This is a genomic window from Streptomyces sp. NPDC002206 (assembly GCF_053593595.1).
The window spans coordinates 1-56,925 of sequence record NZ_JBSFCW010000019.1 but is presented as its reverse complement, the minus strand read 5'-3'; the positions used below and the strand labels follow the sequence as shown (position 1 = coordinate 56,925).

The following is a 56,925-nucleotide window of genomic DNA, read 5'->3' as shown; positions in this document are numbered from 1 at the left end:
GGGATCGTGACGCTGCCGGTTCCGTCATGGTGCCCGGCTACGGGGTCCTTCTCGCCGGGATAGCCGATGAAGTTGCCGTCGTTGACCCACTCGGCCTTGATGAATTCAAACTGTCGTTCCAGGTGCGCTCCCATGAAGACGCCGACCAGGCCCCGGTCGGCGCCGTCGTCCTCCAGCACGCCCTCGGGCAGCGGCGGGCCGTAGGTGGTGCCGCGGCGGATGAGGCGGTGCATCCGTGCGTCGCCGATGATGGTGGCATCGCGGGGGTTGGTGCGCCGGATATGCGCACCGGCGGGGCACCTGAAGCCCCGATCGTCGTTCTCCCGGTACAGAAAGTCGTTGACGCGGTGCGGATCGGCCGCCAGCTCCGGGTCATCGTGCTCCGGCGACAGCGCCAGGGGCGCCCCGCTGGGCCAGCGCCCGACCATCTTCGCCGCCAGGAGTGCCTCCTCCTCGGCGCTGGAGCTGTTCGCGCGCAGGTACCGGCGCCAGGCCGCCACGTTGGTGTGGACCTTGCGAACGGCCGCGTAGGTCCCGTTGCGCCCCAGCACGGCGGGGCTGGGCATGGGCGGCAGGCTGCCGGTTTCGTCGGGGTAGCCCAGGATGAACTCGCCCGCCTTGATGGGGACTTCCTGCGGGTTGGAACCGGGCAGTCCGACGCCCTCGATGTTCGGATGGCTGATGCCGTCACGGAAGCCGAAGGTGGTGCGCCCGGTCGGGAGCTGGCGGACCTCCTGCTGCCAGATCACCTGGACACCGGGTGTGTCCTCGTAGGCGATGCGGGCCCGCTCCAGCTCCCTGCGCAGCTGCGCCGCATCGGAGGAGAGGGCGCTCAGCGCGATGTGGATATCACCGGTTCCGAACGGTGCCTCCCAGTGGGCAGGGGCGCTCTCACCCACGTCACCGATCAGCTCCGCCCGGGCGGCCATGCCCTCACGAAACGCCCGCGGAAAGCTGTCCAGCGACTCCTGGGGTACCCCCAGGGCCCTCAGCCCCTGGTAGGTGAACGCCACAGCCACCCAGGCATCCTGGCTCCGGTCCACGCTGGGCAGACCACCCGCGGTCACCGGGAGCAGCCGCCGCAGCAGGGCGCGTCCGGCCTGGCGGTCGTCCACGCGCAGGAAGACGAACTTTCCCTCGTACGGCACGGGCCTCGGCCGCAGGGCCCCGCTCTGGACGTCATCGATCTCGACGCGCACCCCGGCCGCGCTGCTGCTGTCCGCCGTGTTCATGCTCGCTTGTGCCTCCACATCGGTCTCTGCCTGGGCAACCTTGCAACGGCCGACGCGCGCCAGCCGACTCGGTCCACCGATGGTGGGTCGACTCCGAGGGTCGGCCGTGTTCGGGGTCTAGGCCGAGGCTTCCTCCAACAGCTTCTGGAACGCAGGAGTGGACACCAACTCCGCGTTGGCCGGGTTGTCCAGCGCCGCCCGGAACTCGGGGGTGTCCAGCACCTCCTGGAACGCGTCGTCCACGCGGTGGTCCTTGTAGATCTGTTGAACGGTCAGGTCGGGATAGGCGCTGACGAAGACCCCTGCGGGCTCCTGGTGGGCGATGAACCAGTCCTTCACCCCTGGGTCGGTGACGCCGGGGAACCCTTCGCTGTGCGAGAAGACCTTGTCGAAGCGGGCCCCGACCACCGTCTGGGCGAAGTCGTCGATGTACGTGTCCCAGGAGCCGTCGAAGACGCTGGCGAACATGAACCGGGTGTCGTTGTCGAAGATCACGTGCCGTGCATCATGCAGGGTGCCGATCTGGCGCAACGCCGCATGGACGTTCTCGTCAGCCGCCGCGTCGGCCATCGCGGCGAGATCCTCACGCAACGCGTCAGCATGGCCCGGCTTGATCTTGGTGAAGACGGTGAACTCGTTACAGACCCCATCCGACCTGCCCGGGCGCTCGGGCTGAGCCGATTGGGCTGCACCTGTCGTCGCAGTCATCGTGAGATTCTCCCGCCACGCATAGGTCCGAGGGTCGCCAAGCGCTCGGACATGAGGCGCCATCGCCCTCGCCTCCAATCCTTACTCCACACGCACCACCTCGCACCCCCGGCCATGGGTCTGGTGATCACTCGGGGGCGGATTCTCGAGAGGCTCCGCCACAGCGGGGTCCGGCCTGACCACTTCACGACTCCCCCGCAACAGCCGGCTGCGGTCCGTGCCCGACAGACCGTAGGGACGTGCCTCGTCCGTCAGGGTGCCAAGACAGAAAGCCGCCGAGGGTGACGACTTGCCGTCCTGTTCCGGGAAGGCAGCAACGCGGGTGGTCAGCAGGCCACGGCCAGGGTCCCCGCGTCCTGAGGAACTCCCGAGGACAGATCCGGAAAGGCGCAGGAAGATGGAGTTGGGGCTTGGCGTCGCCGTCACGTGCTCGGGCAGCCGCTTCCGCGTGGCCGTGAAGACAGCGGCGCAGCCGACCGCGCAGCGACCCGTTGCTCCGCCCAAGTGCCGTCCCCGCTGCACCATTGGTGTCCGAAGAGGCCGTGACCCACGGCCCAGGGTCGTCCGCAGGCCCTGGGCACGTCCACGACAGTCCCACGGCTGCCCCGCGCAGGCCGTCGGGGCACCCACCAAGCATTGCTCAACTGGATCGCCGCCCTGATCCTCTTCTGGAGGCAACCATGGGCAAAGTTCTCGGTGACGTCCTGGGTCTTGCGGCCGGTGTCGCGATCAGCCCGCTCCCGATCATCGCCATCATCCTCATACTGGCGACGCCTCGGGGACGTCTCAACGGACTCCTCTTCACTGTCGGCTGGATCCTGGGACTCTCGGCACTGGGCGCGGTGATGCTGGCGATCGCCTCCCCTGCAGGTGCTTCCGCCCACAATCAGCCGGCCACCTGGGTGGGAGTTCTCAAGGTCGCGCTGGGCGTGTTCCTCGTCCTCTTCGGCGCCCGGATGTGGCACCGGCGCCCGAAGGATCCCTCGCAAGCCCAGCTGCCGAAATGGATGAGCGCGATCGACCGCCTCACGCCGGTCAAGGTCTTCGGACTCGGAGTGGCCCTGGCCGCGCTCAACGCCAAGAACGCCCCGCTGACCATCGCCGCGGGCGCCGCCATTGGCTCAGCCGGTCTGCCTGTCGGGGAGCAGATCGCATCGCTGGCAATCTTCGTCCTGGTCGCCACCCTCGGCCTGCTGGCGCCACTGGGAGTATTCCTGCTCGGGGGAGAGCGAGCGAAGACCACGCTCGGCAACTGGAAAGACTGGGCCGCGCAGCACAACGTCGCCGTGATGGCGGTCCTGTTCTTCGTTCTCGGGTTGAAACTGCTCGGTGACGGCATCGGCATCCTCACCTCCTGACGGGCTCACCCACGCGTGGCGGTGTGGACCGATCGCAGACGTGCAACAGAGAAGGTCGGCGGAGCGGCTTTGGGCTGGAGCTGCTTTGGGGCGAGTGAAGGAGGCAGGCTGCGCCGCAGAGGCGGCGCGCGCCCGCGCCGTGCGCGGGTCCGCTGCCGTTGATGTCAGACGTGGACCTCAGCCGTCCATCAGATCCGGGTAGGGGCAGAGTTCCAGCGGGGCGGTCGGGCGGTCGGCCCACTTCCACCAGACGTGTTGGTCCGAACAGCCCCAAACCGGACGGCAAGTTCGACGGTCGTCCTCTTCGCGGTGACAGAGCGCCATCGAGCCGGTCTTCACCGACACCGACGAGGACGTCCGGGAACACTCCCTGACCATCGGTGAGTTGTTCGTGGGTGGGGTCGATGCGCTGGGCAATCGGAACCTCCGGGTGCCGACGGGCCTGGACGACGTCTCCGGCGACTGGGTCAAGGTCGACCCGCAGTTGGGAGTTCGTCACCCTGGCTTTCCAGCGGCGGGGCAGGTCGACTCACTGGGGCGTGATCCAGCTCATGGACGGAGTGCTCCCGCTCATGATTGCGCTCGCCGACGAACTCGGCGTCGAGATCCCGGCGGGTTCGCTTGCGGGTTGAGCGCCCTTCCACGGCCCCCGTACGGCCCGGGAGGGCGCTCGTGCGCCGGAGGAGACAGCCGCCTTGTAAGTTCGATCCGAGGCCGTTCCGGCGACGTCACGGCGTGGTCGGGTTGAACGTGCCGAGCCGAGCATGAGCGCCCTTCTCCGGTGCTGTTGATGTCACCTGTGGATGTCAGCCGGGATCCAACCTGCGCACTGCTCTGCCGTGGTCTCGGCCGCGTTCGACGAGCCGAACCTGATCGCGGACGCCGGCCTGATGCCCCTGGTCCGGTTGGCCGAGCGGTGCGGTTTGCCCGAGCTGGGCGGCGCCGCGGGCGTCGGCGACCTTGCCCCGCCGCAGCCGCACCGCCGCCGGCACCGGCCGGGCCGCGTCCTACCTGCCGTCTTCGTCCCGGTCATCCTCGAAGACGAAGAGCGGCTTTGCGCCATGTGCGGGTGCTTCGGCGAACGAGATGGCTTCAGTGAAGCGTTCGAGCGGGAACGGCTCGCCTTGGGGGATGCTCAGCACTTCATCAGCGACGAGACTGCGAACCTCGGACAGCGCGCGCAGCGCATCCGCAGGTGAGGCAGTGCCGAACCAGCGGTTCAGCCAGAAGCCACGGACTGCTTTGGTCTCGTAGATGACCGAGCGTGCCGACAGCGGGATCGTCAGCGCTGCCGGGTCAGTCTGCCGATGGGTGGAGAGCGCGCCGTAGACCACGAGCTCTCCTCCCGGAGCCAATGCCTGAGACACCTGGGCACCCACGTGGCCCGCGACACAGTCGATGGCCTTGCGCACGCCGGCCGATCCTGCAATCTCGGCCACACGCTGCAACAGGTCCTCGTCCTCAGTGCAAATGACCTCGTCACCACCAAGCGCCTTGATCTCCTCGACGGCATCGCGCCGCCGCACGACATTGATCGTGCGAATACCCAGATGCCTGGCCAGCTGAATGACGAGCCGGCCGACGGTGGAGCCCGCGGCCGTCTGCAACAACCATTCACCCGGCTGTACGTCGAGTTCGCGAGTCACCAGTAGCAGCGCGGTCAACGGGTTGACGGCGAGCTGACAGGCGCTGGAGTCGCTCAGATGATCGGGGACCGACAGGAGCCTTCGTGTATCGGCAACAAGGTATTCCTGCCAAGTGCCGGCCACATGCGGCCCGGGTACCGCCGGGACAGCAACGGCCACCACGCGCTCGCCGATCTTCAGTCCCTCGGTATCCGGGCCCAGGGCCTCAATGCGGCCCACGCATTCCATGTGACCCCCGACAATGGGAAACTCGGGAGAGAAACCGTAGCGGCCACGCAGCACGTGCAGATCACTGGCGTGAATCGGAGTCGCCTTCACGCGGATCAACGCCTGACCGGCTTCTGGCGTGGGAACAGGACGGGATTCCAGCCGCAGGACATCGGCCGGCTCGCCAACCTTTCCGGCTACGAGCGCGCGCATGGATTGTGGCATGAGTGACCTTTCGTCTCTCAGCGCCCGACGAACTCGGCGGGCGTTCTGGACAGGAACAATGCCGGTGGCGGCATCCTCGTCGGCGACCAGGCTCCGGACCTCTCTTTCTCGACGGAGCAGGACCGTGCGCAGAGCGTCATCGGCGTCAGGTCCCCTCTAGGCCTTTACCGACTCGCCCAGCATGATCACGTGAGCGAGCTGGGTTCGTGCGGCCTGCTGAGGTCCGTGATCAGGACCGCTCGCCGCAGCGAACTGATCTGAGGTCAGGGTGGAGTTTCGGCGACCGGATCGGATGCCTGAAGGTGTCGGCGGGATTCTTGACGAGCGTCTGTGTGCGGTCAGTCATCATTGGTCACCTCGACGGACTGGACCCGGGCGCATGCCCTGCTGAGTCCGCCGCACGCACCGCACCCGAGAGCCCCTGGAGTCCCCGACATCACGCTAAGCGCCACTGACAGGCTCTGCAATCCAGCCTCCGACGGCTCCACCTGGTCGCCAGTCCGTATGGCCGCAGGTGAAGGAGCGAGGTCGGCGTAGCGACTTTGGCCGGGAGGTTGCGTCCTTGGAAGTGGTGTACGGGTTCGACCCGATCCGGGGGCTTGTTCCGGCTTCGGAGATGACGCCCGCACAGATGAACGGCCACAAAGTACTCGGGCAGAGTTGAGTACGTGCGCTCTGGTCGGTTATGGGGCGAGCCGGAACGCTTGGGCCATGCGACAACGACTACTGAAACTCGTTCCCCAGCTGTTGGCGGTTCTCGTGCTCGCTGTGGTGACGCTAGGGGCGTGGGCTGCCTGGCTGGGCTGGGACCAGCATCGTGACGTGCAACCTGATGGTTCGACGACCGGCCCGTACGAGGCGTGGCAGGTGATCGGGCTGGTGTTGACTCTGCTGGCGCTGGTGTACTGGGCGGCATCCCGGCGCTACATCGCAGGTGCTGTGCTCGGCATCACGGCCGGCCTGACCATTGCCGCCTATTACGACTGGTCGGACGACTCCAGCGGCCTCTTTATGGTCGGCGTGGGGATGGTCATGGTGGGGAGCCTCGTCGTGACCGCCGTCGTATCCGTCGTGATCGCCTCTGTGAAACGAGAAGGCCCCCCGAGTCGCCGTTGATGGCTCGGTCAAGCGGCGACGCGAGGGCTTTGGAGCACCAGTTCGGAAGGCGCCGTATGCGGGCGGCGGCTGACCTGCGAAGCCCCTGACCTGGGCCGGAGCGTGGTCGGTGTCGCTGTTCCCCGTGAGTCCCCGCTGCGTCCCGCCGGAACGGGCACGCAACGGGCACGGTCCCGGCCGGGTAAAAGAACGCATGGACACGGCACGCGTGTTGACGGGCGGGTCACCTCCACCAGTAGCCGAAGAAGTGAATGGGGCCCCGCTGACCTGGGGCCTTGAAAGCGATCAAAACTGTGACCTGCGGCCGGGCCGTCAATGGTTGTCAGCGTTGGACGTCCTTGTGCGGCCCCGGACGGCCCGGAGGCGGCCCGAGAGAGCGCGCTCCGGGGATGGAATGATCTCCCCGGAGGGGTGCGAGTGGACCTGCTTGAACTGATGGGGTGGCTGGCCGGGCACGGAGTCACGACCGTGTTCAAGGTCGACGGTGACCGCATGGTTGAGCGCAGGAAGGCGTGGATGGTCATCGTCAGCGGTGGGCCGCTTGGCGAGGACTCGTTCTTCCGTACGGACCTGGCCACGGCAGACGCATGCCTTGACTCGTTGCTCGCTCACCTGGAGAACAAGGGCCTGTCGCCGTTCGCATGATCAGCGTGTGCCGTGCGGTCGTCGCTGCTGCTCGATGCGAACCATGGGCACGGCGGTCACAGGGGTTCGCCGATTGCGTCAGCTGGGCGTCTGCGGCTGGTGGGTGTCGGTTGTGGGCTCGGTGGTTGCTGTATCTCGCCGCTGTACAGCACCAGCTTGGAAGACCGAGGCTGCTGTGTACTGGTATGCCGTTGCCCCCGACGGTTTCGGCCGGTAGGACCGTTGGTAGAGGCCGAAGGCACTGAAGAGGAAGCAGCAGCCCACGATTGTGGCGAAAGTTGCCATTGGTGTCGATTCCAAGTGGCGATGCACAGGACCCACGATGATCGTGCCCCCGACACCTGCGCAGACGTCCGCCCAGCCTCCAAGTCGCGGCGACGAAACGGTCTTCCTGAACCACGGGGGGACCCATCCGACGCAGATGGCGGCAATGCCAGGAACGAACGTCAGGAGCCAAAACAGGGCCAACACGGTCCATCCGATGACATCCACAGCGAGCCCCCCATGCAACAAGCGTGCGACTCGATGGCCGCCAGGCGTGATCTTTGCATGGCCGGCTTGCCGCCGGTAAGGGGCCCGGGCTGATGGTCCGTATGTACGCGCACCCGATGCCCGGAGCTGACCACGGGCAGGCGGGCGGAAGGGCCCACCAAGTCAGAAGCTGGCAAGCGGCTCGTCGTTCTGCCGGCCTTTCTGCGGACCGACCTCCGTCGGCATCTCGACCGGTACGCCGAGAAGGGCCCGGACGGACTGCTGTTCGTGGGGGAGAAGGGTAAGCCGATCCGCCGTTCCACCTTCGGGCAGGAGTGGCGCGCGGCTCGCTCCGCTCACCGGTATCGGCGAACGGTCCAGGAGGAGAGACTCTTCAATCGGGCTGCCGTACCGATGAATAGAGGTACTGGCCCTTTCCCAGGGGTTGTTCCGGAACGCGCCCTCGCCACAGCAGGACCCCGTGGCGCCGCTCCCAATAACCCCCGTACGCCCCCTTGATGAGCCGATCCGGCAAGAACAGCAGCGACCACAGAGCCATGATGGGTGCCCATACCAGGCCAACGATCAGACCGAACGACACCAAGAAGACAGCGAAGCCCATGTCGAAGCTGCGACGGAGGGACTCGCCGGGCGTGGGCAATGCCGAGTCGGGGTTCGCCAGGGGAACCGCATCTTCGAACTCTTGTTTCTCACCGCCCAGCCACCTCAACCGGGTACAGGCGAGCACCCCGTTTACAGCGCTGAACGCTACAAGGATGGCCAGACCCCGCCAATCGACGTCGAACTTGGGAACGCCATGCACACCGAACACCACGGGTGCGGTGACAGCCGCGGCGCCCACCGCCTCGGCGACGGCCATCAGCTCATGGTGGACATACCTGCGCACGACTCTCCCCCTACGCCCCGCTCCCCACGGCTGCCTGCCACACCCCAACTATCCATATGGTGCTCACCCTGACGAGCGCCTCATCCGCAGGACCCCCGAACTGGCAGCTGCCATTGGCCTTCCGTTCATATAGCCCTGGATTCGGGGCCGATGATCGACAGGCGGCCCTTCCACGCCAGACCCCGGACGAGGGTCCTTACAGCTGCCGGATGAGGTCGGTGGAGCGGGGTGCGGTCATCCCTGCCCCGGCCGACCAGCAGGCCCACCGCCTGGGGCGCGGCAGCCAGGGCGGCAGGCCGCCCGCTTTTGAGAAAGACGGCCACGCCCGTCCACCGCTGCCCCAGACAGAGCCGAGCAGACGCGGTATCAGGTCCTCCGCACCATCATGAACACTGCCGTCGATGACGAGTTGGTCCGCCGTAACCCCTGCGGGTCCTCGTCGACGCCTACGCCCCGGTCCAGCTCAACGCTCACCTGTACCTCCATCACCCGGCGACCGAGCGGTGGAATCTGATCGTGGACGCTGATCGCGCAGAGGCCTGACCGGGCCGGCCCGGGAGCGCTGGTTCGACAGACGCCGGACCGCGGGTCTGTATGCATCCGGTGTGACGTTGGCAAAGGGCGGTGTGACGTTGGCAAAGGCCGGTGCGGCTTGGCAAAGCGTGCGCAAAGCATTCACCTGCCGTATAACCGTCGCCGGGGTCACAGGTCAGAATCACGCGAGCCAACAGACTCCTAGATCACTTGGGCCCCGCGTGACGACTTCTGCACCGCGGGACCCCTTCTCCACATGGGGAACACATGCGCATACGTTCCACCCTGGCCGCCGCGACGGTCTCCGGCGCTCTCGCCCTGGCCGCTTTCGCCGTGCCGGCCGCGCAGGCGACCGACGGAACGGCCCTGGCGCAGGCCCATAAGCTCGCGCAGCAGGCCTCGGGCCACCAGTCGGGCATGCAGGCCCGCTCGCTGACGGCCGCCGACTCCGGCGACCCGTACGTGCTGAACGCCACCTTCTCGAACATCAAGGTGAACAGCAGCAAGTCGGCGATCGTCGTCGGCACCACCAACACGGTCCACGTCTCGTACAGCTTCACCTTCACCCACGGCTCGGACGCGGACCCCACCGCCGACGACTTCGTCTCGGGCATCGACCTCTACCGCAACACGGACGACGGGAACTTCCTGTTCGGCGACGTTCCGGCGACCTGCACGGCCGCCTCGTTGACCGTTGCGAACTGCAAGGGCAGCATCGACATCAACCCGCAGGAGGAGCTGACCAACACCGACGCCGGCGCCCGCTGGACCGGCGAGGCGTTCGCCATCGCCTACAACGGCCAGGACCCCAGCGACCCGAACGCCGACTGGAGCAAGGTCGGCACCGCGTACCAGGACGCCGTGTCCTCCAACGCCCTCCAGCGCTACTCCAAGCTCACGGTCAACGCGTCGCCGGAGCCGGTGAAGAAGGGCGGCACGCTCACCATCACGGGCGCCCTGACCCGCGCGAACTGGGACACCCACAAGTACGCCGGCTACACCGTCCAGCCGGTGAAGCTGCAGTTCCGCAAGACCAGCTCGTCGTCGTACCCGACGACCTACCTGAAGACGGTCACGTCGTCCTCCACGGGCTCGCTGAAGACCACGTACACCGCCACCTACTCGGGCTACTGGCGCTACTACTTCCTCGGCACCTCCACCACCCCGGCCGTCAAGGCCACGGGTGACTACGTCGCCGTTCAGTAGCGGTCCCCTGGCACGACAACCCGACCGTGGTCATGCGGCGCGCGGCCGCGGCAAGGGCCGGCCTCCAAGAGCATGGCCGCATCTCGCTCCCAAAGCGGGTGTCAGCCCACGCGTCCTGAGTTGAACGTGCTGCGACGTCTCGACTGCCGGCCGAGCGGGCAAGCAGTCTCATCGACAGTCTCATTCGTCGCCGTTCGCGGCCGTTCAGCTCTCCTGCAGGCAGTTCAGGGGACCGGCCCACGGACGACCGTGACCCAGGACGAAAGGGGCCGTGCAGAGTTGGAATGCGTGCGCCACCCAAGGCGGCATCTGGGCCGCAGAGAAGGGGTGCGCGGCCAACCTGTGGCCAAGATGACGGTCGATCAGACCACTTTGGAGCGTAGTCCGAGGTCAAGGGGCCAAGCGCTGACCTGACGGATCGGTCTTGAAAACCGTCGTGGCAGCGATGTCACCGTGGGTTCAAATCCCACACCCAGCGCAAGTGAAAGGCCCCTGACCAGGTAACTCGGTCAGGGGCCTTTCTCGTGAGCGTTGTCCGCCAGCGACCGTTGTTCCCCGCTGTTTTCCGACCGAACGGTCACAGGAGGGGCACGTCGACTGGCCATCGCTAGACGGCGAGCAGCCCGGCGAGCGTCAAGGCCGCCACCGCAAAGAAGACCCGCAGCTTCCTCCAGCCCGGTCCCGAAGCCTGGCGGGTCAGCTCCCAGATGCCCACCAGCCCGCCACCGAGGCCCAGCGCGCTCCGCAGCAGGAAAACGGTGGTGTGCACAGGGAGCCTCCAGGGACCTTCGAACGGACGGGAAGGCTACCCCTGGTGGTGGTCGCGTGGATGGCCGACCCCCAGGTAGAAGCCCGCCCCCCAAAGTGCTGTGATCAGGCTTGCCACAGCCGAGATGATCACTCGAAGGGATAGCCTCCACCGCTCCGAATCGAGAGGCTGAGCCGGTGACTGACGATGAGGTTGTCGAGGCGTTGCGAACCGTAGCCGAGACGGGGACCTTTCCACCGCCCGCAGCACCTAAGGATGTCGTCGAGGCGGAAGAGGTCATCGGTTTTCCCCTGCCTCCGCTCTTGCGACGCCTGTATACCGAAGTGGCCAACGGCGGATTTGGCCCCGACGAGGGAATCCTGGGTGTGCGTGGGGGGCCCGCACAAGGCAACTTCGCGGACATCGCCGAGCTGTACGAGGACGGCCCCGATCCGTCCGGCCGCATCCCTGCCGGCCTGGTGCTGATCTTCGACTGGGGCTGCACGATCTGGTCGCTGGTCGACTTCCGCGATCCTGCGGGCCCCATGTGGTGCAACCATCAAGGAGAGCACTGGCCCCAGGGCATTACCTTCTCGCAATGGCTGACCGGCACGTTGGCGGGTACGGTCACGGTGGACACGCTGTTGGAGAGTCAACCCCCATCGCAGATCAGTCCAGTCCGCCACTGCCCGAGGCCCACATAGGTCGGCAACGTGGATGGGCCCTCGCCTTCGCCACCCACCCAAACCCGGTCCGGACGGTGTCATGCGGCCCGCGCGTTGCTGTGGGTGAGGGAACGCTGTCTCTCGCAGACCACCGACGAGCTGTACCGGCGACTCCTGCGTCTGCACATCCTGCCGACCTTCGAGGATCTGGACCTCGACCAGATCACTGCGCCCCGCGTGCGGTCCTGGCGCTCGGAGTGGCTCGACACGACGGGGGCCGAGACCACGATTGCCAAGAGCTACCGGCTTCTCAAGGTGATCCTGGAGACGGCCGTCGAGGATGAGCTGATCCGACGGAACCCGTGCCGCATCCGAGGTGCCGGAAAGGAGACCGCGGTCGAACGGCCTGTCGCCACACCGTCGACCAGGTCGACGCGCTCGCCGATGCCCTCGGGCCTCGCTGGCGGCTGATGGTCTTCCTCGGTGCCTACGGACCGCTCCGGCCGGAGGAACAAGCCGAGCTGCGTCGGAAGGACGTCGACCTCGACAACCTGACCGTCCGGGTCCGGCAGGCTGCCCCGGAGCTGACCACCGGCAAGCGGGCAGGGGGGCCGACCAAGTCCGAGGCGGGCAAGCGGCTCGTGGTTCTGCCGGCCTTTCTGCGGGCCGACCTCCGCCGGCATCTCGACTGGTACGCCGAGAAAGGTCCGGACGGACTGCTGTTCGTGGGGGAGAAGGGTAAGCCGTTCCGCCGGTCCACCTTTGGGCGGAAGTGGCGTGCTGCGCGTACGAAGGTTGGTCTTCCTGACGGCTTTCGCTTCTACGACCTTCGTCACACCGGGCATACCCTCACGACCCGTTCCGGGGCGACGCTGAAGGACACGATGGTGCGCGCCGGGCAGTCGACCGAGCGGGCCGCGCTCATCTATCAGCACTCGGACCTGGAGCGGCAGCGCGAGGTGGCGGCCGGCCTCGACCCGCTCGTACGGGCTCGGCGCGAAGCAGTGGATGACCAGGCCTCTGGCACGGATATGGCACGGGACGCTTGAACTGGTCCAGACAACAAAGAAGCCCCGGGCCGATGGCCTGGGGCTCTTGCATGGAGCGGGTGACGAGAATCGAACTCGCGCTCTGAGCTTGGGAATCACCGGGCCTTGGGCCCCCATCGGCGAGCTGACCAGCGGGGACGGAAGCCAAGGGGAACCCTGGAGCTCGCCTTAGCGCCCGTAGTTGACCGTGGTTCCCCGCCCTGTCGGGCACGGATCGGGCACGGATCGGGCACGGACACCTTCTGATCCGTAGCTCTAGCCGGATCGGTCAGTGATGGCCATTCTGGCCGCTACCAGGCCCCGGAGGGGCGCTACCGGACGAGGGCGGTTACTGGGGTTGCGGTACCTGGCTGCTGTACCGCAGCATCCCGGTGGGGGTGACCATGGAACGGCATTTGCTGGAGAAGCTGTTGGCCGGTGACGACGAGGCGTCCGCGGCCGCTCTGGCCGCCCTCCGCAGCGGCGCCACCTACAGCGTGTCGGATACGACGTATCCCGCAGAGCAGCATGCCGGGGTCTTTGCACGCCGACTTCGGCGCATGCGGCAGCACGGAGTCGAACCTCTTGGGCTGGAACGAATGGTGCAGCTCCTCCGCGAGCATGGCCGGCCGGTGTGCGGAGGGCTGATCGATTCTGCCGATCAGAAATGGACCTTCCTGTGCTACTTCACCGAGGACGGCAGTGCACTGGTGGCCTGCGCTGGCTGGCAGCGGATTGCCAAAGAATCACCGCTTTAGGAGCGAGGTGGGGCGAGTTGAGGTCTGACCTGCGGGATACCGACTTCGGCGACTGCTGGCTGTGGCCTCCGCCAACCGCCGCAGTTCCCCGTGAGTCCCCGCCCGATCTGGCGCGGTTGTGGCACGGGGAACTTCTGATCCGTAGCTCCTGCTCCTGGTGGCCTATCTGTCCGGTCTGGTGAACATTACCGCCGCGTCTTACATGCCTCCGATGATGTTGACGTTCTTTGTGCGACCCGGGAGAGTCACTGCGGCGAGCATCGGGGGGTAGGTATGAACATGGCTGGCACCTCGGCACCTCCGGAGCACGGAGGCGTCGCGAGAGGCTGTGTGACCGTGGGCCTGATCATGGGGTTGGTGCCGCTTGGCGGGCTGCTGCTCCTGTTCAGTTTCGTGGCCACGATGGAGGTTGACTCTCCAGACGCTTTCGCGGGGTGGCGGGACAACCTCAGCGGCCTCGCGCTGTTTCCGCTGGCCCTCAGCGTCACCGCGCTCCTCGGGGCGCTAGCAGCCGCGTTGTGGGGGTCCCGGCGCGTGCAGCCATTCGTCGGCCTGGTGTGCGGTCTACTGCTCGTCGCGGCCTGCTATCGGGCGTACACGCTTGCACCGATGCTGAAGTGCTGGGGCCACAATTCCATCGCGCGGGAAGCGGACGGCTCCTATAACTGCGCTGACCGCTGACCGTGGCCTTCCACTTCGCCCCCAGGGCAGCTCAAGTCCTGAGCTTGGGAATCACCGGCCGATCAAGCTACCCCAGGGCCCTGACCTGTGCGTAAGCGTGCCTTTACTGAGCTGGGCTACGCGTCGAAGTGACCGCTGTTGCCCCCTCTTACCCACCTGTTCTGGCACGCATTTGGCACGGCTGCCACGAGATGGCACCGGCTCCCCCTGGTCGTCAGTCCTCTCCGGGAGGAATCAGGCGGTCGGCACCCTCGGCGTCGTCCACGTGGCCGGTGGCGTCGACGGTGATAGGAGTGGCCCGACCCGTCGCTGTGATCAGCCATGCGAGCACCTGCTCGGTCAGCGGTGTCCCGTTGGGCCCCTCGTCCTCCCAGTGGGCGCGCCAACCACCACCTGGCACAGCGGCCACGACCTGGTCGGCTCGCTCCAGGTGAGAGAAGTCCGGGTAGTCCGTGACCGGGCGCAGCGCACCACGCTGAGGGTCGACGACGAGAGCCGTACCGGTGGTCTCGCCCCAGGTCTCCACAGCCACGGTGCGCCCGATCGCCGACTCCGTGCCGTTGAAGATGGCGAGCCAGCCCGTCAGGTTGAAGTAGCGCATGGGAAACATCGTCTCCCACATTCAACGTTGGCGTCTGGCTGGCCGCTTGTAGAAGGCATCTCGGCGACACCCGCTTTAGGAGTTCGATCCCCGGTTTCCGCGGTGTCCCTGAACGTGGGTTCAGCATGCAGTCCCGAGTCTGCCGATGACCTTCTCTATCCATCGCCGTCCGGCGTCGTTGATGTCAAGGATGGATGTCAGCCTGTGTTCCTCGGGCCCGGGTACTGGGTTCCCTGCGGGTAGTACGCAGCGCTCGTCGCTGGCGCCCATGGCGGCGGGGTTGGTGGTGGCGGTTCCGGCGGTGTTGGTTGAGGACCGGCGGAGGCGAACTAACGCCCCTGCTCCAACACCCGGTCCGCAAACGGACTTCGGACGCCCATCCTCGGTCGCTCCAACATCGGCGCCCTTCCTGCATTTTGCAATCTCGGCAAGTGGCACACCGTCACCACATTTGATGGGGTAATCCGTCGCCGTACTCATTAGGTAGCTCCTCCGGGGAAGAAACACGCCCAATTCATGACAATCACCGTCGTGCTGACAGTGTGGCGGCGGCGCGCCGGCGGCGGGTGTCGCAGTTGGAACATGTCGCAGTTGCGACACCTGAGGTCAGTGACAGGTTGAGCGGCATCAACGGATGCTTTCGGACAGCTTGTGCCCCAGCTGGACGAGAGGTGTCTCACTGATGTTTAGAATCCGCCTAACGGCGGCAATATCGACGGGATTGGTGCTGAGTGCCGGAGTTGTGCCAGCCGCACTCGCAGCGCAGACGGCAGCTACTGGGACCGCCACTCACCCCGCTGCTGTACGGGGGGCTCGCTCCGTGACCGTGCGGCTGGTGACCGGTGACCGGGTGACCGTGACGACACTGCCCGGCGGACGGCACACCGCGTCGGTGCAGCCCGGACCCGGGCGCGAGCACATCCCCTTCCAGACGCTGGAGGGGGACGACAAGCAGTTGACCGTGATGCCGTTCGACGCCGAGGCGCTGGTGTCGGCAGGCACCCTGGACCGGCAGCTGTTCAATGTGACGGCGCTTATCTCCCAGGGCTACGACGAGGCACACACCTCCGCGCTGCCGCTGATCGTCTCCTCACGGCCGGAGCCGTCACGGGCCGGGGCCAGGGTCACCGCACAGGCAGCGAAGACAGCCGCGGCCACGGCCGACCGCCTGGTGGCGCTCAACGCGTCGGCGACGCCCTCCCGTGACCTGCAGAGCATCCACGCGCGGTCGGTGCGGGTCGCCGGCCACGACCTGGGGAAGTTCTGGAAGACGCTGAACCCCGGCAGAACGCCGGACGCCGCCCGCACAGCGGTCACCCCGCGCATCTCGCTGGACGGCAAGGTGAAGGCTCTGCTGGACCGCAGCACCGCACAGATCAACGCCCCCATCGCCTGGAAGGCCGGCTACGAAGGCCAGGGCGTCAAGGTGGCCGTGCTGGACACCGGTGTCGACGCCAGTCACCCCGACCTCGTCGACCGCATCGCGGAGGCCAAGGACTTCTCCGGCAGTGGGAACACCGGCGACCACTTCGGCCACGGTACGCACGTCGCCTCGATCGTCGGCGGCAGCGGGGCCGCCTCCGACGGCGCCCGACGCGGTGTCGCGCCCAAGGCTGACCTGCTGATCGGCAAGGTGCTGGACGACAACGGCTACGGCGACGAGTCGGGCATCATCGACGGCATGGAGTGGGCGACCGCCGAGCACGCCAAGGTCGTCAACATGAGCCTCGGGGCGGACGAGCAGACCGACGGCACCGACCCGCTCAGCCAGGCCGTCGACAACCTGACCGCCTCCACCGGCACGCTCTTCGTGATCGCGGCGGGCAACTCGGGCCCGGGCAGGTACACCGTCGGCACGCCCGGCGCAGCCGATGCCGCGCTGACCGTGGGCGCCGTCGACCGCGACGACTCCCTGGCCCCCTTCTCCAGCCGTGGCCCGCGCTTCGGCGACGACGCGGTCAAGCCCGACGTGACCGCCCCCGGCGTGGGCATCGTCGCCGCCCGCGCGGCCGGCACCACCCTGGGCGACCCGGTCGACGCCAACTACGTCGCGCTGTCCGGTACCTCCATGGCCACCCCGCACGTCGCCGGCGCCGCCGCGCTGCTGGCCCAGCAGCACCCGGACTGGGACGCCCAGCAGCTCAAGGACGCCCTGATCAGCACCGCGCACACGGTGCCCGGCACCAAGGTGACCGAGCAGGGCGGCGGCCGCATCGACGTGGCCGCGGCCATGGGCCCGGTGACGGCCACCGGCTCCGTCACCCTCGCCCCGCTGACCACCGGTGGCACGCAGGGGCCGCAGCAGGCGTCCACCCTTCGCTACACCAACACCGGCGATCACCCGCTCACCCTCTCCCTGGCCGTCAACCTGGCCACCGAGACCGGGAAGGCAATCCCCGACGGGGTGGTCAGCCCCGACTCCAGCACCGTGCAACTGGCCCCCGGTGCCACCGCCGACGTACCGCTGCGCACCGACGCGACCCACGCCGTCCGCGGCAAGTTCTACGGATACATCACCGCGAAGTCCGCCGACGGCACCGTGCTCGCCCACACCACCGTCTCTCTCGTGGTGCACGCCCCCCAGCACCGGCTGACCGTGGTCTACCGCGACCGCAACGGCAAGATCGTGCCCGGCTCACTGCCGACCATCTGGGGCCCCGACGGGTTCGTGAACTACACGGACCGCGACGCAGGAGTCGCCGTCGTGGAAGAGGGCACGTACAACATCAACTCCGGTTTCTACGACCGGACCGATGATGGCGAAGAAGCCGGCCAGATCGTCGACCCCGAGGTGAAGGTCACCAAGGACATGACGGTGACGCTGAATGCCGCCGATGTCACCGAGGTGAAGATCCGCACGCCTCGCCCCGCCGAGCAGCACGGCGTCCTCAGCACCATGTTCTACCGCCAGATCGACGGTCACGGCCTGCTCCAAGGCGCCCTGTTCTTCGACACCGTCAAGCGGCTCTATGTCAGCCCCACCGCTGCGGTCACCGACGGTGCCTTCGAGTTCTCCTCGCGCTGGCAGATGACGGCCCCGCAGCTGCGGGCCAAGGTCTCGGGCAGTTCACAGCAGTTCGCGCCGTACTACCAGGTGACCTCCCCGGTCTTCGGGGACCAGGGCGCGCGGCTGACCGCTGCGGCCGCCGGCCTGGCGGCGGCGCCCGACTTCCGCGGGGCGCGCGGCAAGCTGGCCGTCGTACGGGACGACAACTCCGCCTGGTACGACCGACGGGCTCTCGCGCAGGCCGCGGCGGACGCGGGGGCCAAGGCGCTGCTGCTGGTGCAGCCCGAGGGCTTCTCCGACTGGACCCGGTGGCAGCCGAACGGTGACCGGATGGCCCTGCCCACCATGCAGACCTCCTGGAAGAACGGGACGGCTCTGCTGGAGCGCATGGCGAAGGGCGCCACGACGTTGGAGTTCTCCGGCACCGTTCGCAGCCCGTACCTGTACGACGTGATGCAGGTTTCGAAGGGCTCCATCCCCAAGCAGGTGGTCTACACCGTCTCGGACCGGAACAGCGCGGAGGTCCGCAGTACGTACACCCGCACCGGTGCCTCGTCCTGGGCGAGCGAGCAGCGTTTCGGATGGCGGCCGTTCGAGGACACCGCGTGGAACCAGTACAGCCGCTACGTCCCGGTGGGGCAGGAACGCGTCGAGTACGTGAGCGCCGGGGACACGCTGTGGCAGCACGTCGTGCACCACAACGTCATCGACAACGTCGACTTCCCGCTGCAGGCCGGCATGCACGACGACCCGCACACCTACCGGCCCGGCCAGAGCGCCACGGAGCGGTGGTTCGGAGCAGTGGTCCGCCCGTCGATCCCGCGCGGTAAGGGCCTGTCATCGGTGCGCAACGGCGACACCCTGTCGGTGTACGTTCCGGAATTCAACGACTCCGGCGCCGGCCACTGGTCGTTCGCGGAGAGCGACCCCTTCGGCGGAATCGGCGGCGGCGTCGGCACGGCTTCCGTGAACGACACGGCCGAGGCGGTGCTGTACCGGAACGGGGAGCAGATCGCCACGTCCGACAGCGGTGCGTGGGGCAACTTCGAGGTGCCCGCGGGCAACGCCGAATACCGGCTCGACCTGACCACCGCTCGTGTCTCGGACGACTGGCACTTCGGCACCCGCACCAACACCTCGTGGACGTTCCACTCGGACACCGCGGCCGACAAGACCCTGCTGCCGCTGCTCCAGCTCGACTACGACGTACCGGTCGACGCACAGAACGCGGTCGGCGCGGCGCGCGCGCACGCCCTCGGTCTGACCGTCCGCATGCAGGACGGCATGGCAGCCCCCCGCGGGGTGACGCTGAAGGTCGAGGCGTCGTACGACGACGGGAAGAGCTGGAGCACCGCGCGCACGGCGCGGCACGGCGGTGACGGGCAGTTCACCGCCACCGTGGAGCGGCCGTCAGGCGTAAACGGCGACGCGTACGTGACGCTGCGGCTCACCGCCACGGACGCCGACGGCAACAGCGTCCAGCAGACCGTGAACCGCGCCTACCTGCACCACGGGACCGCGTGAGCCGCCGGGAACGCTGACGCGGACTGATCCGGCTGAACCACGGCGGGTGCCAAGGGCCCTTAGGGCCTTGGCACCCGCCGTGTCATCTGTGGCCTGGCCATGGGGCTTCTGCTCTTGCGTGCGAGCCCAAGCCCAGATTTACTCCGAGGAGCCTTTCTGATACTCCGATGCAGGTCAGGGCTGGTGTCTCGGCAGGATTCGAACCTGCGACACCCGCTTTAGGAGCGAGGTGGGGCGAGTTGCGGTCTGACCTGTGGGATGCCGACTTCGGCGGCTGCTGGCCGTCGTCGCCGCCAGCAGCCGCAGTTCCCCGTGAGTCCCCGCCCGATCTGGCGCGGTTGTGGCACGGACCCCTTCAGATCCACAGCTCTATGCAGAGTGGCCAGAGACAGCCATACCGGCCCCAGCCTTGCCTCATGGGGCCTGGATGAGGAGACTCCAGCCCATCGCCCGGATCTCGTCGTAGGTTGCAGGCCGAGTGAGCATGTCTGTCGTGAGTTCGAGCGGGCGCAGCAATGTCGGGCCCGTGCCCTACCCTTTGAGTGGGCGCGGGGCCTACTCATTCCCTGGGAGGGAATATGCCCCACGACCGCGTCAACGCCGCGAAGTTCATCAGCCGCTATCTCGACGAGCCGTACGAGACGCTCCTCGGCGGCGAAGAAGCTCATCACCTGCTCGCCACAGTGCACGCCGACCGCGTCTGCCCGCCGAGTGGCCACAGCATCCGCTGGGACGACTGCTACGCCTCTGCCGACCTGTACCCGCTGACGTGGAAAGCGCGCCTGCTGCTCACCCCCGGCGGCGTAGCACTTCCGCCGGCCGAACACCTCATTGGCGACGCCAGGGAGCGGGCGGAAGCCGCCGGGACACTGGCGGAGCGCATCACGTCCGAGGGCCGGCAGTACGGCGTCGCCTGACTCACCAAGGGGCGGGCCACATCTCCGGCCCGCCCCCACGCCAGTCGATCAGGCCAGACATGATGACGTCGTCCTCGTCGATGTCGTCCATGCCCGCCCGGCGTAGGAACTCCGTCACGTCTCGCACGCTGTGCGCCATGCCGAGGATCTCCCCATCCACGCGCACCCGCCGCCCGCCAGACTCGTCGGGCGGATAGACGACCACAGGCAGGTATCCAGACACGCTCAGAACGTCCAGGAGACGGAAGCTGAAACGCCCCACGGGAAATTGATACTGACGGAGAAGGTGGGGTGTGTGAGGATATGCCCCAACTTGTTTAGTTGGACGGTCAGCAATGTAACGATGCGCACGAGCAGTTGGGTGACACGTCGCGAAAAGCCTGCATAGCGCAGCGGGGACTGTGGAGCGTACGTACGGGCGACTGCATACGACGCCAACGACGCCCACTCCTGAACATCAACAATCACTTGCGCCGAAGGTTCCTCGACAGCACGCCTTCCTTCAGGTTCAGAGAGGGCGTGGAGAATTACCTCAAGCGCGGCCGCAGCCTCATCCTCGGAGTCACCCGCTGCCTCGCTCACCTCGTTGCGTACTCGCGTGGAAACTTCCACATTGCCTCCAAGACACACGTTTTCGAGGATCCCAGCTTGTGTCCGGATACGCCCGGACGCATCCGGACACCGCCACCCGGAGCATCGCTCTTGTCTGCATTGCCGTGCTCGCCCTCGGTTGAGTGGCCTTCTTGGGGCAGCACTCACTTCGTCGCTGCTTCTACGTCGGCCGACGTCACGGCCGGAGAGCACTGGTTTGGAAGACCCCGTACGTGGATGCCTGCTGACCTGCGAGGTCGTTGACCTGCGTGGGAGCTCCGCGCTGTCCGCGATTCCCCGTGGTTCCCCGCTCGTCTCCTGGTGATCGGGCACGCAGGGGGCACGCCGCTGGGGGAACGGGCTGCACCTACGATGTCGAACCATCAGGTTGTCGGCTTGCTGTGGACGTGGGGAGACGGCGTGAAGGTTCCTGTGGCCTTGATCGGCTCTCGGGTGGAGCGCACAGCATTTGATCAGCAAGTGCGGCTGATCCTGTGCGCCCTCGATCCGGACGAGGGGTACCGGCTGGATGCCGAGTTGGTAGTGGAGACGCCGTTCCTGTTCCGGGATGCTGCTGGCGAGTGGCATGAGCTGGACCCCGGCACAGGTGGTGTGAGCCTCGCGCCTGTTCTAGCGCTCTATCGGCAGTCGGTCACCGCGGTCGACGTGCGTGACCATGGCGCGTTGGTCATCGACTTTCAAGATGGCGCAGGACTCTGGATCGGGCCAGACCCACAATTTGAGTCCTGGCATCTGACCGGACACGGAATCGACCCGATCACGGTCGGTCCTGGCGGTGAGGACGACTGGGTGCGCTGACTGGCGACAGCACGGATGCGGCGGGTGACCTTCGTCGCAAGGTCAGTGGAATCTCAGTGACTGATCAAGCCAAGGGGGGCGTCGGCTACCGGTTGGAGGTGGCGCCCCGACGGCACGGCTTTGCGCTCTGACCGCATCCTTATCAGTTCGATCACATGGAGCCGCCGACGTCAGTCAACCTGTTCGGCGCCTCGGCTGATTCTCTGCTGCGGTTTGGCGCTGACCGCTGTCGTTCGCTGCTGTTGGTGTCAGACGCTGATGTCAGAAAGAGGGAGCCTCCTTGACAGGCTGCTCGGCCCTACTCCTGGCCCCGAAGAACCACGTCGGCAGCGCGCGCGTACCCCTTCGGATCATCGACTGAGACCCGCACACGCCACCGTTGCGGTCCCCCTATGTACTTGACGAACCGGCTTTCTCCCAGCACGTCACCGATCACAAAACGCCGGTCTGCCAAGTGGAGCGCCCCATCAAACACCGTGGTGAACGATGGATCGGTGGCAGTGCCCTCGCCGTGGTCGCGGAACAACCGCACTTTGATCAGAACCGTCTGTGCTTGCACGCGGACGATGACGTGAGTATCGGACGACGCAGCGGGAGCGTCGCCTAGCTCCAGGTCATCGCGAATCCAGTCGGGGGAGCCCAAAGCCATGATCGGATGATTGACGTACAGGTCCACTCCCGCTATCTGCACGGTCCCCACCCTTCTGTCAGCTGATTCAGGGAAGCTAGCAGTCGCGATGGCACGCGGTTAGATCGGTGGGATGACTTGGGCCTGTCGACCTGCTGGCGTACACCCGGCATCCGGCCTACATCCCCACTACCTCTCCCGGCTCCCATCCCGTCCGCCTTCGGCCCACACATCGTGGAGCGGGCGTGGTTCATGGCGTCCAGGTGGAGCGCGCCACTGTACGAACGACCTGGACGCCATGGGCCGCGGCTGCTCGGCTCTGCCTGGGTCGAAGGTGGTCGGGATGGGAGCCCACAACGCTCGCCACGATCCGGCCGGCACTCGCGAACGGCGCCTCTCCCATCCCGGAGTCTGAGCGCCCCCGCCGGAGGCATGCCTGTGGCCCGCGGATCGGTCTCGACTCATGCCCTTCGGCCTATCCACTGCGGGCGCGCGTCGGCGGCGGCAGCGCCGAGCGGGCCGAAGGCAGGAGCGCGGGCGCAGCCAGAGCCGGGAAGCGCGCCCGGCGGAGCGGAGCGCAGCCGGGTGCCTTGATGAAGTAGAGAAACTCTTACCGCGCTATGGGCCCGTGGCTTCAAGGGTGGCGCGGTTGGCATCGATACGCGCTGCAAGGTCGATCAGCGAGCACACGACTTGGGCCCCGGCGATCGGGTCGAAGTCCGCCACGGCGGGTGCTGGGGAGAGGTAGTCCGAGGGGTAGATCCCCCAGCCTTCGATCAAGCTCCACCCAGCCTGGACCTTGGCGGTCTGCCCGTCGGAGGATGACACTCGTAGCCATGCGGTGCACTGGTCGGAGAAGTCGTACGGCAGGTAGACGGTGCCGCCCCCATCCCTGAGGCTGGCGACCTGCGAGCTCCACTGCTCCAGCAGGCGCGAGAGTTTGAGGCCAAGGCCGCCGAGGACGGTCGGAGAGTCGTCCAACGCCAGGTAGTAGGAATCGCAACGGTGTTGGTAGGGGCCAATGCGCAGTCGAAGATCGTCGTGCGACCCCTGCGTTCGGACACGGTCGAAGTGCAGCGCAACGTCCGCTGGCATGAGCGGCCTCTTTCAGCGAGAGTTTGTGATGAGGTGCTTGCCGTCGTGGCTCCGCACGTGGGGGCCGGCCCCGTCCAGGGCATCGAGCAGGCGGACTGCGTAGACCTCGGACATGCGCTCAGTGATCTGTTCCGGGGTGAGCCAGTCGACCGCGGTGGATTCGGCTGACGTTCGCTCGGTGCCTCCGGAGGGCTTGCACCGGAAGACCATGGCGACGATGCCTCTGGCCGTGTTCTTGTAGACGCCCGTGAGCTGGTCGACCTCGACGTGGATGCCGGTCTCTTCCCAGACTTCGCGGCTGACGCCTTGCTCCGGGGACTCGTCCAACTCCAACACTCCGCCCGGTAGTTCCCATGTGCCGTTGTCCGCGCGGCGGATCGCCAGGAGTCGGCCGTCCTCGCGCACGACCGCCCCCGCCACGGACACACTGTGCTTCGGCGTTGACGGGGCTTCCTGGGCGCTGTTACTCATGTACAGGAGCATAGGAGAGTGGATAGGTCTATGGGAACCGCGGTAGGAGGTGGCAGGGCCGTACCTCGGTACGTTCAGATCGCCGACGAGATCGTTCAACAGATCCGGGCAGGTGTCCTCAAGCCTGGCGACATGGTGCCGAGTGAGTCCGAGTTGGTCGACCGCTACGGAGTGTCCGGCGGCACGATCCGCAAGGCCATGGTGGAGGTGCGTGCGAGCGGCCTGGTGGAGACCCGGCACGGAAAAGGCTCCTTGGTGAAGGCCCGGCCCCCGGTGCGCCATCGATCTTCGGACCGGTTCCGGCGCTCGCATCGCAAGGGCGGCAAGGCCGCGTACCTCGCAGAGTCGGAGCAGGCCGGCGCGACCGCCAAGGTGAGCGTGCTGTTCATCGGCCCGGCCGACGCACCCGACGACATCGCGGAACGCCTCGGTGTGGATCCCGGAGCCAAGGTGCTGGCCCGCCGCCGCCTCTACTTCCGCAACGGCACTCCGGTCGAGACTGCTACGTCGTACCTGCCGTGGGACGTCGTGAAGGACATCCCGGAGCTGTTCTCCGAGAACCCCGGCCCCGGTGGGATCTACGCCCGACTCGAAGACGACGGCCATGTCTTCGCGGAGTTCGTCGAGACCCTCCAGGCGCGGCCGGCCTCGAAAGCGGAGTCCTCCGAACTCACGCTGAGCCCCGGCGCGCCGGTCGTTCACCTCATCCGCGACGCCGTGACCGAAGAGGGTCGTGTGGTCGAGGTCTTCGACACCCTCATGGCCGCTGACCAGTTCGTCTTCAGCTACAGGATCCCCGCCACCGACTGACGCGCACTCAACTCCCCTCAACCCGCTGCGATTTCCTCTTCGCGGCGGGTTGACTCATGTATAGGAGTGCTGCACTCTTCTTCATATCATTCATGTACATGAGTGGCGGAGTTCGGCACCTACAGAGGAGTGATCTGCTGTGCGTCAGATTCCCGTCGACACCACGAACGCGACCGTGATGGTCGCCAAGGCCCCCCAGCCGAAGATCAAGGACCGCCGTACCGGTGAGATCGCGCTCGACAAGGACGGCGTGACCCTGATGATGGTGGAGGTCATGTTCTCCACGCCGGACGAGGTGGAGATCCTCAAGCTCACCGTTCCCCAGCCGGGCGTCTCCGAGGACCTGGCGATGGGAACACCGGTCGCGCTGACGGGCCTTGTCGCCTCGGCGTGGGAGAACGAGTTCAACGGACAGAAGAAGCACGGGATCGCGTTCCGCGCGGTCGCGGTCACCTCGCTCGCCGCCACTGCGTCGAATCCGAAGGCGGCCTGATCATGACCGGCTTCACGGTCGCCCTGGTGCTGGTTGTCGCTGCCACAGTGATCCTGCGGTGGCGGCGCCCCGCCTGGTACTGGCTGGCCTTCGGCGCGGCCTTAGCCACTCTGCGGGTTTCGGTCCGCTACGTCTCCGTGATGGACGCGTGTGGACTGACTGTCCCGCCCTCCCGCCGGCGCCTGGCCCTCGCCCGGATCGCCAACCGGCCCGCGCCGGAGTCCCGCGCCCCGCGCATCCTGCGCGTCCATCCCACACGCACCGGCCTCGTGCTCCGCCTCAAGCTCCGCCCCGGACAAGGTCGGGCTGTCGGAGAACTTCCGCTTCTACGACCTTCGTCACACCGGACACACGCTCTCGACTCAGTCGGGCGCCACGCTGAAGGACACGATGGTCCGCGCCGGGCAGTCCTCCGAGCGTGCCGCGCTGATCTATCAGCACTCGAACCTGGAGCGTCAGCGGGAGGTGGCCGACGGGATCGACGCCCGCGTCCGCGCCGAGCGGGAGAAGGGTGTGATTGTGCCTGACGATCGGGCATCGGGCACGGAACGGGCACGCGACGCCTAATGTGGTCTGGACAACAAAGAAGCCCCGGGCCGATGGCCTGGGGCTCTTGCATGGAGCGGGTGACGAGAATCGAACTCGCGCTCTGAGCTTGGGAAGCTCATGTTCTACCATTAAACTACACCCGCGCGGAGCGCTGATCGATCAACGCTCATCGTCGCACACTCTACCCCATGGCAGGCCCCCGGTGCGTGAGCCGGGGGCCTGGGTGTGTGTCCGAGGTGTGGATGCGGGTGCCGGGGGCGGGAGTTGGGGCGTAGCGTACGCAGTCGGAGCGCCGCCTGGAGCGGCGTCCTCTTCATCCCCTAATGTGGCGTTCTCGTCCAAGGCTTGTTGGGGAAGGGACTTGATGGACTCCATGGAGCGCACCGTCGTCCGCTGTGCCGAAGGGCACATTTTTGCTACCGCTTCGTTCCCGATGCAGCAGCTCGGGGCCGGTCGGATCGGTCCCGGGAGGCTTATTCGCTGTCCGCGCTGTGCCCGGTTGCGGCATGCCGTTCCTGTGGTGTTCGAGGAGCGGTAGAGGCGTCGGCAGACGATTGCGGCAGAGCGCGCGGGGCGGTCCGGTTGGGGCGGGCCCGCGCGTTCTGCGTATCCTCGGGACGTGCTTCTCTCAGATAAGGACATCCGGGCCGAGATCGACGCCGGGCGAGTCCGCATTGATCCGTTCGATCCGTCGATGGTGCAGCCCTCGAGCATCGACGTGCGGCTCGACCGCTACTTCCGGGTGTTCGAGAACCACCGCTATCCGCATATTGACCCAGCCGTCGAGCAGGCGGACCTGACCCGTACGGTCGAGCCGGACGGGGACGAGGCGTTCATCCTGCATCCCGGCGAATTCGTGCTCGCCTCGACGTACGAGGTCATCTCGCTGCCCGACGATCTTGCGTCGCGGCTGGAGGGCAAGAGTTCGCTCGGCCGGCTCGGGCTGGTGACGCATTCGACGGCCGGGTTCATCGATCCCGGGTTCTCCGGGCATGTGACCCTGGAGCTGTCGAATCTCGCGACGCTGCCGATCAAGCTGTGGCCGGGAATGAAGATCGGCCAGCTGTGCATGTTCCGGCTGAGTTCGCCGTCGGAGTTCCCGTACGGCTCGGAGCGGTACGGGTCGCGCTACCAGGGGCAGCGTGGGCCGACGGCCTCGCGTTCGTTCATGAACTTCCATCGGACTCAGGTGTGATGCCGGACCATGAATGACGTACGAGAGAACCTGACGTACGAGGCGTTCGGTCATGCCGTGCGGGAGCTCGCGCAGACCGTGGCCGACGACGGGTACGAGCCGGATGTGGTGCTCAGCATCGCGCGAGGCGGGGTTTTCGTCGCGGGCGGGCTGGCGTATGCGCTGGACTGCAAGAACATCCACCTGGTGAATGTGGAGTTCTATACCGGGGTCGGGACGACTCTGGAGATGCCGGTCATGCTGGCGCCCGTTCCGAATGTCATTGATTTCTCGGACAAGAAAGTCCTGATCGCCGACGACGTCGCCGATACGGGCAAGACGCTGAAGCTGGTCCGCGATTTCTGTATCGATCACGTCGCCGAGGTGCGCAGCGCGGTCATCTATGAGAAGTCGCACTCGCTCGTGAAGTGCGAGTACGTGTGGAAGAAGACCGATCGCTGGATCAACTTCCCGTGGAGTGTGGAGAAGCCTGTCGTGCGGCGCAGTGGGCAGGTTCTCGACGCCTGAGGCGGGAGCAGTGGAAAGTGGATGACCCCCGGTGCCGAGACGCCGGGGGTCATTTCTGTGGTGCGGGTGGTGGGTGTCAGATCGTGCCGAGCTTGATGATCGACAGAAGCGCGATCAGCTGGATCGCGGATGCACCCAGTGCCTTCGGCCATGGCAGGTCGTGCGACTTGCTGACCATCGAGGTGAAGAGTGCGGCCGAGGCCAGCCAGGTCACCCAGCCGAGGACCTGGACCAGGGAGTTCTCGCCTCCGAGGAACAGTGCGAATACCAGGCGCGGTGCGTCCGTGATCGACATGATCAGCATGGAGAGGCCGACCGTCGGCTGCCACGCGCCGTCGCCGCCGAGCTGGCGGGCTAGGGTGTGGGTGACCGCGCCGAGGACCAGGCCGCCGATGACGAAGCCGACGCCCGTGAGGACGACGTACGGGACGGCGGCGGAGAGCGTCGCGTGGATCGCGTCGTCGCGGGCCTGGTCGAAGCCGAAGAGTGCCAGCAGGCCGTAGAGGAACGTGACGATGAGCGCCGGGCCCCAGACGGGGTAGTCGCGCATCTGCCAGAACGTCGGGCCGGGGCGCAGCACGATGCCGCTCAGCAGGTCCTTCCAGTGCAGGCGGGGGCCTGCGGGCTGGGCGGGGGCCTGGCCGGCGCGGTAGCTGTTGCCGTCGCCGTACAGGTCCTCGTTGATGCTGAACGCTTGCGTGTGACCCGGGTTGTTGGCGTACGGGTGGCCTCGGTGGGGCTGCTGGGGCTGGTTGTACGGGTCGCCGAAGTATTCGGGCTCGCCGTGTGCGCCGCCGTAGCCGCCGTTGCCCTGATGTGCCCCGGGCCGGCCGGCTGTGTACGGGGCGCCGTTGCCTCCCGTCGGCGGCCATGGCTGCTGACCGTACGGCGGCGGTGGTGCCTGTGTGCCGTACGGCTGCTGCCGCGGTTGCTGTTGCCCTTGCTGCGGGGTGCGGTTGTCCCGGCCGCGTCCGATCCTGAATCCAGCCACGTAATCGAACGTACCTGGTCCGGGACGGTGAGGTGCCGGGCCCGGAGGATCGGGCCCGGCTTTGCGGCCGAGCTGTGACATCCCCTAAGGGCCCCTAAGGGTGTCCCGAGGCTGCAGTGAGGGGTGTCCACGGGGCGACGCGGGGATGCCTGGAGTGTCCTGGCTGATCCGGGCGCTGCCAGGGTTGTGCGGCCAGGGCCACGCAGGGCCGGGAACAGGGCCCCTTCTCCTCTGCGAAAGCGACGAGCCCGTCCCGGTGCTTGTCCACCACCCGGGACGGGCTCACTGCGCTCACGCGGCACGTATGTGGTCAGTCGGCCAGTTCCGCCCAGAAGTTGGTGAGTGACGGGGCGTCGATGAGGTAGGAGCCCGTGCCGGTCGGGCCCGATGTCGTGCCGGGCAGCACGTAGAGGCGACCCGCCTCGGGGGCAGCGGCGATCAGTTCGGCGCGGCCGTCGCGGTTGTAGTCGCGCAGTTGGACGGACTGGCCCAGCCAGCCTTCTTCGGTGGTCTCGCCCTCGACGCCCGGCGTGGCGTAGTCGTACCAGCGGGAGCCCGTGCCGGTGACGCCCGATGCGGAGCCGCGCAGGACGGTGACGCCGCCCGCGGGGAACGGGCCGTCGCCGATCATCTCGCCCTTTACGCCGACGGCCAGGTCCGGATAGCCGTCGCCGTTGGTGTCGGCGGCCGAGACGTCGCTGCCGAAGCGGTCCCCGAACTCGGCGGCGCCCGGCACTCCGGACGTGGACTGGGTGATCTTCTTGGCGGAGGTGCTGGGGCCGGTGGACGTGCCGGGCAGGATGTAGACCGCGCCGCCGGTGCTGGTGCGCGGGGCGCCGACGGTCAGGTCGCCGTAGCCGTTCTTGTCGTAGTCGGCGATGGTGGCCGCGGCCTCCATGAGGGAGGCGCCGCTGGGCAGGCTCACCTTCTTCGTCTTGGTGGGGCCGCTGGACGAGCCCTTGTAGAACCAGACGCGGTTGCTGTCGGTGTCCCAGTCGTCGCCGAGGACGGCGAAGTCCGCGGTTCCGTCATTGGTGACCTTGCCCGCGACGACGTTGTCAGGGGAGATGTTCTCGCCGTCGGTGGGGTCGAGGTTGGTGGCGGTGCCGCGCGAACCCGACTTGGTGAACGGCCCGCGCAGGTACCAGATGTTGTCGTCGTCGACGGCGACGACGTCCTGCTTGCCGTCGGCGTTGAAGTCACCGACGGCGAGGTCCTTGGCGAACCCCTTGTCCGGGTACTTGGGGTTCTTGTACGCGCTGCCGCTGGTCAGGCCGGACGCCGACCCCCACAGGACGGTGAACGTTCCGTGGTAGCTTCCGTCGTCCTCGCCCGGCGCGGTGGCGATCACATCGGCGTAGCCGTCGCTGTTGAGATCGCGGGTGGTGATGTCGGTGCCGAACCAGTCGTTGGCCTCCGCCGAGCCGGGGATGCCCGCGCTGTTCTGGGAGACGGTGGTGCGGTGAGCCGGGTCGAGGCCGGTGGCGGAGCCGTAGAGGACGACGACGGCGCCCGCCTTCGAGGCGCCGCCGACCGTGGCGCCGCGGTCGCCGATGGCGAGGTCGCGGTAGCCGTCGCCGTTGAAGTCGTCCGCGGACGACGCGGCGGCGGCCGCCGCAGGAGTCGGGAGGGTCAGGGGGTGAGGGCCACCGCCGTGAGTGCGACGACGACCGCGGTGGTGCGTTTGCGCATGATGTCGGCCTCCTGGAGAGGGGGAGCCGGACCCGCGATGGGTGCGGGTCCGGCCGGCGGGGGAGCGGGACGTGCCGGTGTCAGCCGGTGAGTGCGGCGCCGAACGTCTCGTCGTCCCAGGGGCGGCCCGCGTCGTCGGGGCTGATGGCCATCGAGCCGGTGGCGGTCGGGCCGGTGCTCGAGCCGCGAATGCGCCAGACGGCTCCGGAGCGGACGGACTCCTGGGGTGCGGCCTCGCCGATCGCCGAGACCGCGAGGTCGGCCCTGCCGTCCTTGTTCGTGTCCGACAGCTGCAGCGCCGAGCCGAACAGATCGCCCTTCTCCACGCTGCCGGGGATACCGGTCGAGTCCTGGCTGAAGGACTTGGCGCCGGTGGTGGTGACGCCGGACGCGGAGCCCCGCAGTACGACGAAGCAACCGGCGTCGGGCTTGGTGCCGATGTCCTCGCCGGGAGAGCCGATCACCAGGTCGCCGTAGCCGTCGCCGTTGATGTCGCCGATGGCGAGCGCCCCGCCGAACATGTCGCCCGGCTCCGCAGAGCCGGGCACTCCGGGCGTCGACTGGTGGATGCTCACGCCCTTGGTGGTGTCGATGCCGGACGATGCGCCGTGGACGATGGTGACCCGTCCACCCATGGCCGTCGTCTCGTACGAGTCGCCGAGTGCGATATCGCGGTAGCCGTCCTTGTCGAGGTCCCCGATCGCGGCTTCGTCGCTGTCCGGGAGTTGCCATGACTTGACGAGGCCCGTTGCGGAGCCGGTGTAGAGCCAGGCCTGGGACTGGCCCTCGTCGTCCTTGCGGGCCTGGATCACCAGATCCGCCTTCTTGTCGCCGGTGACGTCGCCGGCGGTGAGGTTGCGGACGAAGGTGCCGGTCTCGGCGGGGACGTGGACCGTCTCCGTTGCCCCCGCACCCCCGGAACGGCCGAAGGGGCCGTGCTGGATCTGCAGGTCACTCTGCGGTGTGCTGACGACGACGTCGGCGCTGCCGTCGCCGTCGAAGTCCCCGGCGGCGAGCTCGCTGCCGATCATGGAGCCGTCGAAGGCCTTCGGCACGGAGACGGTTGTCCCGCCCGAGACGCCGGCGGAGCCGCCCCACAGGATGGTGACGGAACCCTGGTCGGAGTTCGGTCCTACGTCCTCGCCGGGGGCGCCCACGGCCAGGTCGGTGTAGCCGTCCTTGTCGAAGTCGGCAGTGGCCAACTTGGCACCGAAGGAGTCGCCCCCTTCAGAGGAACCCGGGACACCGCTGCTGTTCTGACTGATCATCTTGTGCTTGGCCGGGTCGATGCCGGCGGATGTGCCGTACACGACGGTTACGTATCCGGCGTCGGTGGCCCCGCTGATGCCCGCGGGTACACCGATCGCGAGGTCGCGGTAGCCGTCGCCGTTGAAGTCGCCCTGCAGCCCGGACGGTGCGGCGGAGGCCGCCGTCGTCGTCACGGGCAGGGCGAGCAGACCGGTCGTGAGGGCTGCCGCCAGGACAAGGGTGCGCTTGCGCATGATGTCGGGCTTCCGGGAGAGGGGGAGGCCGGACCCGCGACGGATGCGCGGGCCCGGCCGGATTGTGGTGCGAGGTCGGCGTCAGTCCGTGAAGTTGGCGCCCAGGCGCGGGGTGCCGGTGGCGGAGATACCGAGGGTGGAGGTGTAGATGCCGGAGGAGGCGGCGAGGGTGCCGTCGGCGTTCACGCGGACCGGGTAGAGAGCGCCGTTGGAGCCGTTCTCCCCCAGCGCGCCCACGTACACCTCGTCGCGGCCGTCACCGTTGAGGTCGTCGAGGTGGACGTCCGAACCGAACTGGTCGTTCTTCTCATTGGTGTTGGGGACGTACGCGTTGTTCTGCTCGAGGAACAGGGCGCCCGAGCCGGTGATTCCGGAGCCGTCCGCGGCGCCGTACAGGACCGTCGCCGCCCCGGCGTCGGCGCCGCCGGTCAGGTCCTCGCCGGGGGTGCCGACGACCAGGTCGAGGTGGCCGTCGCCGTTGACGTCGCCGAGGTCGACCTCGGCACCGAAGCCGTCGCCGCCCTCGCTGCCGCCCGGGACGCCGGGGGTCTCCTGCGTGAACTTCTGGGTGTCGCCGGCGGACGGGCCCGACGCGGTGCCGTGCACCACGGAGACCGCCCCGCTTTCGGCCTTGCTGTTGGAGTCGGCCCAGAAGTTGCCGATGACGACGTCGTCGTAGCCGTCGCTGTCCGTGTCGCCGAGATCCGTGATGACACCGGTGGGCAGGCGCTGGGAGCGCGCCGCGCTCAGACCCGACGTGCTGCCCGGGATCCAGAGGTTGGCGTTGTAGTCGGTCTCGGTCGAGTAGCCGTTGACGATCAGGTCGTCGCTGCCGTCGCCGTTGGCGTCGCCCGAGTGGAGGTTCCAGATGCCCGCGCCGTCGCCGCTGTAGACGGCGGCGGAGAGCGTGGTGTGCCGGCCTGTGGTGTTGGTGCGGGTGAACGGGCCGGTGAAGATGTCCACCGTGGCGGAACCTTGGTCGGACGCGATCGCGAAGTCGGCCTTGCCGTCGCCGTTGAAGTCGCCGGCCTCGGCCGGCCCGCCGAAGCCGTCGTGCTTGGTGGGCCGCGGGTCGGCGACTGTTGTGCCGCCGGTGAGGCCCGAGGGCGAGCCCCAGAGGATGGCCGCCGTGCCGCCGTCCTTGTCGGAGCCGACGTCTTCTCCGGGGGCGCTGACCAGCAGGTCGTCGTACCCGTCGCCGTCGAAGTCCCCGTACGCCGAGTCTGCGCCGAAGACATCGCCGCTCTCGGCGTTGCCGGGTACGCCTGTCGTGTTCTGGCTGATCGTCGCGTACTTCTTGGAGACCGTGCCGCCGTAGACGACGGCGATCTGCCCGGCATCCGCGTGGCCGCCGACATAGGCGTGCGAGGCGGAGACGGCGGTGTCGCCGATGCCGTCGCCGTTGAAGTCGGCATCGGCGTCGGCGCGGGCCACGCCGGTCACCGCGGACGCGCTGCCTGCCGACACGGCGAGCAGCCCCGCGGTCAGCGCGGCGGCCGCCGCCGTCGCGGTGACGAGGCGTATGCGCGTGGGAGAAGGAGCGGGGGTGCGCTTGTGCTTCTGCATGCGGGTTCTCCTGCAGCATGCGGGGATGCCTGGCGGGCATCCGCAGTCAATGGGGTGCGTTCCGCGGGCGTTTGCCGGGAGTTGTCCCAGGCGTAACCGTGCGGTTGGCGAACAGGAGACTCGCGGTGGGGCCGGAGGGTTGTATGGGGTGCGCAACTATTTCTGGGGCGGGAGGCGGAGTCGGGAGGGTGGAGGCGCGGGGTCTCCCCTGAGACTCCCGCTGCCGGCCGAGCACAGCCTGTACGAAACCGCCCCAAGGCCCCTTCCCGGCTTCACCGGGACCGCACCCGGGCACGGCGGCTCCTCGTCCGCCTCGCGATGCCGGATCCCGTCCGACCTCGCGTTCGCGCCGGGTGCTCCCGCCGCCACGTCCGCGTAGCGTCGGGCCGGGCGCGGCTATTCGATCCGGAGTTGTATGCCGATGTCGTGCGGTGTGAACCCTTGCGCCCGGTGCGGATCGAGGCCGTCGGCCGTGCCGCGCAGCACGATGTACTGGCCCTTGCGCTTGTTGTAGAGCTCCCCGAACACGATCGCGTCATCGTGTCCGTCGCCGTTGACGTCGAGCAGTGGGCCCGAGTGGACGAAGTAGTTCCAGTAGTGCGGGTTCGGGCTGCCGGGCAGCCCGTCGCTCTCCGCGTCGACCGACTGCTCGCCGTCGGTGGACGGCACACCGGAAGCGCCGCCCGGCAGCAGCGTGATCTTTCCGTCGTGGCGGCGGAAGCCGGGGGTGTCGACAAGGACATCGGGTTTGCCGTCCCCGTTCACCTCGCCGACGACGGGCCCGCCGCCGAAGTCCTCGCGCCGCCCGGTGCCGAGCGCCGTGTCCGATCGTCCCGTCCCCAGCCCGGATGCGGCGCCGTAGCGGACGATGACGCCGCCCCGGGCGCCGGGTGTCGGCAGGAGCAGGTCGGGAATGCCGTCCCCGTCGGCATCCCCGGTGCCCGGGGCGGCGGGGCCGTCGAAGGTGGAGACGGCCCGGCCGAGCGCGGCCTCGGGCCCGCGGTTGCGTACGAAGGCGCCCTGCGGTCCGTCCTTCTCCGCGCCGCCTTCGTAGTACGCCACCGAGGTGAGGCCGTCGGGCGCGGTCTCGTCCTCCTCGGAGTCGAACCGGTACGTGAGCACCGCTTCCGCGCGGCCGTCCGCGTCGAAGTCGCCCGTCGTCGCCGAGTACGGCGTCGCGTAGCCCTCCTGGGAGAGGTCCACCCGCACCGAGCGCCGGTGGCCGCCGTCGTGGTCGAACGGGCCGTACAGGATGCGTCCGCTGCCACCCGGCTTCCCGTAGTTCGGGTCGCCTCTGCCGCCGTAGCCGCCGTCGAGCAGATCGGTGTGGCCGTCCCCGTCGAAATCTGCGGCGGCGAGGGGGTGGAACAGGTCGGGCCCGCCGACCCGTCGTGGCGGTTCGAGGCCGCGCGCGCCGCCGTACATCACGAAGCCGTGGCGCTGCTCCGCCATGGCCCGGGTGCCGGCCAGGTCGGTGAAGCCGTCGCCGTTCAGGTCGGCGCGCAGGAGCGGGCCCTCGTGGTGCCAGTCCTTGCGGCCGGCCGGGAAGCGGTCCGACCAGTCGGTGCGCAGGCCGTCCCGGGACCCGTAGACCACGACCAGGGTCGATGTGAAGCGCTTCTTGTCCTGGGAGGCCGAGTTCACGACGGTCGTGTAGTCGTCGTACCCGTCGCCGTTGAAGTCCCCGGAGTCCGGGTGCGCGGAGCGCTTCCCGGCGTCGGGTTTCGACCAGGTCAGCGGGTGCGGGTCGGCGGTGCAGCCGGCGAGGAGGGCGGCGCCGCACAGGGCGGCGGCCGCCGCCGGGAACGTACGCGGGCGGAAGGACGCGGACAGCCGGCGGAACGGACGCATCAGGCGGTGAACTCCTTCGGGGAGAAGGTGACGTGAGGCTTCTTGGCGACGAAGCCACCACCGTCGGCGCCCGGGTGCACCGCCCTGTGCACCATCGGCTGTGATCCCGCCCGTGCCTCGACTGCAACTCGCCCATGATGCCGGTGGGGTGGAGGAGGGGCAGCGGTGGGGGCGGAGGGGCCGGAAATGGCAGGAGGGGCTGATGGGGAGTTCCCCATCAGCCCCTCCTGCGGCCGAAAGCTACTTCACCGGCTCCGGCTCCGGCGCACTCTCGGACTCCGGCTCGCCCGCCGGGTCCGCCGGGGTCTTCACCGAGTCGAGCAGCAGCTGCGAGACGTCGACCACCTGGATCGACTCCTTCGCCTTGCCGTCGTTCTTCTTGCCGTTGACCGAGTCGGTCAGCATGACCAGGCAGAACGGGCAGGCGGTGGAGACGATGTCCGGGTTGAGGGAGAGGGCTTCGTCGACGCGCTCGTTGTTGATGCGCTTGCCGATCCGCTCCTCCATCCACATCCGGGCACCACCGGCGCCGCAGCAGAAGCCGCGCTCCTTGTGGCGGTGCATCTCCTCGTTCCGCAGACCCGGCACCTTCGCGATGATCTCGCGCGGCGGCGTGTAGATCTTGTTGTGCCGGCCCAGGTAGCACGGGTCGTGGTACGTGATCAGGCCCTCGACCGGGGTCACCGGGATCAGCTTGCCCTCGTCCACCAGGTGCTGGAGCAGCTGCGTGTGGTGGATGACCTCGTACTCGCCGCCGAGCTGCGGGTACTCGTTCGCGATGGTGTTGAAGCAGTGCGGGCAGGTCGCGACGATCTTCTTGGACGACTTGGGCTTCTTCGTCGTCTCGTCCTCGTCGTCCTCGCCGAACGCCATGTTCAGCATCGCGACGTTCTCCTGGCCGAGCTGCTGGAACAGCGGCTCATTGCCCAGGCGGCGGGCCGAGTCACCTGTGCACTTCTCGTCGCCACCCATGATCGCGAACTTCACGCCCGCGATGTGCAGCAGCTCGGCGAAGGCCTTGGTGGTCTTCTTGGCCCGGTCCTCCAGGGCGCCCGCGCAGCCGACCCAGTAGAGGTAGTCGATCTCCGACAGGTCCTCGACGTCCTTGCCGACGATCGGGACCTCGAAGTCGACCTCCTTGGTCCACTCGACGCGCTGCTTCTTGGCGAGCCCCCAGGGGTTGCCCTTCTTCTCCAGGTTCTTGAGCATCGTGCCCGCCTCGGACGGGAACGCGGACTCGATCATCACCTGGTAGCGGCGCATGTCGACGATGTGGTCGATGTGCTCGATGTCGACCGGGCACTGCTCCACGCACGCACCGCAGGTGGTGCAGGACCAGAGCACGTCCGGGTCGATGACGCCGTTCTCCTCGACCGTGCCGATGAGGGGGCGTTCGGCCTCCGCCAGAGCCGCGGCGGGGACGTCCTTCAGCTGTTCCTCGGACGCCTTCTCGTTGCCCTCCATGTCCTTGCCGCCGCCGGCGAGCAGGTACGGGGCCTTGGCGTGCGCGTGGTCGCGCAGCGACATGATCAGGAGCTTCGGGGAGAGCGGCTTGCCGGTGTTCCAGGCGGGGCACTGCGACTGGCAGCGACCGCACTCCGTGCACGTGGAGAAGTCGAGAATGCCCTTCCAGGAGAACTGCTCGACCTGGGAGACACCGAAGACGTCGTCCTCGCCCGGGTCCTCGAAGTCGATCTCCTTGCCGCCGGAGGTCATCGGCTGCAGCGCGCCGAGTGCGACCGCGCCGTCCGCGTTCCGCTTGAACCAGATGTTCGGGAAGGCCAGGAAGCGGTGCCAGGCGACACCCATGTTGGTGTTGAGCGAGACCGTGATCATCCAGATCAGCGAGGTGCCGATCTTGATCATCGCGGTGAAGTAGATGAGGTTCTGGAGCGCGCCGAGGCCGAGTCCCTTGAAGGCGAGGACCAGGGGGTACGAGACGAAGTACGCGGCTTCGTAGCCCCCCACGTGGTGGATCGCGCCCTCGAGACCGCGCAGGGTCAGGATCGCCAGACCGATGACGAGGATGACGTACTCGACGAAGTACGCCTGCCAGGCCTTGGAGCCCGCGAACCGGGACTTGCGGCCGGCCCGGGAGGGCAGGTTCAGCAGCCGGATGGCGATCAGCACCAGGATGCCGACCGTCGTCATCAGGCCGATGAACTCGATGTAGAGCTCGAACGGCAGCCATTCACCGATGATCGGCAGCACCCAGTCGGCCTTGAAGAGCTGTCCGTACGCCTGGAGCAGCGTCGGCGGCAGCGTCAGGAAGCCGATGGCGACGAACCAGTGCGCGAAGCCGACGATCCCCCACCGGTTCATCCGGGTATGGCCGAGGAACTCCTTGACCAGGGTGATCGTGCGCTGCTTCGGGTTGTCGGTGCGGCTGCCTGCCGGGACCGGCTGTCCGAGTTTGACGAACCGGTAGATCTGCGCGACGGCTCGGGCGATGAGCGCAACGCCGACCACAGTCAGCACCAGCGACACGATGATCGCGGCGAGTTGCATTTGGGGGCTCCTCGGGCCTGCGAGGGTGGGATCCGGCACTCGTGGGACGTGTCGGAGTACAAGCGATTACTAAGCAGTAACTTAATCAGTCTGTGCTGACACTATCCACTTATTCCGCCGCGCTGTAGCCGCGCAGTCGGTGATCTGTGTCGCTCAGGCGTGCCTTGCCGCAGTGGGTGAGCCCGCGGACCGCGGCGCGCAGCGGAATGTGTACCGCCGCCGCCAGGATCGCCAGATCGAGTCCCAGCCAGTGGTGCTCGGCGTAGTGCTGGTCGAGCAGGGCCGGTTCGTCCCACGGCATTCCGGAGCGGGAGCGGACCTGGGCCAGGCCGGTCAGGCCGGGTCTCAGCTCCTGTCGCCAGTGTCGCGCGCCGGCCCCGTCCCCAGTGCCGCCGGTCGCTCCGTCGGCGGTCCCGGTCCGCTCGTCGTCCGGGGTGAGCGGTTCCGGTCCGACGAGGGAGAGCTCTCCCCGTACGACATGGGGCAGCCGGGAGAGCAGGTCGAGGCGCAGTCGGCGGGTGCGCAGGGTGCGCAGTACGAAGGGCCGGCCGGCCAGGCCGATCCGCACGGAGCGGGTCAGTACGCCGCCGGGGGGCCGCCGTGCGGCGAGCGCGACGGCTCCTGCGGCGAGCAGGGGGGCGGCCAGGACGAGCAGGACCGAGCCGAGGGCCAGATCCAGCGCGCGCTTCGCCGTCATCTGCGTCTGCATCGTGCACACCTGTCGGGTTGGACGGGTCGGATGCCGGTTTTGTGCATCTCGCGGCATTTTGTGACAGAACGATCCCATGCGCGATGATGGAGCGGGGCGTGTGGGCCGTCGGGTCGGCAGGTGTCACCCTCGATCGCCGGTAGTGGTCGCCGGACATGTGCCCGGATATGCACCCCTCGGATCTCGGAGAAATCGCAGGTGGCGCGTGGTGTGTGCACGATAGTTGAGTCGACTCGACTCAGGTCTGTTGACTCTGGGGCGGGTGTCATGCATCCTTGAGTCAGATCCACTCAAGTAGTCAGTTGGAGGAATTGAAATGGCACGTGCGGTCGGCATCGACCTGGGCACGACTAACTCCGTCGTCAGCGTTCTCGAAGGCGGCGAGCCCACCGTCATCACCAACGCCGAAGGCGCCAGGACCACGCCGTCCGTCGTCGCCTTCGCGAAGAACGGCGAGGTGCTGGTCGGCGAGGTCGCCAAGCGTCAGGCGGTGACCAACGTCGACAGGACCATCCGGTCGGTCAAGCGCCACATGGGCACCGACTGGAAGATCGACCTCGACGGTAAGAGCTTCAACCCGCAGCAGATGAGCGCCTTCATCCTGCAGAAGCTGAAGCGCGACGCGGAGGCGTACCTGGGCGAGAAGGTCACCGACGCGGTGATCACCGTCCCGGCGTACTTCAACGACTCCGAGCGTCAGGCGACGAAGGAGGCCGGCGAGATCGCGGGCCTGAACGTCCTGCGTATCGTCAACGAGCCGACCGCCGCCGCGCTGGCGTACGGGCTCGACAAGGACGACCAGACGATCCTCGTCTTCGACCTCGGTGGCGGCACCTTCGACGTGTCGCTTCTGGAGATCGGCGACGGTGTCGTCGAGGTGAAGGCCACCAACGGTGACAACCACCTCGGTGGTGACGACTGGGACCAGCGCGTCGTCGACTACCTGGTGAAGCAGTTCGCCAACGGTCACGGTGTGGACCTGTCCAAGGACAAGATGGCTCTCCAGCGTCTCCGCGAGGCCGCGGAGAAGGCGAAGATCGAGCTGTCCTCCTCGACGGAGACCACGATCAACCTGCCCTACATCACGGCGTCCGCCGAGGGTCCGCTGCACCTGGACGAGAAGCTCACGCGCGCCCAGTTCCAGCAGCTCACCGCGGACCTCCTGGACCGCTGCAAGAACCCGTTCCACAACGTCATCAAGGACGCGGGCATCCAGCTCTCCGAGATCGACCACGTCGTTCTCGTCGGTGGCTCGACCCGTATGCCGGCCGTCGCCGAGCTCGTCAAGGAGCTGACCGGTGGCCAGGAGGCCAACAAGGGTGTGAACCCCGACGAGGTCGTCGCCATCGGTGCCTCGCTCCAGGCCGGTGTCCTCAAGGGTGAGGTCAAGGACGTTCTGCTCCTCGACGTCACGCCGCTGTCCCTCGGTATCGAGACCAAGGGCGGCATCATGACGAAGCTCATCGAGCGCAACACCACGATCCCGACCAAGCGGTCCGAGATCTTCACGACGGCCGAGGACAACCAGCCGTCGGTGCAGATCCAGGTCTACCAGGGCGAGCGCGAGATCGCGGCGTACAACAAGAAGCTCGGCATGTTCGAGCTGACCGGTCTGCCGCCGGCCCCGCGTGGTGTCCCGCAGATCGAGGTCGCGTTCGACATCGACGCCAACGGCATCATGCACGTCGCTGCCAAGGACCTCGGCACCGGCAAGGAGCAGAAGATGACCGTCACCGGTGGCTCCTCGCTGCCGAAGGACGAGGTCAACCGGATGCGTGAGGAGGCCGAGCAGTACGCGGAGGAGGACCACCGCCGTCGCGAGGCCGCCGAGTCCCGCAACCAGGGCGAGCAGCTCGTCTACCAGACGGAGAAGTTCCTCAAGGACAACGAGGACAAGGTCCCCGGTGACGTGAAGACGGAGGTGGAGGCCGCGCTCACCGAGCTGAAGGAGAAGCTCAAGGGCGAGGACACCGCCGAGATCCGTACCGCCACCGAGAAGGTCGCGGCCGTCTCGCAGAAGCTGGGCCAGGCGATGTACGCCAACGCACAGGCCGAGGGTGGCCCGCAGGGTGACCCGCAGGCCGGCCAGGCGCACGCCGACGGCGCGGACGACGTCGTCGACGCCGAGATCGTGGACGACGAGCGGGACGCCAAGGGCGGTGCGGTGTGACCGAGGAGACTCCGGGCTTCGAGGAGAAGCCTGACGTCCCCTCCGGCGCCACCCCTGACGGAGCTGAGCCGAAGGACGCCACCCCCTCTTCGGAGGAGGGGGCGTCCCCGGCCGGGGACGCAGTACAGACAGTCGGCCTCACCGCCCAGCTGGACCAGGTCCGCACCGCGCTCGCAGAGCGCACGGGCGACCTCCAGCGGCTCCAGGCCGAGTACCAGAACTACCGCCGCCGCGTCGAGCGGGACCGGGTCACGGTCAAGGAGATCGCTGTCGCGGGTCTCCTGTCCGAGCTCCTGCCCGTGCTCGACGACGTCGGTCGCGCCAGGGAACACGGCGAGCTCGTGGGCGGGTTCAAGTCGGTGGCCGAATCGCTCGAGACGGTCGTCGCCAAGCTGGGCCTGCAGCAGTTCGGCAAGGAGGGCGAGCCCTTCGACCCGACGATCCACGAGGCGCTGATGCACTCGTACGCGCCGGATGTCACCGAGACGACCTGCGTGGCGATCCTCCAGCCGGGGTATCGCATCGGCGAGCGCACCATCCGTCCCGCGCGGGTGGCCGTGGCCGAACCCCAGCCGGGGGCGGCCCCTGCGGCGGCGAAGGAAGAGAAGACAGACGACGAGGAGAGCGGTGGCACCGAGGAGGTCTGACATTTCGTCCGACCACCGCGGGGCCCACCGTCTGCCCCGGCGACCGGCCCTCGGGCCGGTCGCCCGGCCGATCGTCCGGAAGGAGGGACGTCGATGAGCACGAAGGACTTCGTCGAGAAGGACTACTACAAGGTCCTCGGCGTCCCCAAGGACGCCACCGACGCCGAGATCAAGAAGGCGTACCGCAAGCTCGCCCGCGAGTTCCACCCGGACGCCAACAAGGGCGACGACAAGGCGGAGGAGCGCTTCAAGGAGATCTCCGAGGCCAATGACATCCTCGGCGACTCCAAGAAGCGCAAGGAGTACGACGAGGCGCGCGCCCTCTTCGGCAACGGCGGATTCCGGGCCGGTCCCGGTGGTGCCGGAGGCAACTTCAACTTCGACCTGGGCGACCTCTTCGGAGGCACCCAGGGCGGCGGAGCCGGCGGCCCCGGTGGTTTCGGCGGCGGCGGTCTCGGCGATGTCTTCGGCGGCCTGTTCAACCGGGGCGGCGGTGCGGGGACACGCGTGCAGCCGCGCCGCGGCCAGGACATCGAGTCCGAGGTGACGCTCAGCTTCACCGAGGCGGTCGACGGGGCCACGGTCCCGCTGCGGATGTCCAGCCAGGCGCCCTGCAAGGCGTGTTCGGGCACCGGCGACAAGAACGGCACCCCGAGGGTCTGCCCGACCTGTGTCGGCACCGGCCAGGTGTCGCGCGGCAGCGGCGGCGGATTCTCGCTCACCGATCCCTGCGTGGACTGCAAGGGCCGGGGCCTCATCGCCCAGGACCCGTGCGATGTCTGCAAGGGCAGCGGGCGAGCGCGTTCGTCGCGCACCATGCAGGTCAGGATCCCGGCGGGCGTCTCCGACGGCCAGCGGATCCGGCTGCGCGGCAAGGGCGCTCCGGGCGAGCGCGGCGGCCCGGCCGGCGATCTGTACGTCGTCGTCCATGTCGACGCCCACCCGGTCTTCGGCCGCAGGGACGACAACCTCACGGTCACCGTGCCCGTCACCTTCGTGGAGGCGGCGCTCGGCGGCGAGGTGAAGGTCCCCACGCTCGGCGGACCCCCGGTCACCCTGAAACTGCCGGCCGGTACCCCCAACGGGCGTACGATGCGCGCCCGGGGCAAGGGTGCGGTGCGCAAGGACGGCACCCGGGGCGACCTGCTGGTCACCGTCGAGGTGACCGTGCCGAAGGAACTGGGTCCCGAGGCGCAGGACGCGCTGGAGGCCTACCGGAAGGCGACCGCGGGGGAGGACCCGCGGGCGGAGCTGTTCCAGGCCGCGAAGGGAGCATGATGTGGACGGCCGACGACGTAATCCGTACCAACTGACCGATGACTCACCGGTGTACGTGATCTCGATCGCGGCCCAGCTCTCGGGCCTGCATCCGCAGACACTGCGCCAGTACGACCGCCTCGGTCTGGTCTCCCCGGACCGCACGGCCGGCCGCGGTCGGCGCTACTCGGCCCGCGACATCGAGCTGCTGCGCACCGTGCAGCAACTGTCGCAGGACGAGGGCATCAACCTGGCGGGCATCAAGCGCATCATCGAACTGGAGAACCAGGTGGCCGCGCTCCAGCAGCGCGTCGCCGAACTCTCCGCGGCAGTGGACGGCGCGGCGGCGGCGATGCAGCAGCGCGAGGCGCAGGTGCATGCGTCGTACCGGCGTGATCTGGTGCCGTATCAGGATGTGCAGCAGACCAGTGCGTTGGTGGTCTGGCGGCCGAAGAGGCCGAAGGAATAGGCGCGGTTACGGCGCACGTACGACGGCCGAGGCCCGTCACCCGGAAACGGGTGGCGGGCCTTCCGCGTCGGCGGTGCCGGCAGCGGCGCCGTCCGGCTCGACGATGCCCGACTGGATGATGAGCGCGCCCAGGTGGGTCCGGCTGGAGGCGTTGAGGGCTTGCATCAGTCGGGAGATATGGGACCGGCAGGTGCGGACACTGATGCCCAGCTTGCGAGCCACCGCGTCGTCGACGTGGCCTTCGACCAGGAGGCGCGCGATGCTGCGTTGTACGGCGGTGACGGGGGTGCCGGGAGAGACGGTCTGCAAAGGTTCCGTGAACGGGGTGGACTGCGCCCACAGGACCTCGTACATCTTGACCAGATGACGGATCAGGGCGGGATGCCGGATCTCCAAGGCTGCGTCGCGCTCGGGCGTGGCGGGGATGAAGGCCACCGAGCGGTCGAATATGAGGATCCGTTCGACGGGCTGCTCGAGGGTCCGCACCTGCAGACGGCCGGGCGGAAACCGGTCCAGATATTCCCTGAGATACGGGCTGTAGCGAGCCGGGTGCTGGTAGATGTGGCGCAGGCGGGCGCCTCGCTCGACGGCCGACTGGCCATTGGCCAGTGCCGTCTGCATCAGATGAAACCGTCGGACCCCGCCCGGCTGTGCTGTCAGGACTTCCTTCTCGGCGGCGCAGGCGGCGTCGCGCAGAGCGGAATTGATCAGCGGCTTCCCCTCAAGAACGGTGATGGCGTGGTGGGGGTCCTCGCTGGCGACTGCGGTCAGAGGGGCCAGCGATTCGGTCAGAGCCGCAGTCAGTTTCACGCGCTCGTGGATTTCCCGGGTGAGGGGCTGCAGCAGATGCGCGAGGGCGGTGGACGGGGACACGGGGCGCAGCCATGCGTCGTCCAGGGGGTCGGGGTGGAGCAGCGCCATCTCCGTGAGGCATGGGGCGGGTGCGAGGTCGGCACGTGCGATCCGCCCCGTGCGGAGCGCCTCGGTGTAGAGGAGGAGTGCCGCGGTGCACAGCTCCCGCGCATCATGCGGATGGACCGGAATTTCCCTGTCTGCGGCCATCTGAGGGCCCCCCACTTTTTACAGTGCAACAAGCTGACGGTGGTGGAAGCGTAGTCATTGGGGGAGGGTTGTCGTGTCGGGGGTGATGAACTCCTCGGGAGCACAAGGGCCGTGGGGTCGTGGCTGCGTTCTCCCCCCGTTGCGCGGTCACGGCTCGCCTTCACGAAGGAAGCAGGTCGGACATCATGTCGAACACCGACACACACAGCGGTTGCGCAGTGGCGATGTACGCGGCAGGTCAGTGATCCTGCTCAAGGATCCCGGATTGCGCTATGAGGTAGCCGAGTTGCGCACGACTGTTGCTGCCGAGCGCGGAACTGAGCTTGGCGATGTGCGCGCGGCAGGTGCGTACGTTCATGCCGAGACGGCGGGCGATGGCCTCGTCGACATGACCCTCCACCAGCAGTTTCGCGATCGAATGACGTACGCCGGAGATGCCTTCGGGGGTGGGTCCGTAGGGGACCTCCTCCTGCAGCGGGACCGCGCGTCGCCAGAACTGCTCGAAGACCTTGACGAGGTACTCCACCATGCCTGGGTGCCTTAGCTCCAGCGCCACTTGCCGGTCGTCCGTGGCAGGGATGAATGCGACCGTGTGGTCGAAGATCATCAGCCGTTCGATGAGCTCTTCGAGGGTGCGGATCTCCACCTTGTCCGAGGCCATGCGCGCCGCGTAGCTGAGGGTTCCGTGGCTGTGCCGAACGGTGTGCTGGTAGAGGGAACGCATGCCTACGCCACGCTGGGTGAGCATGTTCCCGCGCTCCACCGCGATGTTGAGGGCGCCTTCGCTGCGACCACCGCCCGGCTGGATGGTGAGTACTTCCGACCGGCACTCGGCCATGGCGAGCTCGATGGACGCATTGATGCGGTCGATGCCTTCGAGCACCGTGATGGCATGCGTTGTCGGCGGTGTCTGGGCGCTGATAGCCATGAACGGTTCAAAAGCATCCGTCAGCTCGACCGAGAGCCGTCTTCGGTCTTGGATCTCCCGCTCTATCGGGTGCAGTCGCTGTGTCAGTGCGGCGGCCGGCGGCACCGGCCGGAGCCAGGTGGCGTCATCAGGATCAGGATGAAGCAGCGCGAATTCCAGGAGGCAAGGAGCGGACCCCACCTCGGTACGAGCTATCTTGCCCACGCTCAGCGCGCTCGCGTAAAGCCGTGCCCCCTCGTCACACAGAGCGCTGACAGGGTGGGGATGTGTCGCATTTTTGCTTTTTGTGGTCAATTCTCCACCCCCCAGGAACATGAATCAGCAGGAACATGATGCATCGCTTCTGTGGCATTGACGTGCCTGGATGAGCAATCGTCTTGTTCTGCGGGGGAGAGGAAACCTTGGAAGTGAGGACGAAGCCGACTATGGGTAAGAAAATGCTTCGCTCGGTGCTTGCTGCGGCCTTCTCCGCCGGGCTGACGTTCGGAGCGCTGAGCGCCATGGACCTGGCTTGGGACAGTACGCCCAGTGAGGCGGCGGGCGTGCAGGTTCAAGCCGTGGCGCCGCCCGACCTGGCTTGGGACAGCATTCCAGTGAATCTGGCGGGCGCATGACCATCCCGCCGGACGACCGGGTTTTCCGGCGGGAGATGGCCTCTGCCTACCGCTCAGGGTGGCACTTCATCGATCTGCTCACGGCACTCCCCCGCCATGGCGATTCGTTGATGGTCACCCTGCTCGGGGAGCCGATCGTCGTTGTCCTGGAGGACGACGAAGAGGTGCGCGCCTACCGATGCCTTCGTCGCCCCCGCGGGGCACCGCAGCCCGTTCGTTGTGCCATCCGGTACGGAATGATCTTCGTCAACCTCGATCAGCGTGACCACCAGCTGATCGAACCCGAAACCATCACCGCCACCCCCCGCAGTGCCTGAGCGATCCCCCGTCGTTCCATGTCGCTCAGACACTTCCCCCACACAGCGGCGTCATCGTGACCTGAACACGGTGGCGCCGCTGTGCTGTCCGGGAACCGCTGTGCTGTCCGGGAACGGGCGGCGGGGAGATGTCGGGGGTCAGGCCGTGCGGACCGGTGCGCCCCTGCCGAGGGCCCGGTCGAGGGTGATCTCGATGACGACCCGGTCCGGGTTGGGTGCCGGGGTGCGCTCGTAGCGTTCCGCGTAGCGGCGTACGGCGTCGTCGACCACGTCCTGCTCCGTGCGGATCGTCGCGCGGCCCTCCAGGGTCGCCCAGCGGCCCCGGTCGACCTGGCAGACCGCCACCCGTGCCCCGTCCGGGCCGGCGGTCAGGACGTGGGCGACCTTTCTGCTGCTCTTGTTGGTGATGATGCGCGCGAGCCCGGCCTCGGGGTCGTACGTCACACCGACCGGCACCACGTGAGGGGTGCCATCGGGGCGGAGGGTGGTCAGGGTGCACACGTGGTACTCGCGCCAGAAGGCGAGGTACTCGGGGCTGGGGTTGCGTACGTCTACGGCCATGAGCAAAGGGTAGGCAGCCGTCGCCCGGTCCTGCGGTGGCGCAGGGGTTGTCCGGCCGGTTGACTCGGACAGGAGCGGGGTTTCTGCCGGTGGTTTCTGCCGGAGTCCGGTGGTTTTCGTCAGCGTCTCGCCTTGAGTGGAATAGACTCAACTTTGTGGACGTTGACTGAGTCAGTTGTTGCGAAAGAAGTGGACGGACCAGCCACCGCAAGGAGGAGAGAGCGCACGTGGAAGCCGAGCTGACCAACAAGAGCCGGGACGCCATCAATGCGGCCACCAGCAGGGCCGTGAAGGACGGGCACGCCGATCTGACCCCGGGGCATCTGCTGCTCGCTCTGCTGGAGGGCGAGGACAACGAGAACATCACCGACCTGCTCGCCGCCGTCGACGCCGACCAGGTCGCCGTACGGAGCCAGACGGACCGGCTGCTCGCGTCGCTGCCCAGCGTCACCGGGGCGACCGTCGCCCCGCCGCAGCCCAACCGTGAGCTGCTCGCCGTCATCTCCGACGCCGCGCAGCGAGCGAAGGAGCTCGGCGACGACTACCTCTCCACCGAGCATCTGCTGATCGGTATCGCGGCCGAGGGCGGCCGTGCCGGTGAGATCCTCACCCAGCAGGGTGCCAGTGCGAAGAAGCTGCTGGACGCATTCGAGAAGAGCAGGGGAGGGCGCCGGGTGACCACACCCGACCCGGAGGGCCAGTACAAGGCCCTGGAGAAGTTCGGCACCGACTTCACGGCGGCCGCGCGCGAGGGCAAGCTCGACCCTGTCATCGGGCGTGACCACGAGATCCGGCGCGTCGTGCAGGTCCTGTCGCGGCGTACGAAGAACAACCCCGTGCTCATCGGCGAGCCCGGCGTCGGCAAGACGGCCGTCGTCGAAGGTCTCGCTCAGCGCATCGTCAAGGGCGATGTGCCCGAGAGCCTGAGGAACAAGCGGCTCGTCTCGCTGGACCTCGGGGCCATGGTCGCCGGAGCCAAGTACCGCGGCGAGTTCGAGGAGCGGCTGAAGTCCGTCCTCTCCGAGATCAAGGAGAGCGACGGGCAGATCATCACGTTCATCGACGAGCTGCACACCGTCGTGGGCGCCGGGGCGGGCGGGGACTCCGCCATGGACGCCGGCAACATGCTCAAGCCGATGCTGGCCCGTGGTGAGCTGCGGATGGTCGGCGCGACGACGCTCGACGAGTACCGCGAGCGCATCGAGAAGGACGCCGCGCTGGAGCGCCGCTTCCAGCAGGTCCTGGTCGCCGAACCGTCCGTCGAGGACACCATCGCGATCCTGCGCGGGCTCAAGGGGCGGTACGAGGCGCACCACAAGGTGCAGATCGCGGACTCCGCGCTGGTCGCCGCCGCGACCCTGTCCGACCGCTACATCACCTCCCGCTTCCTCCCCGACAAGGCCATCGACCTGGTCGACGAGGCGGCGTCCCGGCTGCGCATGGAGATCGACTCCTCGCCCGTCGAGATCGACGAACTGCAGCGCGCCGTGGACCGCCTGCGGATGGAGGAGCTGGCGCTGAAGAACGAGACCGATGCCGCTTCCGTCCAGCGTCTGGAGAAGCTCCGCCGCGACCTCGCCGACAAGGAGGAGGAGCTGCGCGGCCTCACCGCCCGCTGGGAGAAGGAGAAGCAGAGCCTCAACCGCGTCGGTGAGCTGAAGGAGCGCCTCGACGACCTGCGCGGACAGGCCGAGCGTGCCCAGCGCGACGGCGACTTCGACACCGCCTCCAAGCTGCTGTACGGGGAGATCCCGGGCCTGGAGCGGGAGCTCGCGGAGGCCGACGAGGCGGAGCAGGAGGCCGCCAAGGACACCATGGTCAAGGAGGAGGTCGGCCCGGACGACATCGCCGATGTCGTCGGCGCCTGGACCGGCATCCCGGCCGGCCGGCTCCTGGAGGGCGAGACGCAGAAGCTGCTGCGCATGGAGAAGGAGCTGGGCAGGCGGCTGATCGGCCAGACCGAGGCCGTGCAGGCGGTGTCGGACGCGGTACGTCGCACCAGGGCCGGCATCGCCGACCCGGACCGGCCCACCGGATCGTTCCTCTTCCTCGGCCCGACCGGTGTCGGCAAGACCGAGCTGGCGAAGGCGCTCGCCGACTTCCTGTTCGACGACGAGCGGGCCATGGTCCGCATCGACATGAGCGAGTACGGCGAGAAGCACAGCGTCGCCCGGCTGGTCGGTGCCCCGCCCGGTTATGTGGGGTACGAGGAGGGCGGCCAGCTCACGGAGGCGGTCCGCCGCCGTCCGTACAGCGTCATCCTGCTGGACGAGGTGGAGAAGGCCCACCCCGAGGTCTTCGACATCCTGCTCCAGGTGCTCGACGACGGCCGGCTCACCGACGGCCAGGGCCGGACGGTGGACTTCCGCAACACCATCCTGGTCCTGACGTCGAACCTGGGCAGCCAGTTCCTGGTCGATCCGTTGATGAAGCCGGAGGAGAAGAAGGAGCGGGTCCTGGAGGCCGTGCGCGCCTCGTTCAAGCCGGAGTTCCTCAACCGGCTCGACGACCTGGTGGTCTTCTCCGCCCTCTCCGGCGACGAGCTCGCGCATATCGCCGCGCTCCAGATCGACCGGCTCGCCAAGCGTCTGGCCGACCGGCGGCTCACCCTCGACGTCACCCCGGCCGCGCTGGCCTGGCTCGCGAAGGAGGGCAACGACCCGGCGTACGGGGCGCGGCCGCTGCGTCGCCTCATCCAGACCGCGATCGGTGACCGGCTCGCGAAGGAGATCCTCGCGGGCGAGGTCACGGACGGGGACACCGTACGGGTGGACGTGTTCGGGGAGGGCGAGGAGGCCGGCCTGATCGTGGGCGCCGTGCGGTGACGGACCCGGCGGGCGTCGGACGCCGGACGGGCTGAGGTGTACGAGGGCGGTGTCCCCGTCCTCGTACACGACTGTCCAGGGGCCCATGGGTCCGTCCGCGTGTTCCTTTCATGACATTCCCCCCTCCGGACCGGCTCGTCCGGAGCATCGCGCGGGCCGGATCGTGTCAGCCTGTAGCTGATCGGCCCAGCCGGGGGTTGCCATCCCCCGCCTGCCATGGGAGAGGATGGCGGCAACCGTACGAAGGGATATTCACGGTGAGCATCGACCCGTCCTCGATTCCGAATTTCGGGGGCCAGCCCGAACCGCAGGCGGCAGGACCGGAGGGCCCCGTCGTCCCTGACCAGGACCTCGTCAAGCAGCTCCTCGAGCAGATGGAGCTGAAGTACGTCGTCGACGACGAGGGCGACCTCGCGGCGCCGTGGGAAGAGTTCCGCACGTACTTCATGTTCCGTGGCGAGGACGAGCAGCAGGTCTTCTCGGTCCGTACGTTCTACGACCGCCCCCACGCCATGGACCAGCGCCCGGTCCTCCTCGACGCGATCGACGACTGGAACCGCCGCACGCTGTGGCCCAAGGTCTACACGCACGTCCACGAGGCCGAGGAGGGCGCCGAGGACACCGAGACCTCGGTCCGTCTGATCGGTGAGGCGCAGATGCTCATCGGTACGGGCGTCAGCCTGGAGCACTTCGTCTCGTCGACGGTCAGCTGGGTGCGGGCCTCGATCGAGTTCGACAAGTGGCTGCTGGAGCGTCTGGGCCTGGAGCCGGCCGAGAAGAAGACCGACGGCGACGACGCGGCGCCCAGCGCCTGATCCGGAGCGCCTGCGAACGACGACAGCCCGGCCGGGGCGACGGTCACCACGACCGCCGCCTCCGGCCGGGCTTCTGTCGCTCCGCACGCCGGACGAAGGCGAGCTCCGGCCTGGTGGATTCTCCTGGCGTCATAGGCCCTTGAGCCGTGAAACGGCCTCGCGCAGCACGTCCTCGCGCTTGCAGAAGGCGAATCGGACCTTGCTGCGGCCGGCCTCCTGATCGTCGTAGAACACCGCATTGGGGATGGCGACGACCCCGCAGCGCTCGGGCAGCGCGCGGCAGAAGGCGAAGCCGTCGGTCCCGCCGCCGAGCGGGCGGATGTCGGTGGTGACGAAGTACGTTCCGGCCGGCCGGAACACCTCGAAGCCGGCCTCGGCGAGCCCGCCGCTCAACAGGTCCCGTTTGGCCCGCAGATCCGCGCGCAGCCCCTCGAAGTAGCTGTCGGGGAGGTTCAGTGCCTCGGCGACGGCGTACTGGAACGGGCCCGCGGAGACGTACGTCAGGAACTGCTTGGCCGAGCGGACCGCCGTCACCAGCCCGGGGCTCGCGGTCACCCAGCCCACCTTCCACCCGGTGAACGAGAACGTCTTGCCCGCCGAACCGATGGTCACGGTCCGCTCGCGCATTCCGGGGAATCCGGCGATCGGCAGGTGTTCACCCTCGAAGACCAGGTGCTCGTACACCTCGTCGGTGACGACGAGCAGGTCCCGCTCGCAGGCGAGTTCGGCGATCGCCGCCAGCTCCTCGCGGGTCAGGACGGTGCCGGTGGGGTTGTGCGGGGTGTTGAGGAGGATCAGCCGGGTGCGGGGGGTGACGGCGGCGCTCAGCTCGTCGAGGTCGAGCCGGTACGTACCGCTCTCCCCGTCCGGGTGCAGGGTGACCGGGACGCGGGCGCCGCCCGCCATGGCGATGCAGGCGGCGTACGAGTCGTAGTACGGCTCCAGGGCGATGACCTCGTCGCCGGGCTCCACGAGGGCGAGCAGGGTGGCGGCGATGGCCTCGGTGGCGCCCGCCGTGACGAGAACTTCGGAGTCGGGGTCGTACGTGAGCGCGTACCGCCGCTGCTGATGGGCGGCGATTGCGGTGCGCAGCTCGGGAACCCCGGGTCCCGGCGGGTACTGGTTGCCGTGTCCGGCCCGTAGCGCGCGGACCGCGGCCTCCCGGATCTCTTCGGGGCCGTCGGTGTCGGGGAAGCCCTGGCCGAGGTTGATGGAGCCGGTCCGTACGGCCAGCGCCGACATCTCCGCGAAGATCGTCGTGCCGAATTCGGTGAGGCGGCGGTTGAGCAGCGGTCGTCCCTGTGTCATGACCGCCATCCTGTGCCGAAGCTCTGGAGTTGCTCAACTTACCTTCGCGGATTGGCACCTGCGGCGGTACCCACCGGACCGTCGCTGAGCAGGGCGAGAGTGGTCGGTAGCTGTCGTTGTCTGTCGTCGTTGACCGCCCTCGGACGACCCACAGACGGCCCGGCCCGCCGGTGGAGTGGGTGCAGGGCCGTCCGAGGGGGATGCAGGCCCGGATTCCGTAGCACCCGCTGGCGAAGTGGCGCCCCGGGGGCCGGAAGGCGCTGCTGGCGTCTACCGCCTGCGAAACCAGGGCACCAGCTATCACATCTATAGCAGCTGCGCCACCAGCACGCGGTCTACAGTTACCAGCTACACCCCCCACCACATTGGCTGGTATGTGTGGGAAACTAGCGCCTGATGCAAGTTCCCAAGCGGGTGCGCAATCTCTCCGGCTTCGCTTTGCTGCCCATCCTCGCAGCGGCAGCGTGTACCAACGGCCACGCTCCTCACGCCACTCACCAAACGGCAAGTGCCCCCGGCGCCAAACCTTCCTCCCAGGCAAGCGCATCGGCCAATCCCACCCATCACCCGTCAGGGCCAAGCACATCCCACGCGCCCAACCTGGCCGAGGATGAAATTCCAACGCTGACCACCGCGTCATCAGTGATCGGCAATGCCGAATATCCTCTACGCGGCGGAATCAAATCCGGCCACACCCTCGCCATCGCCGTCAACTGTCAGGGGAAGGGGACGCTGACGGTCGTTGTAGAACCAGCCGGAATCGGATTCCCACTGCACTGCACGTCCACGGAAGTCAGCCCCACTTTCAACGAGATAGGGTTCAAAACCCCGCACGCAAATAGCTTTGTTCGCTTCACCGCCGTGCCTTCAACCATCAAGTGGTCGTTCGCGGCAGGTTGGGATCCCCATCCCCCGTCGCCGGAATCATCCGACGGCTGATCCAGAGCATCCAATAGGGGCCACCGGAATCTCCGGTGGCCCCTATTAGCGCTATCGGCCGGAGTCCGCGGACTTCCGCCTTGATCTCATTTTCGGCCGACCTGGTCGTTCCCCCGACCCGTATCGGACGATCAGAAGGCCTGCCAGCGTTGAGAGGCGCCCCCGGTGCACGGAGCGGTATTGACGCGAGCGTTCGCAAGCCGTGCAGCTCGCCGACAGCATGACCATCGACGACATCTCGGGTTTCCGCGACGCGTACCGAGACGCCCCGCTCACGGGTCTGGCACGGCCCTAGCCGACAAGAGCGTGGATCGCCGCCACGAAGTTGAACACCGCCGGCAGGACGAAGATACTCCCGACCACGATCCATCCAGTCCCGGCGATGCGGCGGCCCCGGCTCGGCGGCGGCGGTGGAATCAGCCGATTCCCCACTCTCACCGTCTCGTTCGGGGCGAGCAGGCTGTGCCCGGTGCGGCGTTGTCTCCGCCCCAACCATATGAAGACGACCGCGGCCATCGCCGTGAAGGCGGCGAGTTGAAGATGCTCACTCGGTGAGTCGGCGCCGGCAAGCGTCACGGTTACATACGACACAAGAACTCGCCCCAGTGGATCAGCGTGGGTGGATCACCTCACGACGGTTTAGCCATGTCAAGCGGATTGGGTCGTACTTAGGCACCCCCAACACGCTTTCCAACTCTGCATGGATCTGTTCGTCCTGGTTCACGGCCGTCCGTGGGCCGGGTCCATGGGCGGCCTGCAGCAGCGTTGAACGGCCGCGAACGACAGCGAATGAGACTGCAGTTACCCGCATCCGTCCGGTGACCGCCTTGCCCGCGGATTCCACCCCCGAGCGGGTGCCTGAAATGCCGCAACCCCCACGATCCGACTCAGCCGAGCAGGATGCCGAACTCCGTCGACAGGTCGGATCCGGCAGAGGTGCCGGGCGCATGAATGATCTTCGAGCCCGTGGTGACAGGACCGGTGGCGTTCGAGGGCAGCGACCACACCGCGCCCCGCCACCCGTTGGCGCTGCAGTCGCCGATCGCCGTATCCGGCCTGCTATCTCCATTCGTGTCCCGGATGCGCACGCTGTTGCCGAAGTCGGTGCCGTAGGCGTGCGGCATGCCTGCGGCGTCCGGCGAGATCCACCACGCGCCGGAGCCGCTCAATCCGGTTGCCGATCCCTTGAGGACGGTCGCCCCGCCTCGGTTGTTCTCCGAACTGACGCCGACCAGGAGATCGGCGTATCCGTCACCCGTGACATCACCGGCGGAGACGTCGGAGCCGAAGTGGTCGTACTGCTCTGGCGTCCCGGGCACTCCGGCCGAGGACTGGCTGATACTCCAGGTACTGCGCGTAGTGCTTAGTCCCGAGGAGGAGCCGTATGCGACACCGACCCGGCCGGCCGCTGTGACGCCCCCCACGTCGGCCCAGCCTCTCCCCACCGCGACATCGCCGTAGCCGTCCTTGTCGAAGTCGCCGACAGTGGCCGATTCGCCGCCGGTCATGGTCTTGCTGGTGGCGCTGAAACCGGTCGATGTGCCGAGGAGAACCTGCGTGGTGTTGGAGTTCACCGTCACCAGATCGACACCCCCCGTCTTGTTGATCTTTCCTGCGATCGCCTTCTCCGCGCCGATGGTGAGCTTCTTGGTGATGATGGCCTTGGGTGCGCCGGTTCGGGTGAACGGCCCCCTGTAGAGGCGCAGGGTGTAGTCCCTCTGCACCACCGCGAGATCCGGATAGCCGTCGCCCGTGAAATCTCCCGCGGCCAGTACGTCGCCGAAGTAGCCGTCGATGGCCGCGGCGTGGTTGGCCACGCCGGCTCCACCGCTCAGCCCTGTTCGGCTGCCCCACAGGATGGTCGTCGCACCCTGGTCCCGAACGGTCCCGACGTCCTCGTACGGGGTGCCGACCACCAGGTCGGCATAGCCGTCTGCGTCCAAGTCGGCACTGGTGAAGGCGCTCCCGAAATTATCGTCCGCTTCCGCGGCGCCTGGGATGTTGGCGCTGTTCTGGCTGATCACAGCAGGCTCGGAAGGGCCGAGGCCCGTCGCCGAGCCGTACACCACGCTGACGAAACCTGCCCGGTCGACGCCGTTCGGCGAGCCGTACGGCGTCCCTATCACGAGGTCGCGGTAGCCGTCGCCGTTGAAGTCGTCGGCGTACCTCGCCCCGACGGCACCAGCCGGGGAGGCCAGCAGCGGAGTGAGGCCGGCGATCAGGACGGGCACGAGAGCCGCGGTCATACGTGTACGCATAACAGCCCTTCAACGGTGGGTAATCCAGCAGATCTATCACCAGACAAACGAGCAGAACGAATAGTTGTACAGCAACGGTGAAGCCTTCGAGAGGCGTCACGGCGTGAGTCATGCGGTCGGCGAAATCGACCGCTCTCCCACTCGGCACGACGCGACTTCCTCAGTCACGAGAGATCCGCGACCGACCGCCACGGTGACAGCGTTGCCCCTGCTCATTCCGCTGCCTCGGTGTCGGAAAAGCGTGACCGCCGACGGCCGCCCGCGACCGCCGGAGGCGTGGCGCGGGAGCGAGCCGTCGGCGCGGAGCGCGCGGCCTGCGCGCGGGCCCTTGATGAGGTAGAGAAAGTTCTACGCGCTCGCACGGTGAAGGATTTCAAGACCGTTCCGTGAAGCGTCCCTGCAAGCCTGTGACCTGGCCCTAGGAGCCGGGCCAGGCCTCAATGCTGGCTTTCTTGCCGCAGGTTGACCGAACGCACCTATTGACGACCTCTTCGTCCCGAATAAGGTCCGGGTGGAGCCTGAACCCGGTCTCGCCGATATCTATGCAGGACAGACCCTTGGTATGGCGTGGTCTCCGTAGGTTCTGGAGTCACTGGGAGAAGATCTTCTCCCAGATTTCTCCCGGCCGCGGAGCGTTCCCCGGCCAGGAGGCGGCGCGTCGGCAGATTTACAGTCCGCGCCCAGCATGCCCGCGGACCAGGCACTTCCTCAGTCGCTGGATGTGGCGCCCCACACCGACCCCACAGGCCACCACCAAGAGTTGGGGGTGGCAGGGAATGTCGGGATGGCCACTCCCAGAATCCGTGGCGCTGCGTACGTGATCCGGCATTCCACCGTTCCCGAGCTCCTCGTGTTCGACCACGTGGGCATTCCAGAGGCCGGTACTCAGATCCCCGCGGGCCGCGTCCACTGGCCGCCACTCTTGCCGACCGTCTCCCGTTCACGGCCACCAACCGGCGTCCGCACTGGGTCGCCTGAGCGGGAGGCCGGACCTCGGGCGACTGTCAAGACCGCGTCAAGCCGGTGCCGTCCGTGCTCCGTTGGACGCGCTGGTGTGGAAAGGTGCCAACGTTGTCAGTGCCGGGGGGGCCTGTGAGTAAACAAGATGTGCGCAAGATGCTGCGCGAGATGGCGACCGGAGAGCCCGTTCAGGTCACCAGCGGCATGTCATCCATAGACAAAATCGCCGAACTCGGCGCTGTCGCCGAGCAGTTCGGGTACCAGTACGCCGACGTACGGCGGGGCAACGGGTACGTGATGTCCCTCGTGGTCGACCTCGGCCCGCAGGCCCGCGCGCGGGCCGCGCAGAACTGGGCGCAGTACCCTAACGCCGTTGACGGGGGCGCGTTGCCGCCCTTCGTGCCCGACGCGTTCCAGCTCCTCAAGGCCCGCATCACGTTCGACCTCACCACCGAGTACTCCGACAAGCAGCGGTTGATCATCGCGAGTCTCGGCGTCACCGGGATGGTCGTGAGTGTCGTCGCCTGGCTCGGTGCGGACACCTCCTCGTTCGTCGTCGCCGGCGTCGTCTGGGTCGTGCTGATGTCCCTCATACCCGTCTTGAACGTCGCGGGCCGGCGCTACAAAGCCAAGTACGCCGCCCGGCTGGCGGCCGCGGGGTTCACGCCGGTGACCGACCAGAGGGGCCGGCTGCGGTACCTGCCGCCGGGCGGACAGCTTCCTGGGCACGGCAATCCCTTCGCCGGAGGAGCGGACACGCCTCCTCAGCCGCACCCCCCGCAGCGCTGACCCACGGAGGAGTCATCTCTGAGCCCGCACGTACAAACATGCGACCAGTACCGGCGAAACTGGAGCCGTGACCGTTGATCGCGCGGCGCTTCAGGCCAGCTGGAACCGGGGGCGGCGTCTGGCACGGCCACGGGCCGCCGGCCAGCGCTGAACATCCCCGACGTCTCCTGCACGAGCCACCCGCGCTCCGCCAGGCGCCTGGCCTTCGAGCGCACCCCCTCGACCTTCGCCGACGTCGTCTGAAAGCCCAGGTCCACCGTGATCTCCTTGGCCTTCAACGGTCCTTGGCCCGCCGACTGCCGCTCGTCGAGCACGCCCAGGATCCGCTGGTAGTCCGGCGCCAGCACCGTCACCGGCAATCCTTCGCGCCAAGGTGGCACGATCGAGCCCGGCACCGGCGCGGGCGAGGGCACGGCTTTTTGCTCCGCCTCGGCCTCGGTCGGGGCGGTGGTCTCGGCAGCCGAGGCTGCCAAGGCCTCGACCAGCTCTTCCCGCGCGATCACCCGCCGGTCCAGCTCGATCTCGGCAACCTCCAACACCCCAGCCAACCGAGCGACTTCCTCCCGCAGCCCTTCCACCCGCCCACGGGCCGCTGTCTCCCGCTCCTCCAGCATTCCCAGCACCGACGCCATCGCGCACCCCTCGCTCACGGAGCGGAAACAAGACGCTGGATGCTTCCGTCATTCGGAGCTAGACCATGTCTGACCAGCAGAAATCAAGCGATCACGTTCGGTTGAGATACGGCTTCTGAGCTTGGCGTTTAACCTCGCTGGGCTTGGTGTTCCTTGATCGATTCGGCGCGTTTGATGGTCTTGCCGACGTCGTGGCGCCTGGCCCGTTGCTTG

General features: G+C 67.7%; 48 protein-coding genes, 2 tRNA genes and 5 pseudogenes (1 of these 55 only partly in view). 29 read left to right on the top strand and 26 right to left on the bottom strand.

Going from position 1 to position 56,925, the window contains the following annotated elements:
* Positions 1 to 1,232 carry the 5' portion of a Dyp-type peroxidase gene (locus ACWCP8_RS27970; protein WP_451118850.1) on the bottom strand. Its footprint begins 121 nt before the window's first position, so 1,232 of the gene's 1,353 nt are visible here — the first part of the coding sequence; it begins with the start codon at positions 1,230 to 1,232; its stop codon lies off the left edge, out of view.
* A 117-nt stretch (positions 1,233 to 1,349) separates the two neighbouring features.
* Positions 1,350 to 1,940, bottom strand: a complete 591-nt coding sequence (locus ACWCP8_RS27965; protein WP_451118848.1) for a hypothetical protein — start codon at positions 1,938 to 1,940, stop codon at positions 1,350 to 1,352.
* Positions 1,941 to 2,620: 680 nt separating this feature from the next.
* Here ACWCP8_RS27965 and ACWCP8_RS27960 point away from each other — a divergent pair.
* Entirely contained in the window at positions 2,621 to 3,298 is a 678-nt protein-coding gene (locus tag ACWCP8_RS27960; RefSeq protein WP_451118846.1) for a GAP family protein, read from the top strand.
* A gap of 1,007 nt (positions 3,299 to 4,305) precedes the next feature.
* On the opposite strand, the gene ACWCP8_RS27955 is transcribed toward ACWCP8_RS27960, so the two are convergent.
* A complete protein-coding gene (locus ACWCP8_RS27955; protein ID WP_451118844.1) occupies positions 4,306 to 5,364 on the bottom strand; it encodes a zinc-dependent alcohol dehydrogenase family protein in 1,059 nt (352 codons plus the stop codon).
* Positions 5,365 to 6,087: 723 nt separating this feature from the next.
* On the opposite strand from ACWCP8_RS27955, the gene ACWCP8_RS27950 reads away from it, so the two are divergent.
* From ACWCP8_RS27950 to ACWCP8_RS27940, 3 genes and pseudogenes are all read left to right on the top strand, one after another.
* The gene (locus ACWCP8_RS27950) at positions 6,088 to 6,492 is read left to right on the top strand and encodes a hypothetical protein (protein WP_352266701.1); all 405 of its coding nucleotides are present in this window, start codon (positions 6,088 to 6,090) and stop codon (positions 6,490 to 6,492) included.
* A 417-nt stretch (positions 6,493 to 6,909) separates the two neighbouring features.
* Positions 6,910 to 7,137: a hypothetical protein gene (locus tag ACWCP8_RS27945; RefSeq protein WP_451118842.1), complete on the top strand. Its 228-nt coding sequence runs from the start codon at positions 6,910 to 6,912 to the stop codon at positions 7,135 to 7,137.
* A gap of 606 nt (positions 7,138 to 7,743) precedes the next feature.
* A pseudogene (locus tag ACWCP8_RS27940) lies at positions 7,744 to 7,962 on the top strand (tyrosine-type recombinase/integrase); the annotation flags it as partial.
* A 40-nt stretch (positions 7,963 to 8,002) separates the two neighbouring features.
* Here ACWCP8_RS27940 and ACWCP8_RS27935 read toward each other — a convergent pair.
* On the bottom strand, positions 8,003 to 8,488 hold the full coding sequence (locus ACWCP8_RS27935; RefSeq protein ID WP_382827738.1) for a hypothetical protein: 486 nt from the start codon (positions 8,486 to 8,488) through the stop codon (positions 8,003 to 8,005).
* An 828-nt stretch (positions 8,489 to 9,316) separates the two neighbouring features.
* Between ACWCP8_RS27935 and ACWCP8_RS27930 the strand changes: the two genes are divergently transcribed.
* Together ACWCP8_RS27930 and ACWCP8_RS27925 are read left to right on the top strand one after the other, a co-directional pair.
* On the top strand, positions 9,317 to 10,255 hold the full coding sequence (locus tag ACWCP8_RS27930) for a hypothetical protein (protein WP_451118840.1): 939 nt from the start codon (positions 9,317 to 9,319) through the stop codon (positions 10,253 to 10,255).
* A 383-nt stretch (positions 10,256 to 10,638) separates the two neighbouring features.
* Positions 10,639 to 10,730: transfer RNA gene (locus ACWCP8_RS27925), tRNA-Ser, on the top strand.
* A 132-nt stretch (positions 10,731 to 10,862) separates the two neighbouring features.
* On the opposite strand, the gene ACWCP8_RS27920 is transcribed toward ACWCP8_RS27925, so the two are convergent.
* Entirely contained in the window at positions 10,863 to 11,024 is a 162-nt protein-coding gene (locus tag ACWCP8_RS27920) for a hypothetical protein (protein ID WP_352266705.1), read from the bottom strand.
* Between the two features lie 176 nt (positions 11,025 to 11,200).
* On the opposite strand from ACWCP8_RS27920, the gene ACWCP8_RS27915 reads away from it, so the two are divergent.
* From ACWCP8_RS27915 to ACWCP8_RS27900, 4 genes and pseudogenes are all read left to right on the top strand, one after another.
* Positions 11,201 to 11,707: an SMI1/KNR4 family protein gene (locus ACWCP8_RS27915; RefSeq protein WP_451118839.1), complete on the top strand. Its 507-nt coding sequence runs from the start codon at positions 11,201 to 11,203 to the stop codon at positions 11,705 to 11,707.
* Between the two features lie 72 nt (positions 11,708 to 11,779).
* Positions 11,780 to 12,717: pseudogene (locus ACWCP8_RS27910) on the top strand (tyrosine-type recombinase/integrase); the annotation flags it as partial.
* Positions 12,718 to 13,100: 383 nt separating this feature from the next.
* Positions 13,101 to 13,454: a hypothetical protein gene (locus tag ACWCP8_RS27905; RefSeq protein ID WP_383917043.1), complete on the top strand. Its 354-nt coding sequence runs from the start codon at positions 13,101 to 13,103 to the stop codon at positions 13,452 to 13,454.
* A gap of 336 nt (positions 13,455 to 13,790) precedes the next feature.
* Positions 13,791 to 14,135 (top strand): hypothetical protein, encoded by a 345-nt coding sequence (locus ACWCP8_RS27900; RefSeq protein ID WP_451118838.1) that lies wholly within the window; start codon positions 13,791 to 13,793, stop codon positions 14,133 to 14,135.
* A gap of 214 nt (positions 14,136 to 14,349) precedes the next feature.
* Here ACWCP8_RS27900 and ACWCP8_RS27895 read toward each other — a convergent pair whose 3' ends face one another.
* On the bottom strand, positions 14,350 to 14,736 hold the full coding sequence (locus tag ACWCP8_RS27895) for a hypothetical protein (protein ID WP_451118836.1): 387 nt from the start codon (positions 14,734 to 14,736) through the stop codon (positions 14,350 to 14,352).
* Between the two features lie 682 nt (positions 14,737 to 15,418).
* Between ACWCP8_RS27895 and ACWCP8_RS27890 the strand changes: the two genes are divergently transcribed.
* Positions 15,419 to 19,267: a S8 family peptidase gene (locus ACWCP8_RS27890; protein WP_451118834.1), complete on the top strand. Its 3,849-nt coding sequence runs from the start codon at positions 15,419 to 15,421 to the stop codon at positions 19,265 to 19,267.
* Between the two features lie 578 nt (positions 19,268 to 19,845).
* Positions 19,846 to 20,184 carry a hypothetical protein gene (locus tag ACWCP8_RS27885; protein WP_352266709.1) on the top strand — a complete coding sequence of 113 codons (339 nt, stop codon included), beginning with the start codon at positions 19,846 to 19,848 and terminating at the stop codon, positions 20,182 to 20,184.
* Position 20,185: 1 nt separating this feature from the next.
* Here the strand turns inward: ACWCP8_RS27885 and ACWCP8_RS27880 are convergent, their stop codons facing one another.
* Both ACWCP8_RS27880 and ACWCP8_RS27875 read right to left on the bottom strand, forming a co-directional pair.
* On the bottom strand, positions 20,186 to 20,407 hold the full coding sequence (locus tag ACWCP8_RS27880; RefSeq protein ID WP_352266710.1) for a hypothetical protein: 222 nt from the start codon (positions 20,405 to 20,407) through the stop codon (positions 20,186 to 20,188).
* A gap of 2 nt (positions 20,408 to 20,409) precedes the next feature.
* A complete protein-coding gene (locus ACWCP8_RS27875) occupies positions 20,410 to 20,796 on the bottom strand; it encodes a hypothetical protein (RefSeq protein ID WP_352266711.1) in 387 nt (128 codons plus the stop codon).
* A gap of 399 nt (positions 20,797 to 21,195) precedes the next feature.
* Between ACWCP8_RS27875 and ACWCP8_RS27870 the strand changes: the two genes are divergently transcribed.
* Positions 21,196 to 21,594 (top strand): DUF6188 family protein, encoded by a 399-nt coding sequence (locus tag ACWCP8_RS27870; protein ID WP_451118832.1) that lies wholly within the window; start codon positions 21,196 to 21,198, stop codon positions 21,592 to 21,594.
* Between the two features lie 298 nt (positions 21,595 to 21,892).
* Here ACWCP8_RS27870 and ACWCP8_RS27865 read toward each other — a convergent pair whose 3' ends face one another.
* From ACWCP8_RS27865 to ACWCP8_RS27855, 3 genes are all read right to left on the bottom strand, one after another.
* Complete coding sequence (locus ACWCP8_RS27865; protein ID WP_451118830.1) at positions 21,893 to 22,285, bottom strand: hypothetical protein; 393 nt, start codon at positions 22,283 to 22,285, stop codon at positions 21,893 to 21,895.
* A gap of 555 nt (positions 22,286 to 22,840) precedes the next feature.
* The gene (locus tag ACWCP8_RS27860) at positions 22,841 to 23,317 is read right to left on the bottom strand and encodes a hypothetical protein (protein WP_451118828.1); all 477 of its coding nucleotides are present in this window, start codon (positions 23,315 to 23,317) and stop codon (positions 22,841 to 22,843) included.
* 12 nt (positions 23,318 to 23,329) lie between these two features.
* Positions 23,330 to 23,800, bottom strand: coding sequence for an NUDIX hydrolase (locus tag ACWCP8_RS27855; protein ID WP_451118826.1), 471 nt, complete (start codon positions 23,798 to 23,800; stop codon positions 23,330 to 23,332).
* An 18-nt stretch (positions 23,801 to 23,818) separates the two neighbouring features.
* Between ACWCP8_RS27855 and ACWCP8_RS27850 the strand changes: the two genes are divergently transcribed.
* The 4 genes and pseudogenes from ACWCP8_RS27850 to ACWCP8_RS27835 all read left to right on the top strand — a co-directional run.
* The gene (locus tag ACWCP8_RS27850) at positions 23,819 to 24,598 is read left to right on the top strand and encodes a GntR family transcriptional regulator (protein WP_451118824.1); all 780 of its coding nucleotides are present in this window, start codon (positions 23,819 to 23,821) and stop codon (positions 24,596 to 24,598) included.
* Positions 24,599 to 24,737: 139 nt separating this feature from the next.
* Positions 24,738 to 25,091 (top strand): SCO3933 family regulatory protein, encoded by a 354-nt coding sequence (locus tag ACWCP8_RS27845; protein ID WP_451118822.1) that lies wholly within the window; start codon positions 24,738 to 24,740, stop codon positions 25,089 to 25,091.
* A gap of 2 nt (positions 25,092 to 25,093) precedes the next feature.
* Positions 25,094 to 25,390, top strand: a pseudogene (locus ACWCP8_RS27840) (plasmid transfer protein); the annotation flags it as partial.
* Positions 25,389 to 25,658, top strand: a pseudogene (locus tag ACWCP8_RS27835) (tyrosine-type recombinase/integrase); the annotation flags it as partial. The pseudogenes ACWCP8_RS27840 and ACWCP8_RS27835, both read left to right, overlap by 2 nt.
* Positions 25,659 to 25,709: 51 nt before the next feature.
* Here ACWCP8_RS27835 and ACWCP8_RS27830 read toward each other — a convergent pair.
* Positions 25,710 to 25,783, bottom strand: a tRNA-Gly gene (locus ACWCP8_RS27830).
* A gap of 476 nt (positions 25,784 to 26,259) precedes the next feature.
* Between ACWCP8_RS27830 and dcd the strand changes: the two genes are divergently transcribed.
* Together dcd and ACWCP8_RS27820 are read left to right on the top strand one after the other, a co-directional pair.
* Positions 26,260 to 26,835 carry a dCTP deaminase gene (gene dcd / locus ACWCP8_RS27825; protein ID WP_030977663.1) on the top strand — a complete coding sequence of 192 codons (576 nt, stop codon included), beginning with the start codon at positions 26,260 to 26,262 and terminating at the stop codon, positions 26,833 to 26,835.
* A gap of 9 nt (positions 26,836 to 26,844) precedes the next feature.
* Positions 26,845 to 27,342 (top strand): phosphoribosyltransferase, encoded by a 498-nt coding sequence (locus ACWCP8_RS27820; protein ID WP_267003717.1) that lies wholly within the window; start codon positions 26,845 to 26,847, stop codon positions 27,340 to 27,342.
* A 76-nt stretch (positions 27,343 to 27,418) separates the two neighbouring features.
* Here the strand turns inward: ACWCP8_RS27820 and ACWCP8_RS27815 are convergent, their stop codons facing one another.
* The 8 genes and pseudogenes from ACWCP8_RS27815 to ACWCP8_RS27780 form a co-directional block, all read right to left on the bottom strand.
* Positions 27,419 to 28,333: a Yip1 family protein gene (locus ACWCP8_RS27815; protein ID WP_451118820.1), complete on the bottom strand. Its 915-nt coding sequence runs from the start codon at positions 28,331 to 28,333 to the stop codon at positions 27,419 to 27,421.
* A gap of 310 nt (positions 28,334 to 28,643) precedes the next feature.
* A complete protein-coding gene (locus ACWCP8_RS27810; RefSeq protein WP_451118818.1) occupies positions 28,644 to 29,684 on the bottom strand; it encodes an FG-GAP-like repeat-containing protein in 1,041 nt (346 codons plus the stop codon).
* 3 nt (positions 29,685 to 29,687) lie between these two features.
* Positions 29,688 to 29,969, bottom strand: a pseudogene (locus tag ACWCP8_RS27805) (integrin alpha); the annotation flags it as partial.
* A gap of 136 nt (positions 29,970 to 30,105) precedes the next feature.
* Complete coding sequence (locus ACWCP8_RS27800) at positions 30,106 to 31,527, bottom strand: FG-GAP-like repeat-containing protein (protein ID WP_352266723.1); 1,422 nt, start codon at positions 31,525 to 31,527, stop codon at positions 30,106 to 30,108.
* 81 nt (positions 31,528 to 31,608) lie between these two features.
* A complete protein-coding gene (locus ACWCP8_RS27795; protein ID WP_352266724.1) occupies positions 31,609 to 33,093 on the bottom strand; it encodes an FG-GAP and VCBS repeat-containing protein in 1,485 nt (494 codons plus the stop codon).
* Positions 33,094 to 33,489: 396 nt separating this feature from the next.
* Positions 33,490 to 34,944, bottom strand: coding sequence for an FG-GAP repeat domain-containing protein (locus tag ACWCP8_RS27790; RefSeq protein ID WP_352266725.1), 1,455 nt, complete (start codon positions 34,942 to 34,944; stop codon positions 33,490 to 33,492).
* A gap of 240 nt (positions 34,945 to 35,184) precedes the next feature.
* Positions 35,185 to 37,452, bottom strand: a complete 2,268-nt coding sequence (locus tag ACWCP8_RS27785; RefSeq protein WP_352266726.1) for a (Fe-S)-binding protein — start codon at positions 37,450 to 37,452, stop codon at positions 35,185 to 35,187.
* A gap of 109 nt (positions 37,453 to 37,561) precedes the next feature.
* A complete protein-coding gene (locus ACWCP8_RS27780; protein WP_451118815.1) occupies positions 37,562 to 38,161 on the bottom strand; it encodes a sugar transferase in 600 nt (199 codons plus the stop codon).
* Positions 38,162 to 38,477: 316 nt separating this feature from the next.
* Between ACWCP8_RS27780 and dnaK the strand changes: the two genes are divergently transcribed.
* The 4 genes from dnaK (at position 38,478) to ACWCP8_RS27760 (ending at position 42,704) form a co-directional block, all read left to right on the top strand.
* Positions 38,478 to 40,331, top strand: coding sequence for a molecular chaperone DnaK (gene dnaK, locus ACWCP8_RS27775; RefSeq protein ID WP_451118813.1), 1,854 nt, complete (start codon positions 38,478 to 38,480; stop codon positions 40,329 to 40,331).
* Entirely contained in the window at positions 40,328 to 40,978 is a 651-nt protein-coding gene (grpE, locus tag ACWCP8_RS27770) for a nucleotide exchange factor GrpE (protein WP_451118811.1), read from the top strand. Before dnaK ends, grpE begins: the two co-directional genes overlap by 4 nt.
* Positions 40,979 to 41,071: 93 nt before the next feature.
* Positions 41,072 to 42,256 carry a molecular chaperone DnaJ gene (gene dnaJ, locus ACWCP8_RS27765; protein ID WP_352266730.1) on the top strand — a complete coding sequence of 395 codons (1,185 nt, stop codon included), beginning with the start codon at positions 41,072 to 41,074 and terminating at the stop codon, positions 42,254 to 42,256.
* A 1-nt stretch (position 42,257) separates the two neighbouring features.
* Positions 42,258 to 42,704, top strand: a complete 447-nt coding sequence (locus ACWCP8_RS27760) for a heat shock protein transcriptional repressor HspR (RefSeq protein ID WP_030929299.1) — start codon at positions 42,258 to 42,260, stop codon at positions 42,702 to 42,704.
* 36 nt (positions 42,705 to 42,740) lie between these two features.
* Here the strand turns inward: ACWCP8_RS27760 and ACWCP8_RS27755 are convergent, their stop codons facing one another.
* Together ACWCP8_RS27755 and ACWCP8_RS27750 are read right to left on the bottom strand one after the other, a co-directional pair.
* A complete protein-coding gene (locus ACWCP8_RS27755) occupies positions 42,741 to 43,766 on the bottom strand; it encodes a LuxR C-terminal-related transcriptional regulator (protein WP_451118808.1) in 1,026 nt (341 codons plus the stop codon).
* A 238-nt stretch (positions 43,767 to 44,004) separates the two neighbouring features.
* On the bottom strand, positions 44,005 to 45,009 hold the full coding sequence (locus ACWCP8_RS27750) for a helix-turn-helix transcriptional regulator (RefSeq protein WP_352266732.1): 1,005 nt from the start codon (positions 45,007 to 45,009) through the stop codon (positions 44,005 to 44,007).
* Positions 45,010 to 45,119: 110 nt separating this feature from the next.
* Between ACWCP8_RS27750 and ACWCP8_RS27745 the strand changes: the two genes are divergently transcribed.
* A complete protein-coding gene (locus ACWCP8_RS27745) occupies positions 45,120 to 45,308 on the top strand; it encodes a hypothetical protein (RefSeq protein ID WP_352266733.1) in 189 nt (62 codons plus the stop codon).
* A complete protein-coding gene (locus ACWCP8_RS27740; protein WP_030929305.1) occupies positions 45,305 to 45,625 on the top strand; it encodes a Rieske (2Fe-2S) protein in 321 nt (106 codons plus the stop codon). Before ACWCP8_RS27745 ends, ACWCP8_RS27740 begins: the two co-directional genes overlap by 4 nt.
* A 138-nt stretch (positions 45,626 to 45,763) precedes the next feature.
* Here the strand turns inward: ACWCP8_RS27740 and ACWCP8_RS27735 are convergent, their stop codons facing one another.
* The gene (locus tag ACWCP8_RS27735; RefSeq protein ID WP_352266734.1) at positions 45,764 to 46,186 is read right to left on the bottom strand and encodes a pyridoxamine 5'-phosphate oxidase family protein; all 423 of its coding nucleotides are present in this window, start codon (positions 46,184 to 46,186) and stop codon (positions 45,764 to 45,766) included.
* 227 nt (positions 46,187 to 46,413) lie between these two features.
* On the opposite strand from ACWCP8_RS27735, the gene clpB reads away from it, so the two are divergent.
* Together clpB and ACWCP8_RS27725 are read left to right on the top strand one after the other, a co-directional pair.
* Positions 46,414 to 49,011, top strand: coding sequence for an ATP-dependent chaperone ClpB (clpB, locus tag ACWCP8_RS27730; RefSeq protein ID WP_451118805.1), 2,598 nt, complete (start codon positions 46,414 to 46,416; stop codon positions 49,009 to 49,011).
* Between the two features lie 257 nt (positions 49,012 to 49,268).
* On the top strand, positions 49,269 to 49,826 hold the full coding sequence (locus ACWCP8_RS27725; RefSeq protein WP_030929311.1) for a type III secretion system chaperone family protein: 558 nt from the start codon (positions 49,269 to 49,271) through the stop codon (positions 49,824 to 49,826).
* A gap of 129 nt (positions 49,827 to 49,955) precedes the next feature.
* Here the strand turns inward: ACWCP8_RS27725 and ACWCP8_RS27720 are convergent, their stop codons facing one another.
* On the bottom strand, positions 49,956 to 51,134 hold the full coding sequence (locus tag ACWCP8_RS27720) for a pyridoxal phosphate-dependent aminotransferase (RefSeq protein ID WP_352266736.1): 1,179 nt from the start codon (positions 51,132 to 51,134) through the stop codon (positions 49,956 to 49,958).
* Between the two features lie 396 nt (positions 51,135 to 51,530).
* On the opposite strand from ACWCP8_RS27720, the gene ACWCP8_RS27715 reads away from it, so the two are divergent.
* Positions 51,531 to 52,073 carry a hypothetical protein gene (locus ACWCP8_RS27715; RefSeq protein ID WP_451118802.1) on the top strand — a complete coding sequence of 181 codons (543 nt, stop codon included), beginning with the start codon at positions 51,531 to 51,533 and terminating at the stop codon, positions 52,071 to 52,073.
* Between the two features lie 887 nt (positions 52,074 to 52,960).
* Here the strand turns inward: ACWCP8_RS27715 and ACWCP8_RS27710 are convergent.
* Positions 52,961 to 54,319: an FG-GAP repeat protein gene (locus ACWCP8_RS27710; RefSeq protein ID WP_451118800.1), complete on the bottom strand. Its 1,359-nt coding sequence runs from the start codon at positions 54,317 to 54,319 to the stop codon at positions 52,961 to 52,963.
* 1,104 nt (positions 54,320 to 55,423) lie between these two features.
* On the opposite strand from ACWCP8_RS27710, the gene ACWCP8_RS27705 reads away from it, so the two are divergent.
* Complete coding sequence (locus ACWCP8_RS27705) at positions 55,424 to 56,080, top strand: hypothetical protein (protein ID WP_352266740.1); 657 nt, start codon at positions 55,424 to 55,426, stop codon at positions 56,078 to 56,080.
* On the opposite strand, the gene ACWCP8_RS27700 is transcribed toward ACWCP8_RS27705, so the two are convergent.
* The gene (locus ACWCP8_RS27700) at positions 56,056 to 56,712 is read right to left on the bottom strand and encodes a hypothetical protein (RefSeq protein ID WP_451118798.1); all 657 of its coding nucleotides are present in this window, start codon (positions 56,710 to 56,712) and stop codon (positions 56,056 to 56,058) included. The two genes, ACWCP8_RS27705 and ACWCP8_RS27700, sit on opposite strands and share 25 nt — an antisense overlap.
* Between the last annotated feature and the right edge of the window lie 213 nt (positions 56,713 to 56,925).

Coding starts and splice junctions, on each gene's coding strand:
- ACWCP8_RS27965 (WP_451118848.1), bottom strand. CDS start 1,940: ATGACTGCGACGACAGGTGCAGCCCAATCGGCTCAGCCCGAGCGCCCG.
- ACWCP8_RS27960 (WP_451118846.1), top strand. CDS start 2,621: ATGGGCAAAGTTCTCGGTGACGTCCTGGGTCTTGCGGCCGGTGTCGCG.
- ACWCP8_RS27955 (WP_451118844.1), bottom strand. CDS start 5,364: ATGCGCGCGCTCGTAGCCGGAAAGGTTGGCGAGCCGGCCGATGTCCTG.
- ACWCP8_RS27950 (WP_352266701.1), top strand. CDS start 6,088: ATGCGACAACGACTACTGAAACTCGTTCCCCAGCTGTTGGCGGTTCTC.
- ACWCP8_RS27935 (WP_382827738.1), bottom strand. CDS start 8,488: ATGGCCGTCGCCGAGGCGGTGGGCGCCGCGGCTGTCACCGCACCCGTG.
- ACWCP8_RS27930 (WP_451118840.1), top strand. CDS start 9,317: ATGCGCATACGTTCCACCCTGGCCGCCGCGACGGTCTCCGGCGCTCTC.
- ACWCP8_RS27905 (WP_383917043.1), top strand. CDS start 13,101: ATGGAACGGCATTTGCTGGAGAAGCTGTTGGCCGGTGACGACGAGGCG.
- ACWCP8_RS27895 (WP_451118836.1), bottom strand. CDS start 14,736: ATGCGCTACTTCAACCTGACGGGCTGGCTCGCCATCTTCAACGGCACG.
- ACWCP8_RS27890 (WP_451118834.1), top strand. CDS start 15,419: ATGTTTAGAATCCGCCTAACGGCGGCAATATCGACGGGATTGGTGCTG.
- ACWCP8_RS27885 (WP_352266709.1), top strand. CDS start 19,846: ATGCCCCACGACCGCGTCAACGCCGCGAAGTTCATCAGCCGCTATCTC.
- ACWCP8_RS27860 (WP_451118828.1), bottom strand. CDS start 23,317: ATGCCAGCGGACGTTGCGCTGCACTTCGACCGTGTCCGAACGCAGGGG.
- ACWCP8_RS27855 (WP_451118826.1), bottom strand. CDS start 23,800: ATGCTCCTGTACATGAGTAACAGCGCCCAGGAAGCCCCGTCAACGCCG.
- ACWCP8_RS27850 (WP_451118824.1), top strand. CDS start 23,819: ATGGGAACCGCGGTAGGAGGTGGCAGGGCCGTACCTCGGTACGTTCAG.
- ACWCP8_RS27820 (WP_267003717.1), top strand. CDS start 26,845: ATGAATGACGTACGAGAGAACCTGACGTACGAGGCGTTCGGTCATGCC.
- ACWCP8_RS27800 (WP_352266723.1), bottom strand. CDS start 31,527: ATGCGCAAGCGCACCCTTGTCCTGGCGGCAGCCCTCACGACCGGTCTG.
- ACWCP8_RS27795 (WP_352266724.1), bottom strand. CDS start 33,093: ATGCAGAAGCACAAGCGCACCCCCGCTCCTTCTCCCACGCGCATACGC.
- ACWCP8_RS27790 (WP_352266725.1), bottom strand. CDS start 34,944: ATGCGTCCGTTCCGCCGGCTGTCCGCGTCCTTCCGCCCGCGTACGTTC.
- ACWCP8_RS27785 (WP_352266726.1), bottom strand. CDS start 37,452: ATGCAACTCGCCGCGATCATCGTGTCGCTGGTGCTGACTGTGGTCGGC.
- ACWCP8_RS27780 (WP_451118815.1), bottom strand. CDS start 38,161: ATGCAGACGCAGATGACGGCGAAGCGCGCGCTGGATCTGGCCCTCGGC.
- dnaK (WP_451118813.1), top strand. CDS start 38,478: ATGGCACGTGCGGTCGGCATCGACCTGGGCACGACTAACTCCGTCGTC.
- dnaJ (WP_352266730.1), top strand. CDS start 41,072: ATGAGCACGAAGGACTTCGTCGAGAAGGACTACTACAAGGTCCTCGGC.
- ACWCP8_RS27755 (WP_451118808.1), bottom strand. CDS start 43,766: ATGGCCGCAGACAGGGAAATTCCGGTCCATCCGCATGATGCGCGGGAG.
- ACWCP8_RS27750 (WP_352266732.1), bottom strand. CDS start 45,009: ATGTTCCTGGGGGGTGGAGAATTGACCACAAAAAGCAAAAATGCGACA.
- ACWCP8_RS27745 (WP_352266733.1), top strand. CDS start 45,120: ATGGGTAAGAAAATGCTTCGCTCGGTGCTTGCTGCGGCCTTCTCCGCC.
- ACWCP8_RS27740 (WP_030929305.1), top strand. CDS start 45,305: ATGACCATCCCGCCGGACGACCGGGTTTTCCGGCGGGAGATGGCCTCT.
- ACWCP8_RS27735 (WP_352266734.1), bottom strand. CDS start 46,186: ATGGCCGTAGACGTACGCAACCCCAGCCCCGAGTACCTCGCCTTCTGG.
- ACWCP8_RS27720 (WP_352266736.1), bottom strand. CDS start 51,134: ATGACACAGGGACGACCGCTGCTCAACCGCCGCCTCACCGAATTCGGC.
- ACWCP8_RS27715 (WP_451118802.1), top strand. CDS start 51,531: ATGCAAGTTCCCAAGCGGGTGCGCAATCTCTCCGGCTTCGCTTTGCTG.
- ACWCP8_RS27710 (WP_451118800.1), bottom strand. CDS start 54,319: ATGACCGCGGCTCTCGTGCCCGTCCTGATCGCCGGCCTCACTCCGCTG.
- ACWCP8_RS27700 (WP_451118798.1), bottom strand. CDS start 56,712: ATGGCGTCGGTGCTGGGAATGCTGGAGGAGCGGGAGACAGCGGCCCGT.